The sequence below is a fragment of the Pseudomonas sp. NPDC089530 genome, from assembly GCF_050280705.1.
Classification (GTDB): Bacteria; Pseudomonadota; Gammaproteobacteria; order Pseudomonadales; family Pseudomonadaceae; genus Aquipseudomonas.
This window is the reverse complement of the sequence record NZ_JBNNVU010000043.1, coordinates 1-48,091: the sequence shown is the minus strand read 5'-3', so window position 1 is coordinate 48,091 and position 48,091 is coordinate 1. Positions and strand designations below refer to the sequence as shown.

The following is a 48,091-nucleotide window of genomic DNA, read 5'->3' as shown; positions in this document are numbered from 1 at the left end:
GTCGTGGCCAACTGTGGCGCGTGGCCGAGGCGCATGCCGAGAACTACTACGACAAGCAAGCTGAACGACGCGGAAGACCAGGCCGAGCGTTTCATGGCCCAGGTGGCCGACAAGGACGCCGGTGACGACGAAGCCATGCACTACGACGCCGACTTCGTTCGCGCCCTGGAATACGGCATGCCGCCAACGGCCGGCGAGGGTATCGGCATCGACCGCCTGGTGATGCTGCTGACCAACTCCCCGTCGATCCGCGACGTGATCCTGTTCCCGCACATGCGGCCGCAAGCGTAAATATGTTGAATAAAAAGCCGCCGCTAACAGGCGGCTTTTTATTGTCTGTGTGGCACTGACGTACTGCTTTTTTCATTTTTATGTGAGAGGAATACCTGTCGTGAACCGTGCAATTGCTCAAGAAGGTGCAGCTGGCATCGCCACTGCGGTCGCTGAAAGCGTTCAGTACCAGGGCCGCAAGGCCAGCCGACAGGGCAGTGAGCAGCGTCGCCAGGATATTCTCGACGCCGCCATGCGCATTGTGGTGCGCGACGGCGTGCGGGCCGTGCGCCATCGCGCGGTAGCCGCAGAAGCCGGTGTGCCGCTATCGGCCACCACCTACTACTTCAAGGATATCGATGACCTGCTCACCGATACCTTCGCCCAATACGTGGAGCGCAGCGCCGCCTTCATGGCCAAGCTCTGGGCCAACAACGAAGGGTTGCTGCGGGAGATGGTCGCCTATGGCGATGGCAGCCCGGATTCTCGGGCGCAACTGGCCGACGACATCGCCCGGCTGACCGCCGACTACGTGCAGCGCCAGCTGCAGAACCGCCGCGAACACCTGATGGCCGAGCAGGCGTTTCGCCAGGAAGCGCTGCTCAACCCGCGCCTGGCGCTGCTGGTGCGTTCCCACCAGCAGATCCTGTTGCAGGGCACTTGCCAGTTTTTCCAGGTCCTGGGTTCCCGCGAGCCGCAACAGGATGCCAAAGTGTTGACGGCTATAATCGGACGGATGGAATATCAGGGCCTGCTCAACGGCGCAGAGCCTCAGGCCGAGGAAGACATGCTGGGGATTCTCACCCGGTACATGCACCTGGTACTGGCCTCGGTGTGACGCCGCCGATGCGCGGCTACCGAGGCTGGGGCTCGACTGCTGATAGGGAGTGTTGAATGAAAGCCTGGCGTGTGCTGATCGCCTTGTCGTTCCTGCTGCTCAGCGGCTGCCTGGTGTCCTTCAAGGAACCCTTGCCGGCCGAGCAGGCCGCGCCCGCGGCGTTGCTGGGCAAGTGGACCAGCAAGAATGCCTGGGGCGAGCCGCTCACCCTGCAGCTGACCCGCATCGGCAACAACCGCTACCAGGCCGTCACCTCCGCCACCGGCAAAGCGCAACGGCACGACACTTACGCATTCACCGTTGCCCGCCATGGCAGCCGCTGGTACCTCTCGGCGGCGGTGCCCCAGGCGCTGGGCGGGCACTTCACCATCGCCGGTTTCGAGTTGACCGACAAACACGAGCTGGTGCTCTATCAGCTCGATCTCGAGCAGATCAACCAGGCCCGCGGGCAGAATACCCTGCAGGGCGCACCGTTCGAGACCGGCGACGGCGACGGCGTGCTGATCGACAGCCCGCTGCCACAGGTTTTTGCCTACCTGGACGACCCTGCCAACTCCGACGTGTTCGTCGAGGCGGCGCGTTTCCAGCGTGCGGGCAAGTAAACTCAACACAGACGTTTTGACAGGAGTTCCGGGTGGACGATTACCAGCAGACGATACGCACCTTGTCCGATCGCATTGTGCTGGCGCAAACGCCGATCCGCGTACTGGATGCGGTGAAGTGGGACGATAACGTCCGCAAAGGTTTCCTCAAGGCCAAGGGCAAGGAAATGCCGGCGGTGGACCGCGCCTATTACGAAGGCCGGCCGCTGTCCTTCGACTCCAGCGCGGTGAAGCTGGAATTCCAGAACATCGAGCGTGACATCACCCGGCAACTGGGGCAGTTCAACCCGGTCGGGCAGATCATGCGGCGCATGTGCAAGGAATACCGCATGGTGGTGCGGATGCTCGAGGCCCGGGGCACCGAGGATTTCGGGCTGATTTCCCAGGAGCTCTATGGCGCGGCTTCCGATGCCTTCCATGCCGGCGATCCGACCCTTTCCGACCTGGGCCTGATGCTCTCGGACTACCTGAACAATATCGACGGCCGCGGCGATCTCAAGGACGAACCCAAGACCCTGAGCGCCAAGGAGGCTGTCAGCCTGCTGCAAGGCCGGCTGAACAAGGTGTTCGGCGAGGCCGAGGAAACCATCCGGGTCTTCGAATCCGACGGTATCGTCGCCGATGCGGCGGCCGGTGCCGACTACATCAAGATCCGCGCCGACGCGCTGTTCAACGACCGCGATGTGCGGGCCCTGGAGGTCCACGAGGGCCTGGTGCATGTGGGCACCACCCTCAACGGCCTGAACCAGCCGATCTGCACTTTCCTGGCCAAGGGCCCGCCCTCGTCGACCGTGACCCAGGAAGGCCTGGCGATCCTGATGGAAATCATCACCTTCGCCTCTTATCCGAGTCGCCTGCGCAAGCTGACCAACCGCACCCGCGCCATTCACATGGTGGAGGAGGGCGCGGACTTCCTGCAGATATTCGAGTTCTTCCGCGAGCAGGGCTTCGAAATGGCCGAAAGCTATGGCAACGCCAGCCGGGTGTTCCGCGGCTCGGTGCCGACCGGCCTGCCATTCACCAAAGACTTGTCCTACCTCAAGGGCTTCATCATGGTTTACAACTACATTCAGTTGGCCGTGCGCAAGGGCAAGCTCGAGCAGATACCCCTGCTGTTCTGCGGCAAGACCACCCTGGAGGACATGCGTACCCTGCGCCAGCTGGTGGACGAAGGCCTGGTGGTGCCGCCCAAGTACCTGCCGGATCAGTTCCGTGACATGAATGCGTTGTCGGCCTGGATGTGTTTCTCCAACTTCCTCAACCACCTGAGCCTGGACCGGATCGAGGCGGACTACTCGAACATCCTGTAACCCACATCCTACAGGCGAATCCTGTTCACCCCCTATCGTGAGGCTTCCAACGGATGAGAATCCTCGGCATGGTCTGCCTGCTGCTGACCCTGAGCGGTTGCAGCTCGCTGCTGTTCTATCCCGAGCGGGGCCTGCCGTTCACCCCGGACAAGGCCCGGCTCGACTACCGCGATGTCACCCTGACTGCCGCCGATGGCACCCGCCTGCACGGCTGGTGGCTGCCGGCCAAGGCTGGGGTGCCGGTCAAGGGCACGGTGCTGCATCTGCATGGCAATGGCGGCAACCTGTCCGGTCATCTCGGCGGCAGCTGGTGGTTGCCGGAGCAGGGCTATCAGGTGCTGATGGTCGATTACCGGGGCTACGGGGTGTCGCAAGGCAAGCCGAGCCTGCCGGCGATCTACCAGGACATCGACGCGGCCTTCCAGTGGCTGGACCGGGCGCCCGAGGTCCGGGGCAAGCCGCTGATCGTCCTCGGCCAGAGCCTGGGCGGCGCCCTGGCCATCCACTACCTGGTGGAACAGCACCCGGAGCGTCAGCGCCAGCTCAAGGCCATAGTCTTCGACGGGGTGCCGGCCAGTTACCGCGAGGTGGGGCGTTTCGCCCTGAGTACTTCCTGGCTGACCTGGCCGTTCCAGGTGCCGCTGTCCTGGCTGGTGCCGGACGGTGACAGCGCGATCAGGGCCATGGCGCGCCTGGATGGCGTGCCCAAGCTGATCTACCACAGCATCGACGATACCCTCGTGCCGCTTTCCAACGGCATCCGCCTGTATCAAGCTGCGCCCCCGCCCAGGGTGCTGCAACTGACTCGCGGTGGGCATGTGCAGACCTTCGGCGACCCGGTCTGGCGCCAGGTCATGCTGCGCTACCTTGACGACCCAGCGCATTTCAACGGCTTGCGCCGCCTGGGCGAAATCCCCAATTACCCTGCACCTTCGAATCCAGATGTAGAACCTCCAGAGAGTCCGCAATGACTGAAGAACGTAACGCTATCCCCCTGATCATCACCGGTATCTGCAGCATCATCGGCACCGTGGCGTGCCTGTGGTACTACGGCTACCTGCACTTCGCCAAGCCGGAAGATGCGTTGCTGCTCAGCGATTTCACCATGCTCAAGACCGTGCCCGGCGAGGACTACAAGGTGTCCCTGGAGCCGGCGGCGCAAGTGGCGCAGTGCGTCGATGGCGTGCTGGTGCTGTTCGACACCGAGCAGAAAGGGCTGACGGGCGTGCTGGTCAACAACAAGAAGCGCGCCGTGCGCTGCATGGGCCAGGAAACCCCGCAACTGGAGCAGTGACCCTGGGCTCCATGCGCCGGATAAAAAAGCCCCGCCGATCATGGCGGGGTTTTTTATTGCGAGAGCCAGTGGTGGAGTGCGCCGGTGGATCAGTGTTGCTGTTCTTCCGCCTGTGCCGACATATCGTGCAGATAACGCCGCGACAGGGCGAGAAAACGCGGGGTAGGGCCGATGTCTTCGTAGAGGGGATCGCCTTCTTCGTCGGTGGCGACCACATGCTGGCCCTGGACATAAGGGAAGCTGGTCTCGAGTTCCTCCAGGGCGGCGCCGATCAGTTCGCCGAGCAGTTCCTCGGTGCTGCGTTTGGGGTACATCTCGGCGATCGCGGCCAGGCGTGCGGCGGCTTCGACGTCCAGATGAATCGCGTAGCCGGTCTTGGTCAGATGACCCTTGGCGTTTTCTTCCCAGTGTTGCGCAAGCTCACGGATTTTCATGGCGACCTCGATGAACACCTGCTTGTGGCAGGGCCTGGTGAGTGACCGGCCTGTGCCGGCGCTAAGCCGTTGTGCGGCGTACTCTTGAGACTAGCTTCATCGCCGGGGCTGTGAAGGCGCTTCGTCGTGCGCCCGCCGGCATGGGCCATGACCGGATGCTCTGGCACGGTGATTGTTGCCAAGCCGGCGCTTGCTAACAGCCCTGTGCTGGCGGCACTCTTGGGGCTTGCCGGGAACCCGAGTCCGCTGGAGAACAGGTAGATGACCGATATTGATGCGCGCTTGCGCGAAGATGTTCACCTGCTGGGTGAACTGTTGGGCAACACCATTCGTGAACAGTATGGCGAGGGTTTCCTCGACAAGATCGAACAGATCCGCAAGGGCGCCAAGGCCGACCGGCGCGGCTCGCTGGATGCCGAGCTCAGCGCCAGCCTCAACCAGCTCAGCGAAGACGAATTGCTGCCGGTGGCGCGGGCGTTCAACCAGTTCCTCAACCTGGCCAATATCGCCGAGCAGTACCAGTTGATTCACCGCCGCGAGGAATCACGGCCGGCGCCGTTCGAGTCGCGGGTGCTGCCGGAACTGCTGGCGCGCCTGCGGGCCGAAGGCCATGGCGCCGAGGCCCTGGCCCGGCAGCTGGGGCGGCTGGAGATCGAGCTGGTGCTGACCGCCCACCCCACGGAAGTCGCCCGCCGCACGCTGATCCAGAAATACGATGCCATCGCCGCGCAACTGGCCGCCCAGGACCATCGCGACCTGACCACCGTCGAACGCGCACAGATTCACACCCGCCTGCAGCGCCTGATCGCCGAGGCCTGGCACACCGAGGAAATCCGCCGGACCCGGCCGACGCCGGTGGACGAAGCCAAGTGGGGCTTCGCGGTGATCGAACATTCGCTGTGGCAGGCTATCCCCAATTACCTGCGCAAGGCCGACCAGGCGTTGCAGGCGGCCACCGGCATGCGCCTGCCCCTGGAGGCGGCGCCGATCCGCTTCGCCTCGTGGATGGGCGGCGACCGGGACGGTAACCCCAATGTCACCGCGGCCGTGACCCGCGAAGTGCTGTTGCTGGCGCGCTGGATGGCGGCCGACCTGTACCTGCGCGATGTCGACCAACTGGCGGCCGACCTGTCCATGCAGCAGGCCAACGCCACGCTGCGGGAGTTGGCCGGCGACAGCGCCGAGCCCTATCGCGCGGTGCTCAAACAGCTGCGCGAACGCCTGCGCGCCACCCGCAACTGGGCCCAGGCCTCGCTGGCTGGTGCCGCGCCGGCGCCGGCGCAGGTGTTAAAGAACAACCGCGAACTGCTGGACCCGCTGGAACTCTGCTATCAGTCCCTGCACGAATGCGGCATGGGGGTGATCGCCGACGGGCCGCTGCTCGACTGCCTGCGTCGCGCGGTGACCTTCGGCCTGTTCCTGGTGCGCCTGGACGTACGCCAGGACTCTACGCGGCATACCGCGGCCATGACCGAAATCACCGACTACCTGGGTCTGGGCCGCTACGGCGACTGGAGCGAAGAGGAGCGCATCGCGTTCCTGATGCGCGAACTGGGCAGCCGGCGTCCGCTGTTGCCCGGTTACTTCAAGCCGTCGGCCGACACCGCCGAAGTGCTGGCCACCTGCCGGGAAATCGCCGCGGCCCCGGCGGCCTCCCTGGGCTCCTATGTGATCTCCATGGCCGGCGCGGCCTCCGACGTGCTCGCCGTGCAACTGCTGCTCAAGGAGTCGGGCGTGCTGCGGCCGATGCGCGTGGTGCCGCTGTTCGAAACCCTGGCCGACCTGGACAACGCCGGCCCGGTGATCGAACAGCTGCTGCTTCTGCCGGGTTATCGCTCACGCCTGCAGGGCCCGCAGGAAGTGATGATCGGTTACTCTGACTCGGCCAAGGATGCCGGCACCACCGCGGCCGCCTGGGCGCAGTACCGGGCCCAGGAAAAGCTGGTGGATATCTGTCGCCAGCAGCAGGTCGAGCTGCTGTTGTTCCACGGCCGCGGCGGCACCGTGGGGCGCGGCGGCGGCCCGGCCCACGCGGCGATCCTGTCGCAGCCGCCGGGGTCGGTGGCGGGGCGCTTCCGCACCACCGAGCAAGGGGAAATGATCCGTTTCAAATTCGGCCTGCCGGACATCGCCGAGCAGAACCTCAACCTCTATCTGGCGGCCGTGCTGGAAGCGACCCTGCTGCCGCCGCCCATGCCCCAGCCGGCCTGGCGCGGCCTGATGGACGAGTTGGCCGCCGATGGGGTGAAGGCCTATCGCGCGGTGGTGCGGGAGAACCCGCAATTCGTCGAGTATTTCCGCCAGTCCACTCCGGAGCAGGAGCTGGGCCGCTTGCCGCTGGGCAGCCGGCCGGCCAAGCGCCGCGCCGGCGGCATCGAAAGCCTGCGGGCGATTCCGTGGATCTTCGGCTGGACCCAGACGCGCCTGATGTTGCCCGCCTGGCTGGGCTGGGAAACCGCCCTGAGCAAGGCCCTGGAGCGCGGGGAAGGGGCGTTGCTGGGGCAGATGCGCGAGCAGTGGCCGTTCTTCCGCACGCGCATCGACATGCTGGAGATGGTGCTGGCCAAGGCCGACGCGGATATCGCCCGTTCCTACGACGAGCGTCTGGTCGAACCGGCCCTGCTGCCATTGGGTGCGCATTTGCGCGACTTATTGTCGCAGGCGTGTTCGGTGGTGCTGGGGCTGACCGGCCAGTCGCAGTTGCTGGCACATAGCCCTGACACCCTGGAGTTCATCCGCCTGCGCAACACCTACCTGGACCCGCTGCATCTGCTGCAGGCCGAACTGCTGGCCCGTTCGCGGCGCCAGGACGGCGCGCAGGACAGCCCGGTGGAACAGGCGCTGCTGGTGTCTGTGGCGGGGATCGCCGCCGGTTTGCGCAACACCGGCTGAGGTATTCGCCGGTGTTTTCAGTGGCTTGGCGGGGAATTGCGGCGGCCGGTCCGAGAGGGCTGGCCGCCGCTGCGAGGCGACACTTTGTTATGGGGTTGCGACGGGCAATACCCCCTCGCCAGGGCATAAAGGCGGCAGGTTGCTCCGACTTTCGGCTGCTTGTGTGCGCTGTATCGGCTGTGTATCTTGATCAGCCTTTGGCCGTTTCGGCCACTATCCCATTTCCGAGATTGGCCCCACGAGGCGAATCCGAGCGTTTCTAAATAAAAAATTGAGGAGCACATCGATGCGCGTAATTCTGCTGGGAGCTCCCGGGGCCGGTAAAGGTACTCAGGCAAAGTTCATCACCGAAAAATTCGGCATTCCGCAAATCTCCACTGGCGACATGCTGCGCGCAGCGGTCAAGGCCGGTACCGAGCTGGGCCTGAAGGCCAAGAGCGTGATGGACGCCGGTGGCCTGGTTTCCGATGACCTGATCATCAACCTGGTCAAGGAACGCATCAGCCAGGCCGATTGCGCCAAGGGTTTCCTGTTCGACGGCTTCCCGCGCACCATTCCTCAGGCCGAAGCGCTGGTCAAAGCCGGCGTCGAGCTGGACAACGTGGTTGAAATCGCCGTCGACGACGAAGAGATCGTCCAGCGTATCGCCGGTCGCCGTGTGCACGAGGCCTCCGGCCGCGTTTACCACACCGTCTACAACCCGCCGAAAATCGCCGGCAAGGACGACATCACCGGTGAAGACCTGGTCCAGCGCAAGGACGACACCGAAGAAACCGTGCGTCATCGCCTGTCGGTCTACCACTCCCAGACCAAGCCGCTGGTGGAGTTCTACCAGGGCCTGGCCGCCAGCGAAGGCAAGCCGAAGTACAGCCACATCGCGGGCGTGGGTTCGGTCGAGTCGATCACCGGCAAGGTGCTCGAAGCCCTGAGCTGATCAATCGGATCGGCGTCATCTTCAACGGCCCGCTTGCGGGCCGTTGCTGTTTATAATGCGTCACTTTTTCAACTCCTTCTGCCTTATGGAAACCTCGATGAGCACCTTGCTGGCCCTGGACACCGCGACTGAAGCTTGCTCCGTCGCCTTGCTGCATGACGGTAAAGTGACGAGCCACTATGAGGTGATCCCGCGCCTGCATGCGCAGAAGCTGCTGCCGATGATCCAGAAGCTGCTGGCCGATGCTGGCACCAGCCTGCAGGCCGTCGATGCCATCGCCTTCGGGCGCGGGCCGGGAGCCTTCACCGGGGTGCGGATCGCCATCGGCGTGGTGCAGGGCCTGGCCTTCGCCCTGGAGCGCCCGGTGCTGCCGGTGTCGAACCTGGCGGTGCTGGCGCAGCGGGCATTGCGCGAACACGGCGCGAGCCAGGTGGCGGCCGCCATCGATGCGCGGATGGATGAGGTCTACTGGGGCTGCTACCGCGAAGTGGCGGGGGAAATGCGCCTGGTGGGCGCCGAAGCGGTGCTGCCGCCGCAAGCCGCCGCGTTGCCGGTGGACGCCAGCGGCGACTGGTTCGGCGCGGGCACCGGCTGGGGGTACGCCGAGCGTATCGACGTCCAGCCCAGTGGCCAGGACGCGGGCATGCTGCCCCACGCCGAGGACCTGCTGACCCTGGCGCGGTTCGCCTGGGAACGTGGCGAAGCGATCCCGGCAGATGAGGCACAGCCGGTGTACCTGCGGGACAAGGTAGCGACGCCGAAGGCGCGCTGAGCACCGTTTGGATCCATTCGGCAACCTGCCAATCGTCAGGTTTCGCCGCAGTTTTCGGCGGCGTTTAAACCTTTTGTATTTTCTGTGTTCTAGTTATCACTCGGGCATTTGCTTAGTCGGTCATGTGCCGCTAAATTGCCATCATCGATACCGGACACGTATTCATGCGCATAGACGGCATTTCCTCCCAGTCCTACCCCATCAAGCGCAAGCCGCGTAAAGGCAATGTGCTGCTGGACGACTCCCTCGAGGATATCGATGCCGTCGAAGTCCAACCCGAGGCCCCTGCGCAGGCCCGCTCCCAGGCTTCTGCCGGGCGCACCAGCAATCTGCCCGCCCGCCAGCAAGACATGATCTTCCACCGCGCCATGAAAAAAAGCGTGGCCAATGCCCTGGCCAGCTACCTGACCACCGCCGGTTTCGTCGATTGGGAAATGGAAGTGGTGGGGCTCGACCTGCACATCTGATGTTGCCTTATTACCTCGGTTGCCCGTCCTGGAGCGAAAACGCCTGGCGTGAGTACCTGTACCCGGAAAGCGCGCGCCCGACGGATTTTCTCGGCCTGTATTGCCAGGTCTTCAATGCCGTGGAAGGCAATACCACGTTCTACGCCCGCCCCGCGGTAGCCACGGTGCAGCGCTGGGCGCAGACCATGCCCGAGCATTTTCGCTTCACCGCCAAGTTTCCCGGCGACATCAGCCATGGTGGCGACCTGCGCGAACAGCTGGGCGCCGCCGAGAGTTTCCTGCAGCTGCTCAGCCCGCTGGGCGAACGGGTTTCGCCGTTGTGGCTGCAATTGCCCGCGACCTTCACCCCGCAGCGCCTGGCGGAGCTGGCGGGCTTTATCGACGGCCTGGAGCGCCCGTTGGCGGTGGAAGTCCGGCATCGCGAGTTCTTCGCCAAGGGCGACGCCGAGCGCATGCTCAATCGCCTGTTGTTGGACCGTGGCGTGGAGCGTATCTGCCTCGATCCGCGGGCCTTGTTCAGTTGTACGTCCAGCGAGCCTTCGGTGCTCCATGCGCAAGCGAAGAAACCCCAAGTGCCGCCGCGCCCGGCCGCGTTCACCCAGTTTCCCCAGGTGCGCTTTATCGGCCATCCGGAGCTTACGGCCAACGATCCGTTCCTGGTGCCCTGGATCGACAAGGTCGCCGCCTGGATCGAAGAAGGGCGCACCCCCTACGTCTTCCTGCACACCGCCGATAACCGCCTGGCCGCCGAGCTGGCGCGGCGTTTTCATGGGCGGCTGATGCAGCGCCTGCCTGGCTTGCCGGCCTTGCCTGAGCTATACAGAGAGCCCGCCGCGGAACAACTCGGCTTGCTCTGAGGCGGGATCATTCCCCCTGCCCAGGAGTTCGCCAATGGATGCGCAAACCTTCCGTGCCCACACCTTCAAGGCCCTGCATGAACGTGACCGGGCCTTCGTGATTCCCAATCCGTGGGATGCCGGTTCCGCCAAAATGCTGGCCAGCCTCGGCTTCGAGGCCCTGGCGACCACCAGCGCCGGTTTGGCCTTTTCCCTGGCGCGTCCCGATGCCGAAGGCGCGTTGTCGCTGGAGGACACCCTGGGCAACGTCTGCGCCATAGTCGGGGCCAGCAGCCTGCCGGTGGCGGTGGACCTGGAAAACGGTTTTTCCGACAGCCCCGAAGGCTGTGCCAGGACCCTGCGCAAGGCAGCCGCCTGCGGTGCGGTGGGCGGCTCGATCGAAGACGCCACGGGCCGGGCCGACGACCCCATCTATGACTTCAACCTGGCGGTGGAGCGTATCGAGGCCTCGGTGGCGGCGGTGCGGCAGCTGCCGTTTCCCTTTGTCCTCACCGCGCGGGCGGAAAACCTGCTGCACGGCCGGCAGGATCTGGCGGACACCATTCGCCGCCTGCAGGCCTACGCCGAGGCCGGCGCCGATGTGCTATACGCGCCCGGGCTGCGTTCGGTCGAGGAGATAGTCGCGGTGGTCCGCGCGGTGGCGCCCAAGCCGGTCAACGTGCTGATGTCAGGCGGCCTGAAGTTGACGCTGGCGCAACTGAGCGAGCTGGGGGTGAAGCGGATCAGTGTCGGTTCGGCCCTGGCCCGAGCCGCCTACGGGGCCTTCTACCAGGCGGCGCAGGAAATCCGTGACCACGGCAGCTTCGACTTTGCCGACCGGGCCATACCATTCGGGCAGATCAACCAGTTGTTCAAGGGCTGAGCGAAGCGGGAAAGCATTCGTTAATGCGGGTCAGGCGGCGAGCCGCAGGTTCTGCAGGATCAGCGGACGGGCCCAGCCGGTATCGAAGTCGAACTGCTTCTGTTGCTCGGCGAGTTCTTCCGCAGGGAAGGGCGGGAAAGGTTTGTCCAGCAGATCGGTCTCGAACTCGGCGATCGGCAGGTGCAACGGCCGCGGTTGTGGCGCCGGGCCTGGCTCGGGTACGGGCTGGCCGGCGTTGAGGACGATAGGACGAACCCAGCCGCTTTCGAAGTCTTGCTGGCGTTGCTGGGCGACGACTTCTTCAGGCGGGAAGGGCGGGAACGGCTTGTCCAGCAGCTCTGTTTCGAACTCGGCGATTGGCAGGAACAGCGGCTCCGGCGGGCGGATCACAGTCTCCTGGACGTCGCAATGACGCTGGGTAACGATTTGCGTCAGCAGGTCGCTGCCACCCTGGGGTTCGGTCGGGCCGTCCACGGCCACGGCGGCGGTTTGCGCCGAGAGGTTCGTGCCATCGCCGATCTGGTCGGCCAGCGCCTGGGCAAAAAAATCCTGCCACAGATGGCTGACGCCGCTCAGTGCCTGGGAATTTTTTAGGCCGTAATCGCCGTGGGGCGATATGACGCCAATGGATAGGCTTCGAATGTCTGACATTTCTCTCGGGTCGACGCTCAGCTCTGGCAAAATGCAGGATAGTTTTGTTATCGGCAGTTTTTGCCGATCATTAATTTTTCGAGCGTGTTTTCAGATGAGTGAGCAACCAGCGGCCTGCCGCATCCAGGTCCAAGCCCTGGGCGATGCATTCCAGACCCAGGCGGCGCATTGGGCCGAACGGCTCGGGCTGCCGCTGCAGATCGACGAAGCGGAGTTCGCCCTGCAGGTGGGCGAGCAGGGGCTGCAGTTGCAGCAATTGGGCGCCGATGCGCCCGGGCCGGTGCGGGTCGACTTCGTTGAAGGCGGCGCGGCGCACCGGCGCCTGTATGGCGGTGGCAACGGGCAGATGATCGCCAAGGCGGTCGGTATCGCCCAGGGCGTGCGTCCGCGGGTGCTGGATGCCACGGCGGGGCTGGGCAAGGACGCGTTCGTCCTGGCCAGCCTGGGCTGCGAGATGAGCCTGATCGAACGCCAGCCGTTGATCGGCGCCTTGCTCGAAGACGGCCTGGCGCGGGCGGGCGAGGATTTCGAGGTGGCGCCGATCGTGGCGCGCATGCGCCTGCTCAAGGGCAACTCGATCGAGGTGATGCGTCATTGGGAAGGCGAACCGCCCCAGGTGATCTACCTGGACCCGATGTTCCCGCATCGGGAGAAGACCGCGCTGGTGAAGAAGGAGATGCGCCTGTTCCGGCCGCTGGTGGGTGATGACCCGGATGCCCCGGCACTGCTGGAGGCCGCCCTGGCCCTGGCCAGCCATCGGGTGGTGGTCAAGCGTCCGCGCAAGGCGCCGTGCATCGAAGGCCCCAAGCCGAGCCATGCGCTGGACGGCAAGTCCAGCCGTTACGACATCTATCCGAAGAAGGCGCTCAAGGCCTGATGACGGGAAGGCCCTCTGGGCCTTCCATCGTTCCAGCCCATGACCTCAGGCCAGCCCTGGCCGATAGGCGCGCATGAACAACCCCACCACTTCCTGCACATGCGCCTCGGCGGCCTCGCCGCTCAGCGGCTCACCGCAGCCATAGAGCAGGCGAAAGTTCGCCGCGCCCTTGAGCAGGCAGAAGAAATGCTCGGCGGCATTGTGCGGCTTATCGATGCTCAGTGCGCCGCTCTGGTCGATCCTGCTCAACAGCCGTTCCATGCCTTGCAGCATGCGCTGCGGCCCGGCCTCGAAGAAAATCTGCGAGAGCTTCGGGTCCTGGCTGCCCAGGGCCATGATCAGGCGATGTAGGTTTAGCGACTCTTCGCTGTTGACCAGCAGGTGAAAGCCCCGGGCGATGTTCAACAGCACACTTTCGATCGGCATGCCGTCGGGCAGTTCGAAGAACAACGGCGGCAGCTGTTCCTCGCATTTGGCCATCACGGCAGCGGAGAACAGTGTCTCCTTGTCGTTGAAATGGCTGTACACCGTGAGCTTGGAAACCCCGGCTTCGGTGGCCACCGCGTCCATGCTGGTGTTGGCGTAGCCGTTGCTCAGGAACAGGGTTTTCGCGGCTTCGAGGATGGCCTGGCGCTTGGCCAGATCCTTGGGGCGGCCGGGGCCGTTCGAGGTAGAGAGATTGTCGGACATTCTTCGCTTTTAATACTGGACTGGTGAGTTTGCTATTAATAACATACCCGTCAGTATAAATATTCGAAGCACCCTTAGCGAAAGGTCCCTCACCATGTTCCGCTATGCCTTGCCCCTCGCTTTGCCTATCAGCCTGGCCGTTCTGCTGTCCACCTGCGGGCAGGAAGAAACGGCGCAAACCACCGTTCGCCCGGCCATGGTGGTGCAGCCAGAGCCTGCGGCGCAGGCCATGGACAGCTACCCCGGCGAAGTCCGCGCGCGCTACGAACCGGACCTGGCGTTCCGGATCGGGGGCAAGGTCAGCCGACGACTGGTCGAGGAAGGGCAGCGAGTGAAGGCCGATCAGCCGTTGGCCGAACTCGACCCGCAGGACGTACGGCTGCAACTGGAGGCCACCCGGGCCCAGGTGGCGGCGGCCGAGGCCAACCTGAACCTGGTGCGTTCCGAGCGCGACCGCTACAAGACCCTGATGGAGCGGCAACTGGTCAGCCGTTCCCAGTACGACAACGCCGAGAACCTGTATCGCTCGGGCCTGGCCCGGGTCAAGCAGATCCAGGCCGAGTTCGACGTGGCCAGCAACCAGGCCGGCTATGCCGTGCTGCGGGCGCCCCAGGATGGCGTCGTGGCCCGGCGCACGGTCGAGGTCGGCCAGGTGGTCGCCGCCGGCCAGACTGTCTTTACCCTGGCCACCGATGGTGAACGCGAAGTCTTGATCAGCCTGCCGGAGCAGGGTTTTGGCCGCTTCCATATCGACCAGCCGGTGTCGGTGGAGCTGTGGAGCCAGCCTGACCAGCGTTTCGCCGGGCACATCCGCGAGCTGTCGCCGGCCGCCGATCCGCGTTCCCGCACCTTCGCCGCCCGCATCGCCTTTACCGCCGGCAAGGTGCCGGCCGAGCTGGGGCAGAGCGCCCGGGTCTTTATCCAGGCCGCGGCCAATGTGCCGCTGTCGGTACCGCTGTCGGCGGTGACCGCGGAAAACGGTGCCGCCTATGTCTGGCGGGTGGATGCCAACAACACCCTGAAAAAGACCCCGGTTCGCCTCGGTGCCTTCGGCGAGAAGAGCGTCCCGGTGCTCGAAGGCCTCGGCGTCAGCGACTGGGTGGTGGCGGCGGGCGTGCATGTGCTCCACGAGGGGCAGCAGGTGCGTCCGGTGGATCGCTCCAACCGCGTGGTCAATCTGGCGGCCAAGGAGTAGTCCGCGATGGGTTTCAATCTTTCCGCATGGGCGTTGCGCAACCGCCAGATCGTGCTGTTCCTGATGCTGTTGCTGGCTGTGGTCGGGGCCTTGTCCTACACCAAGCTGGGGCAGAGCGAAGACCCACCCTTCACCTTCAAGGCCATGGTGATCCGCACCAACTGGCCGGGGGCCACGGCCCAGGAAGTGTCCCGGCAGGTGACCGAGCGCATCGAAAAGAAACTGATGGAAACCGGCGAATACGAACGGATCGTGTCGTTTTCCCGGCCGGGGGAATCCCAGGTGACCTTCATGGCGCGGGACTCGATGCACTCGGCGCAGATCCCCGAGCTCTGGTACCAGGTGCGCAAGAAGATCAGCGATATCCGCCATACCTTGCCCCAGGGCATCCAGGGCCCGTTCTTCAATGACGAGTTCGGCACCACCTTCGGCAATATCTACGCGCTGACCGGCGAGGGTTTCGATTACGCGGTGCTCAAGGACTACGCCGACCGCGTCCAGATCCAGTTGCAGCGGGTCAAGGACGTGGGCAAGGTCGACCTGCTGGGGCTGCAGGACGAGAAGGTCTGGATCGAGCTGTCGAACGTCAAGCTGGCGACTCTCGGTCTGCCGCTGGCGGCGGTGCAGAAGGCCCTGGAGGAACAGAACGCGGTGTCCACCGCCGGCTTCTTCGAGACCAGCAGCGAGCGCTTGCAATTGCGGGTGTCCGGCAACTTCCAGAGCGTCGAGCAGATCAGCAATTTCCCGATCCGCGTAGGCGACCGGACCTTCCGCATCGGCGATGTGGCGGACGTGCGTCGCGGCTTCAACGACCCACCGGCGCCGCGCATGCGCTTCATGGGCCAGGACGCGATCGGCCTGGCGGTGGCGATGAAGGACGGCGGCGACATCCTGGTGCTGGGCAAGGCCCTGGAGCTGGAGTTCGCCCGATTGCAGAAAACCCTGCCCGCCGGCATGGAGCTGCGCAAGGTTTCCGATCAGCCGGCCGCGGTGAAGACCGGCGTCGGCGAGTTCGTCCGGGTGCTGGTGGAGGCCCTGGCGATCGTGCTGCTGGTGAGCTTCTTTTCCCTGGGCGTGCGCACCGGCATGGTGGTGGCCCTGGCGATTCCCCTGGTGCTGGCGATGACTTTCGCCACCATGTATTACCTGGGCATCGGCCTGCACAAGATCTCCCTGGGCGCGCTGGTGCTGGCCCTGGGGCTGCTGGTGGACGACGCGATCATCGCGGTGGAGATGATGGCGATCAAGATGGAGCAGGGCTACGACCGGCTCAAGGCCGCCAGCTACGCCTGGACCAGCACCGCGTTCCCGATGCTCACCGGGACCCTGATCACCGCCGCGGGCTTTTTGCCGATCGCCACGGCGCAATCCGGCACCGGCGAATACACCCGTTCGATCTTCCAGGTGGTGACCATCGCCCTGCTGGCGTCATGGATCGCCGCGGTGGTGTTCGTGCCCTATCTGGGGGAGAAGCTGCTGCCGGACCTGGCCAAGCGGCATGCGGCCAAGCATGGCAGCGGCGACGGCCAGCCCGACCCTTACGGCACACCGTTTTACCAGCGGGTGCGGCGGATGGTGGAGTGGTGCGTGCGCCGGCGCAAGACGGTGATCGCCCTGACCGTGCTGCTGTTCATCGCCTCGGTGCTGCTGTTCCGGTTCGTGCCGCAGCAGTTCTTCCCGGCGTCCGGGCGCCTGGAACTGATGGTCGACCTGAAGCTGGCGGAGGGCGCGTCCCTGAGCAACACCGCCGAGCAGGTCAAGCGCCTGGAAGCGATGCTCAAGGACCATGCGGGCATCGACAACTACGTGGCCTACGTTGGCACCGGATCCCCGCGATTCTACCTGCCCCTGGACCAGCAACTGCCGGCGGCGAGCTTTGCCCAGTTCGTGGTGCTGGCCAAGACCATCGAGGAGCGCGAAAGCCTGCGCAGCTGGCTGATCGCGACCCTCGACGAGCAGTTCCCGGCCCTGCGTTCCCGGGTCACCCGCCTGGAGAACGGCCCGCCCGTGGGTTATCCGGTGCAGTTCCGCGTCACCGGCGAGCACATCGAAGAGGTGCGGGCCCTGGCGCGCAAGGTGGCGGCCAAGGTGCGGGAGAACCCCCATGTGACCAACGTGCACCTGGACTGGGAGGAGCCGAGCAAGGTGGTCTACCTCAATATCGATCAGGACCGGGCGCGGGCCCTGGGGGTGAGCACGGCCAACCTGGCGAAGTTCCTGCAAAGCTCGCTGACCGGCTCCAGCGTCAGCCAGTACCGCGAAGACAACGAGTTGATCGAGATCCTGCTGCGCGGGACCCTGCATGAGCGCACCGAGCTGTCGTTGCTGTCGAGCCTGGCGGTGCCCACCGACAACGGCACGAGCGTGGCGCTGTCCCAGGTCGCGACCCTGGAATACGGCTTCGAGGAAGGCATCATCTGGCACCGCAACCGCTTGCCGAACGTCACCGTGCGCGCCGACATCTACGGCAAGGAACAGCCGGCGACCCTGGTGCAGCAGATCCTGCCGACCCTGGAGCCGATTCGCGCCGAATTGCCGGACGGTTATCTGCTGGACGTCGGCGGCACCGTGGAAGACTCGGCCCGCGGGCAGAACTCTGTGAAGGCCGGCGTACCGCTGTTCATCGTGGTGGTGCTGACCCTGCTGATGCTGCAACTGCGCAGCTTCTCGCGCACGGCCATGGTGTTCCTCACCGCGCCGTTGGGGCTGATCGGGGTGACGCTGTTCTTGATGGTGTTCCGCCAGCCGTTCGGGTTCGTGGCGATGCTCGGCACCATCGCGCTGTCGGGGATGATCATGCGTAACTCGGTGATCCTGGTGGATCAGATCGAGCAGGACATCGCCGCCGGGCTCAAGCCGTGGCAGGCGATCATCGAGGCGACGGTGAGGCGTTTCCGGCCGATCGTGCTGACCGCGCTGGCCGCGGTGCTGGCGATGATCCCGCTGTCGCGCAGCGTGTTCTTCGGCCCGATGGCGGTGGCGATCATGGGCGGGCTGATCGTGGCGACGGCGCTGACCTTGCTGTTCTTGCCGGCGCTGTATGCGGCGTGGTTCCGCGTGAAGAAAACCTGACTCTCCCACCGTAGGAGCGAGGCTTGCCCGCGATAGCGTTCAGTCAGGTAGAACGCTATCGCGGGCAATCGAGCGTCGACCGGCTGCTCCTACAAGGGAATGGGTTACAGGCTACCGAACACCTTCTTCGCCAGGCTGGTGGCCGCTGCCGCCGGGTTCTGGCGAATGGTTTCTTCCTGCTTGGCGATCATCTCGAACAGGCCGTTGAGCGCCTGTTCGGTCACGTAGCCTTCGATATTGGCATTCTTCGCATCCAGCACGCCCAGGCTCGCGGCCTGGCCGGCAAACGCGTTGTACTGCTTGGCCAGGCCGACCTTGTCGGTGGCTTGCTGGACGATGGGCAGGAATTTCACGCGGATCTGTTCGCGGCTGGTCTTGCTCAGGTACTGGGTGGCGGAATCCTTGCCACCTTTGAGGATGCCCTTGGCGTCCTCCACGCTCATCTTCTTCACGGCATCCACCAGCAAGGCTTGAGCCTGGGGCACGGCGGCCTCGGCGGCCTTGTTCATGCTGGCTTCGAGCTCCTCGACCTGGGCGCCCATACCGAACTGCTTCATTTTCTTCGCCACTTTGCCGAGGCTGCCCGGCAGCTCGATGCGTACGTCCGGGTTGTTGCTGAAACCGCCGGCGGTGCCCAGTTGCTTGACCGCCACCTGGGCGCCCTGGGTCAGGGCGTCCTTGAGGCCGGTGGCGGCGTCTTGCTGGGACAGGTCGCCGAGGGACAGCGCCAGGGCGCTGGCGGAGATCAGCAGGCCGGCGCACAGGCTGGTGAAACGCAGGGAAGAACGGAGCATGGCGGCTTCCTTGTTGAAGAAAAGGGGATTAACGAACGGCGTCGACACGGACTTTCAGCGGCTGCGGGTCGCTGCCGTCGAGGTTCACGCCGTTATGTTCGGTGGTGACGAACAGCAGTTTGCCGGCCACTTCGATCCGCGCGCTGACCGCGTAACGGTGCCCGGGCTTGACCTGGGCCGGGTCGTAGCTGAGGTGGAAGGGCAGCGGCACCTGGCCTTTGACCGGGCCCTTCTGTTCGGCCAGCAGCACCGCCGGGGCATCGGCCAGCGACACGTCCTGCAGGTTGACACTCAGGGTGGCGGCCGGCGGCAGGGCGATGCGTTGCAGGTAGAAGACTTCACCATCGAGGCTGGCTTTGCTGGCAGGTTGCATGCTGGAACAGGCCCCGAGCAGGGTGGTGAGGGCGAGCAGGGTGAGTTTTTTCATGGCGGATCTCCGTATCGGGGGCGCCAGAAACCACCTGGCGCCGATAAGAATCTAGTCGCTTTACAGTGGGGCGGCGACTTGCTCGGCGGCGTCTTCGCTGCGGTGCAGGGCTACCTGGCGGATCGACAGGCGGATCTCCGCCGGCAGCACGCGCTTGGCCGCGCCTTCGGCCAGTTCGCCGAGCAGTTCGTGGTAGCTCAGCTTGCCGGCTTCGTCGCGCCGCAGCACGTCTTGCTCCAGCAGAGTCTGGATGAAGTGACGGAACAGGCTCTTGTCGAAGAACTCCGGGGCGTTCAGGCCATGCAGGATCGACAGGCGCTGGGCCATGACCGTGCACAGGTCTTCCAGCTCCTCGGCGCTGATGCTGCGCTGGCCGCTGTTGAGCAGCAAGGATATGGCCATGTAGAAGCGTTGTAGGGTCTGGGCGATGCTCCGGGACAGCAGGGTCAGCAGCACGAAGTGCCGCGAACTCGGGGCCGGGCGCAGGTACAGGTCTTTCTCGAAGCGCAGCAGGCCTTGTTCGACGAAGGCTTCCAGCCATTGGTCGATCACCCCGTCCAGTTCCTCCAGCGACCAGCGGATGAACAGCTCCGACTGTAGGTAGGGGTACAGCGCCCGGGTGTAGCGCAGGATCTGTTCGCGGCTCATGCGCGACGAACTCTGGAAGAAGCTTGCCAGCAACGCCGGCAGGGCGAAGATGTGCAGCACGTTGTTGCGGTAGTAGGTCATCAGGACGGCGTTCTGCTCGTCCAGGTAGAGGATCTTGCCCAGGGCATCGCTCTGCTCGGCCAGCAGGTCCATGTCCTTCACATGTTCGATCAGGGCCCGGCCATCGCCTTCCGGCAGCGTGGTGTGGGGCGAGTAGGGCACCTTGCGCAGCAGTGCCAGGTACAGGTCCAGCACCCGGGCCATGGCGCGGTCGTCCAGGGCCAGGCGGCTGGTGGACAGCAGCGCCAGGGCCACCAGGTTGACCGGGTTGATCGCCGCTGCCTCGTTCAGGTGCCGGGCGACCTTTTCCCCCAGGCGGTTGGTGGTTTCGTTGAGCCAGGCCGGCCGGAACTGCGGGCCCAGTTCCTGGGCGCGCCAGCCCGGCTGCTCATGGTCGAGGAATTCGCCGAGCTTGATCGGCTCGCCGAAGTTCACCGCCACCTGGCCGAAGCGCTGCTTGAGGGCGCCGATGACCTTGAAGATGTCGAAGATCGACTCTTTCTTCTTGCTCGCGCCGCGCAGTTCGCCCAGGTAGGTGCGGCCCTCCAGCACGCGCTCGTAGCCGATGTACACCGGCACGAAGACGATGGGCATGCGCGAGGAGCGCAGGAAGCTGCGCAGGGTGATGGCCAGCATCCCGGTCTTGGGTTGCAGCATGCGCCCGGTGCGCGAGCGTCCGCCCTCGACGAAGTACTCCACCGGGAACCCCTTGGTGAACAGGGTGTGCAGGTATTCGTTGAACACCGAGGTGTAGAGCGGGTTGCCCTTGAAGGTACGGCGCATGAAGAAGGCGCCGCCCCTGCGCAGCAGGCCGCCGATCACCGGCATGTTCAGGTTGATCCCGGCGGCGATGTGCGGCGGGGTCAGGCCGTTGCGGAACAGCAGGTAGGACAGCAGCAGGTAGTCGATGTGGCTGCGGTGGCAGGGCACGTAGATCACTTCGTGGCCCGGTGCGATCTTCTGCACACCTTCGATGTGGTTGACCCGGATCCCGTCGTAGATCTTGTTCCAGAACCAGCTCAGCACCACCTCCAGGAAGCGGATCGCGGTGTAGGTGTAGTCCGAGGCGATCTCGTTGCCATAACGCAGGGCCTGGGCCTTGGCTTTCTCCGGGGAGATCTTTTCCCGCTCGGCTTCGTCGAGGATCGCCTGACGAACCAGCGGCTGGTTCAGCAGGCCCTTGACCAAGTTGCGGCGGTGGGAAATGTCCGGGCCGATCACCGCGGCTTTCAGGTTGCGGAAATGCACCCGCAGGATGCGCTGGGCCATGCGCACGGTGCGTTCGTGGCTCTTGTCGTGCTCGATCAGTTCGCGCAAGTGGATCGGCGCGGAGAACTGCACCCGGGTCTTGCGGCCCAGGATCATGATGCTCAGCAGCCGGCGCAGACGGCCGGTGACCGCCCAGCTGTCGGCGAACAGCAGCTTCCACGGGCTCGACTCGCTGTCCGGCGACTGGCCCCAGAACACGCTGACCGGAATGATCTGCGCGTCTTCGGCGGCATTCTGGCTCAGGGCGCTGACCAGGCGGGTCAGGGTCGGTGGTGCGCCGCGTTTGTCCTGGCGGCCGAGCCAGTCCGGATCGGGGGTCAGGTAGAAGAACGCGGCCGGCTCCAGCAGGTTGCCCGCCGAGACCGGAAGCACCGGGCGCGGCAGGCCGGCCTTGGTGCACTCCGTATCGACCACGGCAAGGTCGCTGAGCGAAGGGGTTTGCAGGACGTAGAACACCGGGCGACTGCGGTCGAGGTTGAGGGTGAAGGACGACTGGTTGATCGTCTCCGAGCGGACCCAGAGGTACAACAGTCGGCGCAAGGTGCCAAACACAAGACGGCGGAACGGGGAGCGGGTCATACGGCTTCTGCTTTAGTGAGAAAAAACCGAGCAGTTGCTCGGGGCGGCTAGTGTGCCGGATTCGTCGAAAATCGGCAAAAAGCGGCGAAACAATATTGAGTTGAGAGTTTTTGCGCCTGTCATATACTCGGCCGACTGACGCCCGGGCATGGCGAACCCCTCAATAGAGGACGCAGTCCAGGCGAAAGTTCTCACGGCTTCGTTTCAGTAAGCCGACTGATAATAAAAAGACGGAGGATGGATTGATGGCAACTCGCGAAACCGGCAACGTGAAGTGGTTCAACGACGCCAAAGGCTACGGCTTCATTCAGCGTGAAGGCGGTGCCGATGTATTTGTCCACTACCGTGCTATTCGTGGTGAAGGCCACCGCTCGCTGACCGAAGGGCAGCAGGTCGAATACGCCGTGGTAGAAGGGCAGAAAGGTCTGCAGGCGGAGGATGTAGTCGGCTTGTAAGGGCGGTGCCTTGTAGGAGCGAGGCTTGCCCGCGATAGCGTTGTATCAGGCAAAACGCTATCGCGAGCAAGTCGGATCGCCGCCCGCTCGCTCCTACAGGTTCGATCAAATCAGGCGGTACGCCAGGTAATCTCTTCTTCCCCGTCGGCGCTGATGCGAATCCAGCGGTCGGCCGACTCTTCACCTTCTTCCTCGACCCAGCTGCCCGGTGCGCAGCGCACCTCGACGTTCAGTGCGGCGAAGGCGGCGCGGGCGCAGGCGATGTCGTCGTCCCAGGGCGTCTGGTCGCTTTCCAGGTACAGGCTGTTCCACTTGCCCACGGCCTTGGGCAACCAGGTCACCGGCACGCCACCGGCCTGGCATTTGTAGGTCTGGCCCTTCTGCACCCAGGCGCTGCACGGGCCCAGGGCCGCGCCGAGCCAGGCGGCGATGGCCTTGTGGTCGACGTCGGCGTCTTTCAGGTAAATCTCGATATCCGGCTGGCGCATGGATGTCCTCACTGCGGGTCTGAAAAATCCATTCGCGGATTTCTTTGACCTCGGATCGCTGTCCGAGGCCGTGGGTGGATGGGTTATTGCAGAACGAAGTAATCGTAGCGCATCGACACGCTGACCTCGAAAGGCTCGGCCTGCTCGATCACGCTGGCCCGGCGTTCGGCACTGGCGCGCCAGCCATGGGGGGTCATGGCCAGCAGGTTGGCGCGATCCTGGGGATTGGCCAGCGTCAGCTTGAAGTCCAGGGTTTCGCTGTGTTGCAGGGCCATGCCCTCGGGTACCAGCGCCAGATGCTTGTCATCGGTGTATTCGCGGACCTCGTCGTACAGGCGCTCGCGCAATTCCATCAGGTGACCGCTGGTCGGTCCGACCTTCATCAGGCCACCGCCAGGGCTGAGCAGGCGCTTGGCTTCCTGCCAGTCCAGCGGGCTGAACACGCTGGCGAGGAACTGGCAGCTGGCGTCGGCCAGGGGGATCCGCGCCATGCTGGCGACCAGCCAGGTCAGCTGCGGGGCCCGGCGGCAGGCGCGTTTGACCGCTTCCCGGGAGATGTCCAGGGCGTAGCCGTCCGCCTGGGGCAGGGCCTCGGCGATTTGCGCGGTGTAGTAACCCTCGCCGCAACCGATATCGACCCAGCGCTGCGGGGCGCGTTCGGCGGCCAGTTCGGCCAGGCGCCGGGCGACCGGGGCGTAGTGGCCGGCGTTGAGAAAGTCGCGCCGGGCCTCGACCATGGCCTGGTTGTCGCCCGGGTCGCGGCTGTTCTTGTGCTGCACCGGCAGCAGGTTCAGGTAACCCTGGCGGGCGCGGTCGAAGCGGTGCCCGGCCGGGCACGCAACACCGTTGTCGACGGCGCTCAGGGGCGCCGCGCAGATAGGGCAGGCAAGCATCAGGCGAGCAACTTGATCAGGGTCTGGTAGTAGATGTCGGTCAGCACATCGAGGTCGCTGGCCAGTACCCGCTCGTTGACCTGGTGGATGGTGGCGTTGACCGGGCCGAGCTCGACCACCTGGGTGCCAAGGGTGGCGATGAAGCGACCGTCGGAGGTGCCGCCGCTGGTGGAGGCCTGGGTCTCGCGGCCGGTGATGTCCTTGATGCTGGCCGACACCGCGTCGAGCAGGGCGCCCGGCTCGGTGAGGAACGGCAGGCCGGACAGCGCCCACTCCACGTGCCAGTCCAGGCCGTGCTTGTCGAGGATGGCGGCGACCCGCTGCTGCAGGCCTTCGACCGTGGATTCGGTGGAGAAGCGGAAGTTGAACACCGCCACCAGTTCGCCGGGGATCACGTTGGTCGCGCCGGTGCCGGAATTCAGGTTGGAAATCTGGAAGCTGGTGGGGGGAAAGAAGGCGTTGCCGTCGTCCCAGTGTTCGGCGGCCAGTTCGGCCAGGGCCGGGGCGGCCAGGTGGATCGGGTTCCTGGCCAGGTGCGGGTAGGCCACATGGCCCTGCACACCGCGCACCGTGAGCTTGGCGCCGAGGGAGCCGCGCCGGCCGTTCTTGACCACGTCACCCACCAGGCTGGTGCTCGACGGTTCGCCGACGATGCACCAGTCCAGACGCTCCTTGCGCGCCGCCAGGCGTTCGACCACGGCCTTGGTGCCGTGGTGCGCCGGGCCTTCTTCGTCGCTGGTGATCAGGAATGCCACCGAGCCCTTGTGGTCCGGGTAATCCTTCACGAAGCGTTCCGAAGCCACCAGCATCGCCGCCAGGCTGCCTTTCATGTCCGCCGCGCCGCGCCCGCAGAGCATGCCGTGTTCGTCGATCAGGGCGTCGAACGGGTCGTTCTGCCAGGCCTGGACCGGGCCGGTCGGCACCACGTCGGTATGGCCGGCGAAGCACAGCACCGGGCCTTCATGCGTGCCGTGGGTGGCCCAGAAGTTGTCCACATCCTCGATGCGCATCGGCTCCAGCTTGAAGCCGGCCTCGCCCAGGCGCTGCATCATCAGCTTCTGGCAGTCGGCGTCGACCGGCGTCACCGACGGGCGGCGGATCAGGTCACAGGCGAGTTGCAGGGTCGGCGAAAGGTCGGCGTGGGCCGTCATGGGAAACTCCGGTGCAAGGCGTTATGTGTAGGAGCGAGGCTTGCCCGCGATGGCCGCGACGCGGTTTGCCTGAGGCACCGCAGGGTTTTCATCGCGGGCAAGCCTCGCTCCTACTGTAATGGGGGCAAGGCGCGCAAAACGGCGGATATCTTAAAGCAAAACGGCGGCCAGAGGCCGCCGTTTAGTGCTTTGCCGCGATTTATGCCGCCGCCGGTTCGGCTTCGGCAGCCGGTCTTGGCAGGGACGACAGGAACGCCATCACCAGTGCCGCCACATAGGGCAGCGACTGCACCAGCAGCATGGTCACCCAGAAGCGCATGTCGTTGCTCGGCAGGCCGCCCTGCACCAAGTAGATACCCAGCGCCGCGCCCCACAACAGCAGCATGATGAACAGCTCTTCCCGGGCTTCCGAGATCGCCACCCAGAAGCCATGGCTGTCGGCATTCTTCGGCGTGCGGAAGAACGGAATGCTGCTGGTGAAGAAGCCGTACAGCACCGCCTTGGCAATGGTGTGGGACAACGCCAGGCCGGCCAGGGCCGCGCAGAACGCATCCTTGAGATTGACCCCGACCGCCCGGCGGTAGAGGAAGATGATCTTGCCGACCTTGAACACGAACAGCGCCAGGGGCGGGATCGCGAAGATCAGCAACGGCGGATCGACGCGTTGGGGCACGATGATCATCGCCGCCGACCACAGCAGGGCGCCGAGGGTGAAGAAGATGTTCATGCCGTCCGCCACCCACGGCAGCCAGCCCGCGAGGAAGTGGTAGCGCTGGCCGCGGGTCAGCTCGGTGTCCTTGCCGCGCAGCAGGCTGGCGGTATGGCGCTTGATGATCTGGATCGCCCCGTAGGCCCAGCGGAACCGCTGTTTCTTGAAGTCGATGAAGGTATCCGGCATCAGGCCCTTGCCGTAGCTAGTGTGGTAGTACGCCGCCGACAGGCCTTTCTCGAACACCCGCAGCCCCAGCTCGGCGTCTTCGCAGATGCACCAGTCGGCCCAGCCCAGTTCTTCCAGGACCGAACGGCGGGTCATGGTCATGGTGCCGTGCTGGATGATCGCGTCACGGTCGTTGCGGGTGACCATGCCGATATGGAAGAAGCCTTTGTATTCCGCGTAGCACAGCTTCTTGAAGGTGCTTTCGTTCTGGTCGCGGTAATCCTGGGGCGATTGCACCACGGCGATTTTCGGGTCGGCGAAGTGCGGCACCATGTGCTTGAGCCAGTTGCGATCGACGCAGTAGTCCGAGTCGATCACCGCGATCACTTCGGCGTCCTTGGCGGTGTGCGGGATCAGGTAGTTCAGCGCGCCGCCCTTGAAACCGGCCAGGGGCGCGACGTGGAAGAACTTGAAGCGCGGGCCGAGGGTGGCGCAATAGGCCTGCACCGGTTCCCAGACCGCCGGGTCCTTGGTGTTGTTGTCGATGATCAGGACTTCGTAGTCCGGATAGTCGAGCTTCCAGCTGCAGGGCGGTGTAGGGCTTCATGCCGTCCACTGGCTTGTTGGTGACGTCCTGGAAGAACAGCGGGACGATCTGGGTCAGACCGCCGATGCTCACGGCAAACACCATCAGCAGCATCAGCAGGCCGACGTTTTTCTCAATGACTTCGTGTTTCATGGCGGACTCCTCAGGCCATCTGCGCAGCGGCGGTGATTTCGGCTGGCTGTGCCGAGCGCACGGTGCGCCAGGTGTTGTAGGCCATCAGCAGCATGCCGAAGAGGAAGATCGCGCCGCCGGCCAGCCGCACGATGAAGCCTGGGTGGCTGGCCACCAGGGTTTCGACGAAGGAGTAGGTCAGCGTCCCGTCTTCGTTGACGGCGCGCCACATCAGGCCCTGGGCGATGCCGTTGACCCACATCGAGGCGATGTAGAGCACGGTACCGATGGTGGCCAGCCAGAAGTGCGCGTTGATCAGGCTGAGGCTGTGCATCTGCTGACGACCGAAGACTTTCGGAATCATGTGGTACAGGGCGCCGATGGAGATCATCGCGACCCAGCCCAGGGCGCCGGCGTGTACGTGGCCGATGGTCCAGTCGGTGTAGTGGGACAGGGCGTTGACGGTCTTGATCGCCATCATCGGACCTTCGAAGGTCGACATGCCGTAGAACGCCAGGGACACGACCAGGAACCGCAGGATCGGGTCGCTGCGCAGCTTATGCCAGGCGCCCGAGAGGGTCATCATGCCGTTGATCATGCCGCCCCAGCTCGGCGCCAGGAGGATCAGCGACATGATCATGCCCAGGGACTGGGCCCAGTCCGGCAGTGCGGTGTAGTGCAGGTGGTGCGGACCGGCCCAGATGTACAGGGTGATCAGTGCCCAGAAGTGCACGATGGACAGGCGATAGGAGTACACCGGACGCTCGGCCTGCTTGGGCACGAAGTAGTACATCATCCCCAGGAAGCCGGCGGTCAGGAAGAAGCCCACCGCATTGTGGCCGTACCACCATTGCACCATGGCATCGGTCGCGCCGGCATACACCGAGTAGGACTTGGTCAGGCTGACCGGCAGTTCCAGGTTGTTGACGATGTGCAGGATGGCCACGGTGAGGATGAAACCGCCGAAGAACCAGTTACCCACGTAGATGTGCTTGGTGGTGCGCTTCATCACCGTGCCGAAGAACACGATGGCGTAGGCGACCCAGACGATGGTGATCAGGACGTCGATCGGCCATTCCAGCTCGGCGTATTCCTTGGAGCTGGTGTAGCCCAGCGGCAGGCTGATGGCCGCCAGCAGGATCACCAGCTGCCAGCCCCAGAAGCAGAACGCGGCGATTTTCGGCGCGAACAGCTGGGTCTGGCAGGTGCGTTGCACCGAGTAGAAGGAGCTGGCAAACAGCGCGCAGCCACCGAAGGCGAAGATCACCGCATTGGTGTGCAGCGGGCGCAGGCGGCCGAAGCTGGTCCAGGGCAGATTGAAATTAAGTTCGGGCCAGACCAACTGGGCGGCGAGAAAAACCCCGAGCCCCATGCCGACGATGCCCCACACCACCGTCATAATGGCGAATTGGCGGACCACCTTGTAGTTGTAGGCGGTACTGATAGAAGTGTTCATGGTTCCCCATCCACGGTTCAGCAGAAGTGAAAGCGACTGCGCACGGCAAGGCGCGCTCACTTCTTCTGGAGTTATAGGCAGACTAAAAGCGAGGTAAGCATGGGCAAACGGCAAGGGGCTGTTATTGACGGGGATCAATGGGCGCAGTGCGCGCGGGAGCGCGGCTGGCTCTGGGATGCCGCGCCGCAGCCGGTGGCCGGCGAACCGCTGAGCCTGATCCTGGCCCATGGCGCCGGCGCGCCGATGGACAGCGCTTTCATGAGCGACATGGCCGCACGCCTTGCGGGGCAGGGGGTCAACGTTCTGCGCTTCGAGTTTCCCTACATGGCCCAGCGTCGTCTCGATGGTGGCAAACGGCCGCCTAACCCGGCGCCGAAGCTGCTGGAGTGCTGGCGCGAGGTCTATGCCCAGGTGCGACCTCATGTCGCTGGGCAACTGGCCATCGGTGGCAAGTCCATGGGCGGGCGCATGGCCAGCTTGCTGGCCGACGAGCTGGGTGCCGATGCGCTGGTGTGCCTGGGGTATCCCTTCTATGCCGCCGGCAAGCCGGAGAAACCCCGGGTCGCCCATCTGGCCGAACTGCGGACCCCGACCCTGATCGTCCAGGGCGAGCGCGATGCCTTGGGCAACCGCGCGGCGGTCGAGGCTTATTCGCTGTCAGCGGCCATCGAGCTGTCCTGGCTGGCGGCGGCCGACCATGACCTGAAGCCGCTCAAGGCCTCCGGCTTGACCCATGAGCAGCATCTGGAAGCGACCGCGCACAAGGTCGCCGGTTTTTTGCGCCAGTTGCGCGGCTGAACGCCTCTCTGTGTAGGAGCAGCCGGTCGACGTTCGATTGCTCGCGATAAGGCGTGTCAGTCACCACTGTCGTCGCCCTGAAGAGCAATCGCGAGCAAGCTTCGCTCCTACAAGGGCGTGGTTGGCTGGGAAACCGGCAATAAAAAACCCGGAAGGCGCGCCTTCCGGGTTTTTGGGTCTTGCCTGGGCTTAGCGGTTGAAGCGTTCGACCAGCGAGTACTGGGTGTTGGCGGTGCGGGTCAGCTCTTCGCTGAGTTCCGCGGAGTTCTGCGCCTGCTCCGAAGTCTGGTCGGCCAGTTGGGCAATGGTGCTGATGTTGCGGCTGATCTCCTCGGCCACGGCGCTTTGCTCTTCGGTGGCGGCGGCGATCTGGGTGGTCATGTCGGTGATGTTGGCCACCGCTTCGCTGATCCCCACCAACGCCTGGTCGGCTTCCAGGACCCGGGCCACGCCTTCCTCGGCCTGACGGTGCCCGGCGTCCATGGTCTGCACTGCCGAGCTGGCGGTCTGCTGGAGCTTGGCGATCAGGTTGTGGATCTGTCCGGTGGATTCGCTGGTGCGTTGCGCCAGTTGGCGCACCTCGTCGGCCACCACGGCGAAGCCGCGGCCCATCTCACCGGCGCGCGCTGCCTCGATGGCGGCGTTCAATGCCAGCAGGTTGGTCTGGTCGGCGATGCCCTTGATCACATCGACCACGCCACCGATCTCATCGCTGTCCTTGGCCAGTTGGGTCACGGTCAGGCCGGTTTCACCCACTGCCGCCGACAGGCGCTGGATCGCTTCGCGGGTTTCCCCGGCTATGTCGCGACCGCGGCCGGTGAGGCGGTTGGCTTCCTGGGTGGCGTCGGCCGTGCGCTGCACGTGGCTGGCCACTTCCTGGGTGGTGGCGGCCATCTGGTTGACCGCGGTGGCCACCTGTTCGGTTTCCACGCGCTGGCGTTCCAGGCCGCTGGAGCTGTTGTGCGCCAAGGCGTCGGATTGCCGGGCCTGCTCGTTGAGGTGCTCGGCGGTGTCCTGCAGGCGGGTCAGGCAGGTTTTCAGGCGGGCTTCCTGGCTGAGGATCGACATCTCCAGGCGCGCCTGGGCGCCGCGGCTGTCGGTGTACATCTGGGCGATCAGCGGGTCGGAGGTGGTCTGTTCGGCCAGGCGCAGCAGGCGCTTGAGGCCACGCTGTTGCCAGCTCAGGCCCAGCAGGCCGAGCGGCACGGACAGGCCGGCGGCCAGGGCGAAGCCCCAGGAAGAGTTGAGCCAGACGCCAATCAGGAAGCTCAGTTGGCTGATCAGGATGAACGGCAGCCAGTCCTGGAGGATCGGCAACCATTTGTCCCGCTTCGGAATGGCCGACTTGCCCTGGTTGATGCGTTGGTAGAGCGCTTCGGCGCGGCGGACCTGCTCGGCGGTGGGTTTGACCCGCACCGACTCGTAGCCGACCACTTGCTGGCCTTCGAAGACCGGTGTCACGTAGGCGTTGACCCAGTAGTGGTCACCGGTCTTGCAGCGATTCTTGACAATGCCCATCCATGGCAAGCCTTGTTTCAGGGTGCCCCACATATGGGCGAACACCGCGGCCGGGACGTCAGGGTGACGGACCAGGTTGTGCGGTGCGCGGAGCAGTTCTTCCCGCGAAAACCCGCTGATTTCAACGAAGGCATCGTTGCAGTAGGTGATCACGCCTTTGGCATCGGTAGTGGAGATCAACCGTTGCTGGGCTGGAAAGGTACGTTCGCGCTGGGTTACAGGCTGGTTGTTACGCATTTTTTTTCAATCCGCAAGGCTTTGAGAAGTCATCGGCTGGCTTCGCCGATTATTGAAATTTTTTTCCGGGATTTGAGAAGTGTCTCATTGACTGGGGCTTGATCCTGCCGGATGTGCCCTGTAGGGACGAAGAGCCAGGAGCAAGCCGAGGCCCTGTGCAAGGGGCTCGGCTCAGCGTAGTCAACCCGCCAGCATCGGGTAGGTGAACAGCCCGAAGTGCAACAGGTTCAAGCCGAAATGCGTGGCGATGGCCGCTCCCAGGCCGCCAAAGCGGTAGGCCAGGCCGTAACCGACACCGGCGATGCTCGCTAGCAGCCACCATTGCCAACCGGCACCCACATGCACCAGGCCGAACAGCAGGGCCGCGCCCATCAGGGCCAGGTTTTCGCCGTAGGGCAGATTCTTGAAGCGACGGCTCAGGCCGCCCTGGATGTAGCCACGGAACAGCGCTTCTTCCACCAGGGTGACCAGCAGCAGGTTGTTCAGGACCCACAGCCAGGCCTGGTCCGGCCATTTCGGCGCCCAGCTGATGATCCCCAGCAGCACCGCGCCGCCCAGGGCCGCCACGGCGGTCAGGGTCAAGGCCAGGGCGGTGGCGTAGAGGGACAGGCGCAGCGAGCGCCGCCCGACGATCCAGGGGCAGACCAGCAGCAACCAGAAGCCGATCAGCGGCTTGTCCTGGTTCAGGTACATGGAAAATGGCACGGCATCGGCGGTGAGGCGTTCCGGGGCGATGGCGCGACCGTTGTAGAAACCGGGCAACCAATGCATGGCCAGCGCCAGGGCCAGGACCACAAACAGGCCGTGTCCCAGGTAGCGGGCATAGCGGCTTTTCTGTTGGCGCACGGCAAAGCCGGCGACCAGCAGCAGGGCGACGGAAACCGCCGCCAGCAGGCCCAACTGGCCGTAGCTCAGGGCCAGGGCATAGCCGATGGAGAGAAGTGCCAGGTACATCCATGGCAGAGCAGTCATGGGAAATCCTTGTTGCAGAAGAATGGAATCAGCCGCTCGCACAACCTGCGTCAGCGGTTACTGGATAGAACGAGCGGGGGGCCAGTATAACGAGGCGGGGACGATGAATAAGTGAAACAAAAACACCGCCCGAAGGCGGTGTTGGCTGTACAGCGTGGTGTTAGGCGGCGATCAGCTGCCGCAGGACGTAGTGCAGGATCCCCCCGGACTTGAAGTATTCCACTTCGTTCAGGGTGTCGATGCGGCACAGCACCTCGACCTTTTCCTGGCGCCCATCCTCACGGGTAATCACCAGGGTCAGGTTCATCCGCGGCGTCAGTTCGACGCCGGTCAGGCCCTGGATCTCCAGGGTTTCCTTGCCGGAGAGGTTCAGGCTCTTGCGGTTCTGGTCGAGCTTGAACTGCAGCGGCAGGACCCCCATGCCCACCAGGTTGGAGCGATGGATGCGCTCGAAGCTCTCGGCGATCACCGCCTTGACCCCCAGCAGGTTGGTGCCCTTGGCCGCCCAGTCGCGGCTGGAACCGGTGCCGTATTCCTGGCCCGCGATCACCACCAGCGGCGTGCCTGCCTGTTGGTAGCGCATGGCCGCGTCGTAGATCGACAGCTTCTCGCCGGTGGGAATGTAGAGGGTGTTGCCGCCTTCTTCGCCGCCGAGCATTTCGTTGCGGATGCGGATGTTGGCGAAGGTGCCGCGCATCATCACTTCGTGGTTGCCGCGGCGCGAGCCGTAGGAGTTGAAGTCCCGCGGTTCCACGCCTTGCTCGCGCAGGTAGCGGCCGGCCGGGCTGTCGGCCTTGATATTGCCGGCCGGGGAGATGTGGTCGGTGGTCACCGAGTCGCCGAGCAATGCCAGGACCCGCGCGCCCTTGACGTCCTCGATCACCGGCAGCGGGCCACCGATGTCGTCGAAGAACGGTGGATGCTGGATATAGGTGGAGTCCTGCTGCCAGACATAGGTCGCGGCTTGCGGCACTTCGATGGCTTGCCACTGGGCGTCGCCGGCGAACACCTCAGCGTATTCCTTGTGGAACATCCGGGTGTTGACCTGGGCCACGGCGTCGGCGATTTCCTTGCTGCTCGGCCAGATGTCGCGCAGGTAGACCGGCTTGCCGTCCGCGCCTTCGCCCAACGGATCGCGGCTGATATCGATGCGCACGCTGCCGGCCAGGGCATAGGCGACCACCAGCGGCGGCGAGGCCAGCCAGTTGGTTTTCACCAGCGGATGCACGCGGCCTTCGAAGTTGCGGTTGCCGGACAGCACCGAGGCGACGGTCAGGTCGGCTTTCTGGATGGCCTTCTCGATCGGCTCCGGCAACGGGCCGGAGTTGCCGATGCACGTGGTGCAGCCATAACCCACCAGGTCGAAGCCCAGGGCATCGAGGTACTGGTTCAGGCCGGCGGCCTTGTAATAGTCGGTGACCACCTTGGAGCCGGGCGCCAGCGAACTCTTCACCCAAGGCTTGCGCTTCAGGCCTTTTTCCACGGCCTTTTTCGCCACCAGGCCAGCGGCCATCATCACGCTGGGGTTGGAGGTGTTGGTGCAGGAGGTGATGGCGGCGATCACCACCGCGCCGTTTTTCAGGCGATAGGTCTGGCCGTCGTGGTGGTAATCGGCTTCCCCCACCAGGTCGGCATTACCCACGGCGACGCCACCGCCACCTTCGCCTTCCAGGCGGTTTTCTTCCTTGCTGTTGGGCTTGAACTGCAGGTCGAGGAAGTCGCTGAAGGCCTGGCCGACGCCGGGCAGCGAGACCCGGTCCTGGGGCCGCTTCGGCCCGGCGAGGCTGGCTTCGACCGTGGCCATGTCCAGGGCCAGGCTGTCGGTGAACACCGGCTCCTGGCCCGGCAGGCGCCACAGGCCCTGGGCCTTGCTGTAGGCCTCCACCAGTTTCACCGCGGCGTCCGGGCGGCCGGACAGGCGCAGGTATTCCAGGGTGACCTCGTCCACCGGGAAGAACCCGCAGGTGGCGCCGTATTCGGGGGCCATGTTGGCGATGGTGGCGCGGTCGGCCAGCGGCAGGTCGGCCAGGCCATCGCCGTAGAACTCGACGAATTTGCCGACCACGCCTTTCTTGCGCAGCATCTGGGTGACGGTCAGCACCAGGTCGGTGGCGGTGATGCCTTCCTTGAGCTTGCCGGTGAGTTTGAAGCCGATGACTTCCGGGATCAGCATCGACACCGGCTGGCCGAGCATCGCCGCCTCGGCCTCGATCCCGCCCACGCCCCAGCCGAGCACGCCGAGGCCGTTGATCATAGTGGTGTGGGAGTCGGTGCCGACCAGGGTGTCGGGGAAGGCGTAGGTGCGGCCGTCTGCGTCCTTGGTCCAGACCGTGCGGCCCAGGTATTCCAGGTTGACCTGGTGGCAGATCCCGGTTCCCGGCGGTACCACGCTGAAGTTGTCGAAGGCGCTCTGGCCCCAGCGCAGAAAGGCATAACGTTCGCCGTTGCGCTGCATTTCGATGTCGACGTTCTGTTCGAAGGCGGTGCTGCTGGCGAACTTGTCGACCATCACCGAGTGGTCGATCACCAGGTCCACCGGCGACAACGGGTTGATGCGTTGCGGGTCGCCGCCGGCCTTGGCCATGGCCGCGCGCATGGCCGCCAGGTCGACCACCGCCGGCACGCCGGTGAAGTCCTGCATCAGCACCCGGGCCGGGCGGTACTGGATTTCCCGGTCGGAGCGGCGCTCCTTGAGCCAGGCGGCGAGGGCCTTGAGGTCGGCGCCGGTGACGGTCTTGTCGTCTTCCCAGCGCAACAGGTTTTCCAGCAGGACTTTCAACGACATCGGCAGCTTGTCGAGATCGCCAAGGCTTCTGGCGGCTTCGGGCAGGCTGAAGTAGTGGTAGGTCTTGTCGTCGATTTCCAGGGTTTTAAGGGTTTTCAGGCTATCGAGGGACGGCATTGAAGGACTCCTTGTGATCCGCACGGCTACGGACCTGACGGGACGGACAGAGCTCTTAACCTAGCGCTGTTTTTCTTAGCTGGCTAATAACTGGACTCTATGGACAAGTCCAAGGTTCCGAACTCGGCTATCATGCGCCGGTTTTCGTGACAGGCTTTGCTACCGCGGGTTTGCGCATGATTGATTGCCAATGGCCCAGGAGATTCGATGAACACCCTCTTTATGCACTGCCGACCGGGCTTCGAAGGCGAAGTCTGTTCCGAGATCGCCGACCAGGCCGCGCGCCTGAACGTGGCCGGGTATGCCAAGGCCAAGCCGGGCACCGCCTGCGCCGAGTTCGTCTGCAGCGAAGCGGACGGCGCCGAGCGCCTGATGCGCGAACTGCGTTTCGCCGAGCTGATCTTCCCGCGGCAATGGGCGCGGGGGGCTTTCGTCGATCTGCCGGAAACCGATCGCATCAGCGTGATCCTGGCCCAGCTGGCGAGCTTTCCCACCTGCGGCAGCCTGTGGCTGGAGGTGGTGGATACCAATGACGGCAAGGAGCTGTCGAACTTCTGCAAGAAATTCGAGGGGCCGCTGCGCAAGGCGCTGACGGCCGCCGGCAAGCTGGTGGACGATGCCGCCAAGCCGCGTTTGCTGCTGACCTTCAAAAGCGGTCGCGAGGTCTTTGTCGGCCTGGCGGACGCTGGCAATTCGGCGATGTGGCCGATGGGGATCCCGCGCCTGAAGTTCCCCCGGGAAGCGCCGAGCCGCTCGACCCTGAAGCTGGAGGAGGCCTGGCATCACTTCATCCCCCGCGATCAGTGGGACGAGCGCCTGCATGGCGACATGACTGGCGTCGACCTGGGGGCCGCCCCGGGTGGCTGGACCTGGCAGCTGGTCAACCGCGGCATGCTGGTCACCGCCATCGACAACGGACCGATGGCCGAAAGCCTGATGGACACCGGCCTGGTGCAGCACCTGATGGCCGACGGCTTCACCTACAAGCCCAAGCAGCCGGTGGACTGGATGGTCTGCGACATCGTCGAGAAGCCGGCGCGCAATGCCGCCTTGCTGGAAACCTGGATCGGCGAGGGCCATTGCCGCGAAGCGGTGGTCAACCTGAAGCTGCCGATGAAGCAGCGTTACGCGGAAGTGAAGCGCCTGCTCGAACGGATCGAGGAGGGCTTCAAGGCACGGGGCATCCGGGTGGCCATCGGCTGCAAGCAGCTGTACCACGACCGTGAAGAAGTGACCTGCCATCTGCGCCGGCTGGATGAAAAGAAAGCCAAGGCCCGTTGATCGCGGTTGCGGCGCAATGCCACAGATAGCGTCGGTGCCGGCATTGCGCGACAATGCCGGCCAGTTTCAGGAGTGAGTTATGAGCCAAATCATCGATACGCCGGTCGACGGCACGCTGGACGCCACCGGGCTCAATTGCCCGGAGCCGGTCATGATGCTGCACCAGCATATTCGTGACCTGCAGCCCGGCGGCCTGCTCAAGGTGATCGCCACCGATCCCTCGACCCGCCGCGACATCCCCAAGTTCTGCGTGTTCCTCGACCATGAACTGGTCGCCCAGGAGGAAGAGGCAGGCACCTACCTGTACTGGATTCGCAAGAAGTCCGGTTAACCCGCCGCCTGGCCGATACGGATCCGCTTGCGTGCGCTGCGTGCCAGGCGGATCGACAGCATCAGCGCCGCGCAGCTCAAACCGGCGATCAGGCCTTCCCACAGCCCGCTCGGGCCGCTGGCGGGGCCGAACCAGTCGGTCAGCCCCAGCACATACCCCACCGGCAAACCTATACCCCAGTAGGCGAACAGCGTCAGGACCATGGTTGCCCGGGTGTCCTGGTAGCCGCGCAGGGCGCCGGCGCAGATCACCTGGATCGCGTCGGAGAACTGGTAGAGCGCGGCGTACACGATCAGCATCGCCGCCACCTGGATCACCGCGGTGTCCGGGGTGTAGATCGAGGCGATGGATTCGCGCAGCAGCAGGATCAGACTGGCGGAGAACAGCGCGAAAGTCAGCGCCGCGCCCAGCCCGACACCGGCGGCGAAGCGCGCCTGCTGCGGGTTGCCGGCGCCCAGAGCCTGGCCGACTCGCACCGTGACCGCCATGCCCAGGGAATACGGAATCATGAACAGCAGGGAGCTGATATTCAGGGCGATCTGGTGCCCGGCCACCACTGTGGCACCGAGACTGCCGATCAGCAGGGCGATCACCGCGAAGATGCTCGACTCGGCGAACACCGCGATGCCGATCGGTAGGCCGACGCCCAGCAGGCGCTTGATCACCGCCCATTGCGGCCAGTCGAAACGCTGGAACAGCTGGCTGCTCTGGTAGACCGGGGCCCAGCGGGTCCAGCCGGCCAGGCCGAGCATCATCGCCCACATGACGATGGCGGTGGCCCAGCCGCAACCGACGCCACCCATGGCCGGTACGCCGAGGTGGCCATAGATGAACACGTAGTTGATCGGAATGTTCAGCGCCAGGCCGCACAGGCCCATGACCATGCTCGGCCGCGTGCGGCCCAGGGCGTCGCTGAAGCAGCGCAGGACGTAATACAGCGCCACGGCCGGCATGCCGCTGGCGATGCCGTGCAGGTATTCCATGCAGGGGCCGATCAACTGCGGGTCGACCTTCATCAGGTGCAGGACCGGTTCGGCGTTGACCAGGATCAGGCTGGCGCTCAGGCCGACCACCAGTGCCAGCCACAGCGCCTGGCGCACCAGCGGGCCGATTTCGCCAAAGGTGCCGGCGCCGACCCGTTGCGCCACTTTCGGGGTAGTGGCCAGCAGGGTGCCGCTCATCAGCAGGTACACCGGAATCCAGATCGAGTTGCCCAGCGCCACCGCCGCCAGGTCCCGCGGGCTCACCCGTCCGGCCATCACCGCATCGACGAAGCCCATGGCCGTGGTCGCCAGTTGCGCGATCATGATCGGCAGGGCCAGTGCCAGCAGGCCGCGCAGTTCAAGGCGCACCCGGGCCGGGCGGTTCAGGGTGAGGGCGGGGGTATCGGTTACGGAATTCACGGGCAAAGCGTCCACAGGGTTGATGCGCAGGGCGGCGTATTCTACGCATTGACACAAGGGTCAGGAAAAAACCTCTGTTGTCGATTTGTAAGCGCCTGCGGCGGCTGGCAAGAGGGATTGCTCGCTGGCTCAAAACGGCCTTCTGCGCCTAAACTGCGGCACCGCGAAAGGAGCCTGCCATGCTGATTGTTGCCGACGAGAATATTCCCCTGCTCGATGCCTTTTTTGCCGGTTTCGGCGAGATTCGCCGTTTCCCGGGGCGCGCCATCGACCGTGCCGCCATCGAGGGCGCCGATGTGTTGCTGGTGCGTTCGGTGACCCAGGTCAGCCGCGCCCTGCTTGAAGGTAGCCAGGTGCGTTTTGTCGGCACCTGCACCATCGGCACCGATCACCTGGACCTCGAGTATTTCCACGAAGCGGGCATCCGCTGGTCCAGTGCGCCGGGCTGCAATGCGCGGGGGGTGGTGGACTATGTGCTGGGCAGCCTGCTGACCCTGGCGGAAATCGAAGGCGTCGACCTGACGCAGCGCACTTACGGCGTGGTCGGCGCGGGCGAGGTCGGCGGGCGGCTGATCGAGGTGTTGCGCGGCCTGGGCTGGAAGGTCCTGGTCTGCGACCCGCCCCGGCAGGCGGCCGAGGGGGGCGACTATGTCAGCCTGGAGCAGATCCTGGCCCAGTGCGACGTCATCAGCCTGCACACCCCACTGACCAAGACCGGCGAGCGGCCGACCTGGCACCTGCTGGACAAGCAGCGGTTGCAGCAACTGCGTCCCGGCGCCTGGCTGATCAACGCCAGCCGTGGCGCGGTGGTGGATAACAGTGCCCTGCGCGAGGTGCTGCTGGAGCGCGAAGACCTGCAGGCGGTGCTGGATGTCTGGGAAGGCGAGCCCCAGGTCGATGTGGCCCTGGCCGACCTGTGCGTGCTGGCCACGCCGCATATCGCCGGTTACAGCCTTGACGGCCGGCAGCGCGGCACGGCGCAGATCTATCAGGCGTTCTGCGATTTCCTCGGGCAGCCGCCTTCGATCCGTTTGCATGACCTGCTGCCGCGGCCATGGCTGGCGCAAGTGAGCCTCGATGCCGGCAGCGATCCGGCGTGGTCCCTGGCGATGATCTGCCGGGCGGTCTACGACCCGCGTCGCGACGATGCGGATTTCCGTCGCAGCCTGGTAGGCAGCGCGGCCGAGCAGCGCGTGGCCTTCGATGCCTTGCGCAAGGGCTATCCGCCGCGACGGGAAATCGATGGGCTGGCCGTGCACCTGCACGGTGACGCGGCAGGCTTGCAGCAGATCGTTACGGCCTTGGGGGCGGTACTGGTTCGCTGATCGGCCTGAATGCGATTCGGGTGGTTTGGCGGGGTGGGGAGCGGGCATAAAAAACCCGGCCTCGGGGCCGGGTCAAGAGGACGTGAGGCTATGTGTCAATCTTGCCGTGCAGGCTTGACCAGTCGCTTTTCCAGTTCGCGGCAGGCGTTCTGGATCATGTCTTCGGTGATCGGTACTTCACGGCCCTGTGCGTCGATGATGGCGCATCCCAGAGACTGGTCAGGGTGGGTACGAATCACTTCAATCTTGTCATTGCTGCGTTCTTGCAAGGACATGGCCTGTCTCCTCATCAGGTAATGCACTTACTTTAAGATCGCCAAGTGACCAAGCTGTGACAACTTCCTACGAGACTTCATCGCGGCGCTTCTCATGAGTCTGCAGTCCAACAGAAATACCCGAGGAGTGCCACTCGGACCTTAGACCAATAGCATCTAGGCGCTAGTGTCAGTGGACATAATTAACCTGACTCATTGTGATTTACCTAAGCTCTAGGGCAATCAACTTCCGACCAATTCGGCCCCGTCACCCAGGTACGTTCCCGGATGAACTTCATGCTCTCTTCGCGTCAACGCCGGGCGATCCGCCTGGCCAGTCGTTTCATCGCGCCTTATCGCTGGCAGGCCCTGGGGGCGCTGGTGGCGCTGGTGGTGACGGCAGGCATCACCCTGTCCATGGGGCAGGGCATCCGTCTGTTGGTGGACCGGGGATTCATGACCGGGTCGCCGGACCTGCTCAACCAGTCCATCGGCCTGTTTCTGCTGCTGGTGCTGGGGCTGGCGGTGGGGACGTTCGTGCGTTTCTACCTGGTGTCGTGGATTGGCGAGCGCTGCGTGGCGGACATCCGCCGAGACGTGTTCAATCACCTGATCTACCTGCATCCGGGCTTCTATGAGAACAATCGCAGTTCGGAGATCCAGTCGCGGCTGACCGCCGACACCACCTTGCTGCAATCGGTGATCGGCTCGTCCCTCTCGCTGTTCTTGCGCAACGCGCTGATGGTGATCGGCGGCATCGTGCTGCTGTTCGTCACCAACCCCAAGCTCACCAGCATCGTAGTGATTGCCCTGCCTCTGGTGCTGGTGCCGATCCTGGTGTTCGGCCGCCGGGTGCGCAGCCTGTCGCGCCTGAGCCAGGACCGTATCGCCGATGTCGGCAGCTACGTGGCGGAGACCCTGGGCCAGATCAAGACGGTCCAGGCCTATAACCACCAGGCGCAGGACGAGCGGCGTTTTGCGCTGACGGTGGAGGAGGCGTTCAACACCGCGCGGCGACGGATCGTCCAGCGCGCCTGGCTGATCACCCTGGTGATCGTGCTGGTGCTGGGGGCGGTCGGGGTGATGCTTTGGGTCGGCGGCATGGATGTGATCGCCGGGCGGATTTCCAGTGGCGAGCTGGCGGCCTTTGTCTTCTACAGCCTGATCGTCGGCAGCGCCTTCGGCACCCTGAGCGAGGTGATCGGCGAGCTGCAACGGGCCGCCGGCGCGGCGGAGCGGATTGCCGAGCTGCTGCGTTCGGAAAACCTCATCCGGCCGCCGAGCGCTGGCCTGTTGGCCTTACCCGAACGGGTACGGGGCGAGCTGGTGCTGGAGAACCTGCGCTTTTCTTATCCCTCGCGTCCGGACAGCTACGCCGTCGATGGTCTGAGCCTGAGCATCCGAGAAGGGGAAACCCTGGCCTTGGTCGGGCCGTCGGGGGCGGGCAAATCGACCCTCTACGATCTGCTGTTGCGTTTCTACGACCCGGAGCAGGGCCGCATCCTGCTCGACGGCGTGCCCTTGACCCGGCTCGACCCGCAGGATGTGCGGCGTTGTTTTGCCCTGGTCTCGCAAAGCCCGGCGCTGTTCTTCGGCAGCATCGAAGAGAACATTCGGTACGGCAAACCCTCGGCCACCACCGAGCAGGTCAGGGAGGCGGCCAGGATCGCCTATGCCCACGAGTTCATCGAGAAACTGCCCCAGGGGTACCAGACCCATCTCGGCGATGCCGGGCTGGGGCTTTCCGGCGGCCAGCGCCAGCGCCTGGCGATTGCCCGGGCGCTGCTGGTGGATGCGCCGATCCTGTTGCTGGACGAAGCCACCAGCGCCCTGGATGCCCAGAGCGAACACCTGATCCAGCAAGCCTTGCCCAGCCTGATGCAGAATCGCACCACCCTGGTGATCGCCCATCGCCTGGCCACGGTGAAGAACGCCGACCGGATCGCGGTAATGGATCAGGGCCGGCTGGTGGCCGTGGGCACTCATCAGGAACTGATTGCCAGCAATCCCCTGTATGCGCGCCTGGCAGCTTTGCAGTTCGACCAGCCGGCGTCCTCGTAAGGGGCTCTGCGCAGAAACGAAAATGCCCGCATCGCTGCGGGCATTTTCATTTTCGGTGTCAGTACTTACTGATCGTCGAAATAGCGCTCGTGCCAATCCACCAACGGTTGGGGCGAATTGAGCTTCTGGCCGTAGATCACCGAATAGGACAGCACGTTCTGCACGTACTGGCGGGTTTCGTCGAACGGGATGCTCTCCACCCAGACGTCGAAGCTCAGGTGGTCGGCGCCGCGCAGCCATTGGCGCACGCGGCCGGGGCCGGCGTTGTAGGCGGCGGACGCGAGCACCCGGTTGCCATTGAACTGGCTGTGCACCTGGCTCAGGTAGGCGGCGCCGAGCTGGATGTTCTTGTCCGGGTTGAACACCTGCTGCGGCGAGGCCAGCGGAATGCTGAACTTGCGCGCGGTTTCCTTGGCGGTGCCGGGCATCAGTTGCATCAGGCCGGCCGCGCCGACGCCGGAGCGGGCATCGTCCATGAACGCGCTTTCCTGGCGGGTGATGGCGAACACCCAGCTCGAATGCAGGCCGCGGACCTTGGCCTCGCGCACCAGGGTGTCGCGGTGGGCCATCGGGAAGCGGATGTCCAGGTCGTCCCAGTATTTTGCCTGGCTGATGGTGCGGATCGCCGGGAAGTACCACTTCAGGTCGTAGGCCAGCTTGGCCTGGGCGACCATTTCGTCGCGGCTGAAGTGACGGCTGACGTGGTACCACTCGCGGCGGCCATCGACGATCTCGCCCCGGGCATGGAACTCCAGGGCCCGGCGCACACCAGGCGTGTTGCGCACCTTGTTGATCAGTTGCTGGCTGAGCATCAGTGGCTTGTTGTTCAGCTGGTACGGCAGTTGGGTGCGGTCGGCCGCGAGGAAGCCGTAGAAGTCGCGCTCGTTGGCCAGGCCTTTATAGAGGGTCTGGGCCTGGGGGTTCTGCGGTTCGGCCAGCTCGAGGCTGCGGGCCTGCCAGTAGCGCCAGCGGTTGGTGGTCGCCAGGTCCTGGGGCAGCTTGCGGGTCAACTGGTAGGCGTCTTCCCAGCGGGCCAGGCGCAACAGCAGGCGCAGGCGCCACTCGGAAACGGTGTTGTCGCGCAGCTCGGGATCGTACTTGGTCATCACCTCCAGGCCGCGGCTGTCGAAGCGCCGGGCCAGGGTCAGGCCAATTTCCCGGGCAATGGCCACTTTTTCGTCACGGGAGAAGTGCATGCTGCTGGCATAACCGTCGAGCAGGGCCATGGCCCGGTCCGGATCCTGGCGGGCCAGGCGGCGCAGACCCAGGCCGACCACGTCGGACATGGCCTCGCTGGCCGGGGTGAAGCGCGAGGGCTGGCTGAGCAGCTCGGGCTTCTGGGTGACGTCTATCATCAGCCGGCCCTGGGGGGCGAGGGTGGTCATGCTTTTGACCAGGCTGTTGGCCAGCGGGTAGTTGCGGGCTTCGGCGGCCAGTTTGGTGCGCTGCCAGCGCTTCTGTTCGGTCAACTGGCCTTCGGCGGCCCACTGGGCGAACAGCGCGTCGCAGGTGGCGGGCAGGGACTTGCCGCTCAGCCACAGCTTGTCGGTGGCGGCGTAACCTTCGGCCTTGAGGTTGTGGCCCAGCTGATATTGCGCGTTCAGGCAGTCCAGCTCAGTGAAGTTGAGTTTGGGGTCGTAATACTTGACGAAGGTGGCCCAGTCGCCGCGTTCGGCGAGCCAGCGCAACCAGCGCAGTTTCATCCAGTTGGCCTGGGGCAGGTCGCCGTGTTCGTGGAGGAATTTTTCGATCTCGGCGTTGCTGGCGGTCTTGAGCCGGGCGGTCAGTTCGTCATAGGCCAGGTAGGGTTCGAGCGGATAGTCGGCGAGGACCTGGCTGTAGCGGAAATACGGACCGGAATCGCCCTTGGCCAGGGCGCGTTTGGCTTCATCGTAATATTGACGCTGGAGGGAGAGGTCCGCGGCCTGAGCTGTGTGCACGGCAGAGGCAGAAAAAAGCAGGCAGGAAAACAGACTGAAAAGGCGACTGCGCATGAGACATCCGTGCAGAAAAATCATGACAAGTGCCGACGATGCCAACACTGATTGTTCCCTAGCTTAGCCTTTTGCCAGCAACGGGTGAAAGCTTTGCCAGCCACTCGTCACAAGTTCGCGGCAAATGTTGTTCAGGTTGCTTCAGGAGCGAAAATGCCGGCCTTCTGGGGGCTCAACTCAGGTAGAATGCGCGCCCGGTTTTTGGAGAAGCTCATGACCCTGCTCAAATTCAGCGATGTGTCCCTTGCGTTCGGCGCTATGCCGTTGTTGGACAAGGTGTCCTGGCAGATCGCCCGTGGTGAGCGGGTGTGCATCATCGGTCGTAACGGTACTGGCAAATCCAGCATGCTGAAGCTGGTCAAGGGCGATCAGAAGCCCGACGACGGTTCCGTATGGCGCACGCCCGGCCTGAAAATCGGCGAATTGCCGCAGGAATTGCCGGTAGCTGACGAGCGGACGGTGTTCGACGTCGTCGCCCAGGGCCTCGATGGCGTGGGCGAGTTGCTGGCGCAGTATCACCACCTGAGCCAGAACATCGTCACCGACGCCGACCTGGAAAAGCTCATGCACGTCCAGCACGACCTCGAAGCCCGTGACGGCTGGCGCTTGCAGACCCTGGTGGACAGCACCCTGAGCCGCCTGCAGTTACCGGCCGACAAGACCCTCGCCGAATTGTCCGGCGGCTGGCGTCGTCGCGTGCTGCTGGCCCAGGCCCTGGTTTCCGAGCCGGACCTGCTGCTGCTCGACGAACCGACCAACCACCTGGATATCGGCGCCATCGCCTGGCTGGAAGAAGCCCTCAAGGACTTCCAGGGCGCGGTCCTCTTCATTACCCACGACCGTTCCTTCCTGCAGAACCTGGCGACCCGGATTCTCGAGCTGGACCGTGGTGGCCTGATCGACTGGAACGGCGACTACGCCAGTTTCCTGGTGCACAAGGAAGCAGTGCTGGCGGCCGAAGAGACGGCCAACGCGCTGTTCGACAAGCGCTTGGCCCAGGAAGAGGTCTGGATCCGTCAGGGCATCAAGGCCCGTCGTACCCGTAACGAAGGCCGGGTGCGCGCGCTCAAGGCCCTGCGCGTCGAGCGCAGTGAACGTCGCGAGCGTACCGGCAAGGCCAATATCCAGCTGGAAACCGCCGAGAAGTCCGGCAAGCAGGTGATGGTCCTCGAAGACGTGAGCTTCGCCCATCCGGACGGTCCGTTCCTGGTCAAGAACTTCTCCATGGTCCTGCAGCGCGGCGACCGTATCGGCCTGCTGGGCGCCAATGGCACCGGCAAGACCACCCTGCTCAAGCTGATGCTGGGTGGCCTGGTGCCGACCAGCGGCACGGTGGAAGAGGGCACCCGTATCGACGTGGCGTACTTCGACCAGCTGCGTCACCAGCTGGATCTGGAAAAGACCGTGATCGACAACGTCGCCGAAGGCCGCGACTTTATCGAGATCGACGGCCAGAGCCGCCACGTGCTCAGTTACCTCGGCGACTTCCTGTTCAGCCCGCAGCGGGCCCGCACGCCGGTCAAGGCGCTGTCCGGTGGCGAGCGTGCCCGCCTGTTGCTGGCCAAGCTGTTCAGCAAGCCGGCCAACCTGCTGGTGCTCGACGAACCGACCAACGACCTGGACGTGGAAACCCTCGAGCTGCTGGAAGAAGTGCTGCTGACCTTCCAAGGCACCGTGCTGATGGTCAGCCACGACCGGGCATTCCTCGACAACGTGGTGACCAGCACCCTGGTGTTCGAGGGCGAAGGCAAGGTTCGCGAATACGTGGGCGGTTATCAGGACTGGCTGCGTCAGGGCGGTTCGCCGCGCCTGCTGGGCGTGACCGAGAACAAGTCCGGCAAGGCCGAGCTGAACTCGGCGGTGGTGGCGCCTGTTGCGGCAGCGGCTCCCGCGCCGGTTCAGGAAGCACCGGCGGCGAAGAAGAAGCTCAGTTACAAGCTGCAGCGCGAGCTCGAGGCATTGCCGGGCCAGATCGAGGCCATGGAGCAGCGGATCGCCGCGGTGGAAGCGGAGATGGCCGACGCCGGTTTCTATCAGCGTCCCGCCACCGAAACCACGGCGGTCCTCGCCCAGCTGGAACAGCTCAACGCCGAGCTGGACGGGATGGTCGAGCGCTGGGCCGAGCTGGATGCCTGAGTGACCTGGCGGCAATAAAAAAGCCCGACATTCATGTCGGGCTTTTTTGCGGGATGGCGCCGGCGAAAAATTCTGCCGCCGATGGGCTCAGCGTTTGACCAGATGCACCGCCAGCACGTCGCAAGGGGCGCCGTGCAGCACGTCATTGGCGGTGGAGCCCAGCAGCAGGGCCAGGCCGTGCCGACCATGGCTACCGACCACGATCAGGTCGCATTCCTGTTCCTTGGCCAGGTGATGGATTTCCTGGCGTGGCTGGCCATAGGTCAGGTGGCTGTATTCCTTGGACAGCTCAGGGTATTTGGTGATGAGGCGATCGAGGCGTTCCTTGGCCTGGTCGAACTGCTGCTGTTGCAGTTGCGACAGGTCCATCGGGACGTCGCCACCGAAGGCCATGGCCATCGGTTCGACAATGTGCACCATGGACAGCTTGGCGCTGTTGCTGACCGAGAGCTCGCGCGCCCGGTGAATCACAGGGTCGCACTCTTCGGTTAGATCTACGGCGACCAGAATATGGTGGTAGGGCATGAGGTGCTCCTCCTGAGGATTGCAATAGTTTCAAGTATGGCTGGTTTCAAGCGGATTGGTCCCGACCTGGATCAATCGGCTCATCAAGAATCGGGAGTACAGATATGACGGTCTGGATAGTGGTGTCAATCCTCGCGCTGGTGTTGAGTCCGCTGGCCTGGCTGCGCCCGTCGCGCCGCCAGAGCGGGCAGATCGCCCTGCGCATGGAGGCGCGCCGCATGGGGTTGGCCATGCAATTGGCGCCCCAGGAGTGGCCGCACTGGATGGAACCGCAGCCGCCGAACCCCTGTGCGCAATATCATCGGCCGCGGCGCAGTAGGCAGCCGGCCTGCTGGGTCTACTGGCAAAGTGCACCCGGTGTGTGGGTCAACCAGTGGCGGGAAGAGTGTGCGGATACGGCCTTGCTCGAGCACTTGCGGACGCTGCCGGCCAACGTTTTCAAGGTCGAGGCCGACCGGCAGATGATCGTCCTGTACTGGGGCGAGCGGGGCGAGGTCAGTGTTTTGCAAGACATTGCCGCGGTGCTCAAGGCCCTGGCATGAGGCATGGCCTGCGCTGCAATGGCGCAGGTTGCGAGCACCAGGCAATAAAAAGCCCGACAGGGTCGGGCAGAGGGTGGCCAGGCAGGCCGGTAAATCCTTGCGATCCCTTGTCCTGAGCGGGCAGGGATAGGCTGTCACTGATCTTACGCCTGGTTTTCCGACAGCGCGCTCCTGTTTTGCCCTGGGGTCGTGCCAGCGTAGCTGGGGCTCGTCCACGGCTGCCACGCATTAGGGCGACTTTTCTAAAGATTGACCTTATGAATGTTCCGGAATGCGGCAGGCATATCGGCGGGCTCGCCTGTCTGGAATGACTGCGAAGTCGCGTTTCAAACAGCCTTTTGGGCGATTGACAATTGTCGGATTTTCCGTGAATGTGGCGTACCCAAATCAAACGGGCGTATGAATTGAGCGTTTGTATTAGCCGAGCGCTTTTCCAGAATCCCGACTATCGCGTTGGCGGGTGTGCCTGGCGGATTGGCGTAGCATCGATGGAAACATCGCTGTCGAGCCTGAAGTTAGCGTCCGACGTGTACTGTTCAGCTTCCATATCGTGGAGATCAGTTGATGATTTACGAAGGTAAAGCCATCACGGTTAAGGCTCTTGAAAGTGGCATCGTCGAATTGAATTTCGACCTCAAGGGTGAGTCCGTCAACAAGTTCAACCGTCTTACCCTGAACGAACTGCGTTCGGCCGTGGACGTCATCAAGGCAGACGCGTCGATCAAGGGCGTGATCGTCAGCAGTGGCAAGGACGTGTTCATCGTCGGTGCCGACATCACCGAATTTGTCGACAACTTCAAGCTGCCGGATGCAGAGCTTGTCGCAGGCAACCTCGAAGCCAACAAGATTTTCAGCGATTTCGAAGACCTCAACGTGCCGACCGTTGCCGCGATCAATGGCATCGCGCTGGGTGGCGGTCTGGAAATGTGCCTGGCGGCGGACTACCGCGTCATGTCCTCCAGCGCCAAGATCGGCCTGCCGGAAGTCAAGCTGGGCATCTACCCGGGCTTCGGCGGTACCGTTCGCCTGCCGCGCATCATCGGTGCCGACAATGCCATCGAGTGGATTGCCGCCGGCAAGGAAAACCGTGCCGAAGACGCCCTGAAAGTGGGTGCTGTCGATGCGGTCGTCGCTCCGGAAAAACTGCTTGAAGCAGCCCTGGCCACCGTCAAGCGCGCCATCTCCGGCGAGTTCGACTACAAGGCCAAGCGTCAGCCGAAGCTGGAAAAGCTCAAGCTCAACGCCATCGAACAGATGATGTCCTTCGAAACCGCCAAGGGTTTTGTCGCAGGCCAGGCTGGCCCGAACTACCCGGCGCCGGTCGAAGCCATCAAGACCATCCAGAAAGCCGCCAACTTCGGTCGGGACAAGGCACTGGAAGTCGAAGCCGCAGGCTTCGTCAAACTGGCCAAGACCTCTGCCGCGCAGAGCCTGATCGGCCTGTTCCTGAACGACCAGGAACTGAAGAAAAAGGCCAAGGCCTACGACGAAATCGCCCAGGATGTGAAGCAGGCCGCCGTACTCGGTGCCGGCATCATGGGTGGCGGTATCGCCTACCAGTCGGCGTCCAAAGGCACGCCGATCCTGATGAAGGACATCAACGAACACGGTATCGAGCAGGGCCTGGCAGAAGCCGCCAAGCTGCTGGTCAGCCGTGTCGATAAAGGCCGCATGACCGCGGCGAAGATGGCTGAAGTGCTCAACGGCATTCGCCCGACCCTGTCTTACGGTGACTTCGGCCATGTCGACCTGGTGGTCGAAGCGGTCGTCGAGAACCCGAAGGTCAAGCAAGCGGTACTGGCCGAAGTCGAAGACCAGGTCAAAGAGGACACCATCCTCGCCTCGAACACCTCGACCATTTCCATCAGCCTGCTGGCCAAGGCGCCACCACTACCTGCATGATTCTTGAGCCCCGGGGCTGAGACGGTCGCGTACCGGACACGCTGACCAATCCTGGCGAGTACGGGCTGAGTTTTTTGG

The 48,091-nt window shown here is 64.3% G+C and carries 40 protein-coding genes and 3 pseudogenes; 24 read left to right on the top strand and 19 right to left on the bottom strand.

All coding sequences use genetic code 11. The features are described from left to right. The 6 genes from ACQKQA_RS17500 to ACQKQA_RS17475 all read left to right on the top strand — a co-directional run. The coding region (locus ACQKQA_RS17500; protein WP_427560025.1) for an amino acid--tRNA ligase-related protein at positions 1 to 291 on the top strand (291 nt) is incomplete at its 5' end. 100 nt (positions 292 to 391) lie between these two features. After that, positions 392 to 1,108, top strand: coding sequence for a TetR/AcrR family transcriptional regulator (locus ACQKQA_RS17495; protein WP_427560022.1), 717 nt, complete (start codon positions 392 to 394; stop codon positions 1,106 to 1,108). Positions 1,109 to 1,164: 56 nt separating this feature from the next. Further along, positions 1,165 to 1,710 carry a hypothetical protein gene (locus tag ACQKQA_RS17490; RefSeq protein WP_427560019.1) on the top strand — a complete coding sequence of 182 codons (546 nt, stop codon included), beginning with the start codon at positions 1,165 to 1,167 and terminating at the stop codon, positions 1,708 to 1,710. Between the two features lie 32 nt (positions 1,711 to 1,742). Next, the gene (locus ACQKQA_RS17485; RefSeq protein WP_427560017.1) at positions 1,743 to 3,020 is read left to right on the top strand and encodes a flavohemoglobin expression-modulating QEGLA motif protein; all 1,278 of its coding nucleotides are present in this window, start codon (positions 1,743 to 1,745) and stop codon (positions 3,018 to 3,020) included. A gap of 53 nt (positions 3,021 to 3,073) precedes the next feature. Continuing rightward, complete coding sequence (locus tag ACQKQA_RS17480; protein ID WP_427560015.1) at positions 3,074 to 3,991, top strand: alpha/beta hydrolase; 918 nt, start codon at positions 3,074 to 3,076, stop codon at positions 3,989 to 3,991. Next, positions 3,988 to 4,314, top strand: a complete 327-nt coding sequence (locus ACQKQA_RS17475) for a hypothetical protein (protein WP_427560012.1) — start codon at positions 3,988 to 3,990, stop codon at positions 4,312 to 4,314. The genes ACQKQA_RS17480 and ACQKQA_RS17475 overlap by 4 nt, the downstream gene beginning before the upstream one ends. An 89-nt stretch (positions 4,315 to 4,403) precedes the next feature. Here ACQKQA_RS17475 and ACQKQA_RS17470 read toward each other — a convergent pair whose 3' ends face one another. Next, a complete protein-coding gene (locus ACQKQA_RS17470; protein ID WP_427560009.1) occupies positions 4,404 to 4,748 on the bottom strand; it encodes a pilin assembly protein in 345 nt (114 codons plus the stop codon). Positions 4,749 to 5,009: 261 nt separating this feature from the next. On the opposite strand from ACQKQA_RS17470, the gene ppc reads away from it, so the two are divergent. The 6 genes from ppc to ACQKQA_RS17440 all read left to right on the top strand — a co-directional run bounded on the left by ppc (position 5,010) and on the right by ACQKQA_RS17440 (position 11,532). Further along, entirely contained in the window at positions 5,010 to 7,640 is a 2,631-nt protein-coding gene (gene ppc / locus ACQKQA_RS17465; RefSeq protein WP_427560007.1) for a phosphoenolpyruvate carboxylase, read from the top strand. A gap of 286 nt (positions 7,641 to 7,926) precedes the next feature. Next, positions 7,927 to 8,574 (top strand): adenylate kinase, encoded by a 648-nt coding sequence (gene adk / locus ACQKQA_RS17460; protein WP_427560004.1) that lies wholly within the window; start codon positions 7,927 to 7,929, stop codon positions 8,572 to 8,574. A gap of 97 nt (positions 8,575 to 8,671) precedes the next feature. After that, the gene (tsaB, locus tag ACQKQA_RS17455; RefSeq protein WP_427560002.1) at positions 8,672 to 9,346 is read left to right on the top strand and encodes a tRNA (adenosine(37)-N6)-threonylcarbamoyltransferase complex dimerization subunit type 1 TsaB; all 675 of its coding nucleotides are present in this window, start codon (positions 8,672 to 8,674) and stop codon (positions 9,344 to 9,346) included. 164 nt (positions 9,347 to 9,510) lie between these two features. Next, on the top strand, positions 9,511 to 9,813 hold the full coding sequence (locus ACQKQA_RS17450; protein WP_427560000.1) for a hypothetical protein: 303 nt from the start codon (positions 9,511 to 9,513) through the stop codon (positions 9,811 to 9,813). Continuing rightward, positions 9,810 to 10,670, top strand: a complete 861-nt coding sequence (locus ACQKQA_RS17445) for a DUF72 domain-containing protein (protein ID WP_427560028.1) — start codon at positions 9,810 to 9,812, stop codon at positions 10,668 to 10,670. The genes ACQKQA_RS17450 and ACQKQA_RS17445 overlap by 4 nt, the downstream gene beginning before the upstream one ends. Positions 10,671 to 10,704: 34 nt before the next feature. Further along, the gene (locus ACQKQA_RS17440; protein WP_427559997.1) at positions 10,705 to 11,532 is read left to right on the top strand and encodes an isocitrate lyase/PEP mutase family protein; all 828 of its coding nucleotides are present in this window, start codon (positions 10,705 to 10,707) and stop codon (positions 11,530 to 11,532) included. 30 nt (positions 11,533 to 11,562) lie between these two features. Here the strand turns inward: ACQKQA_RS17440 and ACQKQA_RS17435 are convergent, their stop codons facing one another. Continuing rightward, the gene (locus ACQKQA_RS17435) at positions 11,563 to 12,183 is read right to left on the bottom strand and encodes an energy transducer TonB (protein ID WP_427559995.1); all 621 of its coding nucleotides are present in this window, start codon (positions 12,181 to 12,183) and stop codon (positions 11,563 to 11,565) included. Between the two features lie 94 nt (positions 12,184 to 12,277). On the opposite strand from ACQKQA_RS17435, the gene ACQKQA_RS17430 reads away from it, so the two are divergent. Next, positions 12,278 to 13,060 carry a class I SAM-dependent methyltransferase gene (locus tag ACQKQA_RS17430; RefSeq protein WP_427559992.1) on the top strand — a complete coding sequence of 261 codons (783 nt, stop codon included), beginning with the start codon at positions 12,278 to 12,280 and terminating at the stop codon, positions 13,058 to 13,060. 45 nt (positions 13,061 to 13,105) lie between these two features. Here ACQKQA_RS17430 and ACQKQA_RS17425 read toward each other — a convergent pair whose 3' ends face one another. Beyond that, positions 13,106 to 13,750 carry a TetR/AcrR family transcriptional regulator gene (locus ACQKQA_RS17425; protein WP_427559989.1) on the bottom strand — a complete coding sequence of 215 codons (645 nt, stop codon included), beginning with the start codon at positions 13,748 to 13,750 and terminating at the stop codon, positions 13,106 to 13,108. A 94-nt stretch (positions 13,751 to 13,844) separates the two neighbouring features. Between ACQKQA_RS17425 and ACQKQA_RS17420 the strand changes: the two genes are divergently transcribed. Beyond that, positions 13,845 to 14,945 carry an efflux RND transporter periplasmic adaptor subunit gene (locus ACQKQA_RS17420; RefSeq protein ID WP_427559986.1) on the top strand — a complete coding sequence of 367 codons (1,101 nt, stop codon included), beginning with the start codon at positions 13,845 to 13,847 and terminating at the stop codon, positions 14,943 to 14,945. A 6-nt stretch (positions 14,946 to 14,951) separates the two neighbouring features. Beyond that, entirely contained in the window at positions 14,952 to 18,017 is a 3,066-nt protein-coding gene (locus ACQKQA_RS17415) for an efflux RND transporter permease subunit (protein ID WP_427559983.1), read from the top strand. A 104-nt stretch (positions 18,018 to 18,121) separates the two neighbouring features. Here the strand turns inward: ACQKQA_RS17415 and ACQKQA_RS17410 are convergent, their stop codons facing one another. The 3 genes from ACQKQA_RS17410 to plsB are packed head-to-tail and all read right to left on the bottom strand — an operon-like array spanning position 18,122 to position 21,794. Then, positions 18,122 to 18,811, bottom strand: a complete 690-nt coding sequence (locus ACQKQA_RS17410; RefSeq protein WP_427559981.1) for a DUF4197 domain-containing protein — start codon at positions 18,809 to 18,811, stop codon at positions 18,122 to 18,124. Between the two features lie 28 nt (positions 18,812 to 18,839). Further along, entirely contained in the window at positions 18,840 to 19,238 is a 399-nt protein-coding gene (locus ACQKQA_RS17405) for a YbaY family lipoprotein (protein WP_427559979.1), read from the bottom strand. 60 nt (positions 19,239 to 19,298) lie between these two features. Further along, positions 19,299 to 21,794 carry a glycerol-3-phosphate 1-O-acyltransferase PlsB gene (plsB, locus tag ACQKQA_RS17400; RefSeq protein WP_427559976.1) on the bottom strand — a complete coding sequence of 832 codons (2,496 nt, stop codon included), beginning with the start codon at positions 21,792 to 21,794 and terminating at the stop codon, positions 19,299 to 19,301. Between the two features lie 245 nt (positions 21,795 to 22,039). On the opposite strand from plsB, the gene ACQKQA_RS17395 reads away from it, so the two are divergent. Next, positions 22,040 to 22,249 carry a cold-shock protein gene (locus tag ACQKQA_RS17395; RefSeq protein WP_093214817.1) on the top strand — a complete coding sequence of 70 codons (210 nt, stop codon included), beginning with the start codon at positions 22,040 to 22,042 and terminating at the stop codon, positions 22,247 to 22,249. Between the two features lie 110 nt (positions 22,250 to 22,359). Here the strand turns inward: ACQKQA_RS17395 and ACQKQA_RS17390 are convergent, their stop codons facing one another. The 6 genes and pseudogenes from ACQKQA_RS17390 to ccoN form a co-directional block, all read right to left on the bottom strand. Then, entirely contained in the window at positions 22,360 to 22,737 is a 378-nt protein-coding gene (locus ACQKQA_RS17390) for a hypothetical protein (protein WP_427559973.1), read from the bottom strand. A gap of 83 nt (positions 22,738 to 22,820) precedes the next feature. Beyond that, positions 22,821 to 23,630 (bottom strand): putative RNA methyltransferase, encoded by an 810-nt coding sequence (locus ACQKQA_RS17385; RefSeq protein WP_427559970.1) that lies wholly within the window; start codon positions 23,628 to 23,630, stop codon positions 22,821 to 22,823. Continuing rightward, positions 23,630 to 24,781, bottom strand: a complete 1,152-nt coding sequence (gene dapE, locus ACQKQA_RS17380) for a succinyl-diaminopimelate desuccinylase (RefSeq protein WP_427559967.1) — start codon at positions 24,779 to 24,781, stop codon at positions 23,630 to 23,632. Before dapE ends, ACQKQA_RS17385 begins: the two co-directional genes overlap by 1 nt. Before the next feature lie 199 nt (positions 24,782 to 24,980). Beyond that, a pseudogene (locus ACQKQA_RS17375) lies at positions 24,981 to 26,237 on the bottom strand (glycosyltransferase family 2 protein); the annotation flags it as partial. After that, positions 26,230 to 26,397: pseudogene (locus ACQKQA_RS17370) on the bottom strand (cbb3-type cytochrome c oxidase subunit II); the annotation flags it as partial. The pseudogenes ACQKQA_RS17375 and ACQKQA_RS17370, both read right to left, overlap by 8 nt. A 10-nt stretch (positions 26,398 to 26,407) precedes the next feature. Further along, a complete protein-coding gene (gene ccoN / locus ACQKQA_RS17365) occupies positions 26,408 to 27,832 on the bottom strand; it encodes a cytochrome-c oxidase, cbb3-type subunit I (protein ID WP_427559964.1) in 1,425 nt (474 codons plus the stop codon). 99 nt (positions 27,833 to 27,931) lie between these two features. Here ccoN and ACQKQA_RS17360 point away from each other — a divergent pair, with 99 nt between their 5' ends. After that, positions 27,932 to 28,630 carry an alpha/beta family hydrolase gene (locus ACQKQA_RS17360; RefSeq protein ID WP_427559962.1) on the top strand — a complete coding sequence of 233 codons (699 nt, stop codon included), beginning with the start codon at positions 27,932 to 27,934 and terminating at the stop codon, positions 28,628 to 28,630. A gap of 189 nt (positions 28,631 to 28,819) precedes the next feature. On the opposite strand, the gene ACQKQA_RS17355 is transcribed toward ACQKQA_RS17360, so the two are convergent. The 3 genes from ACQKQA_RS17355 to acnA all read right to left on the bottom strand — a co-directional run bounded on the left by ACQKQA_RS17355 (position 28,820) and on the right by acnA (position 34,259). Next, positions 28,820 to 30,385 (bottom strand): methyl-accepting chemotaxis protein, encoded by a 1,566-nt coding sequence (locus ACQKQA_RS17355; protein ID WP_427559960.1) that lies wholly within the window; start codon positions 30,383 to 30,385, stop codon positions 28,820 to 28,822. 180 nt (positions 30,386 to 30,565) lie between these two features. Beyond that, positions 30,566 to 31,357, bottom strand: a complete 792-nt coding sequence (locus ACQKQA_RS17350) for a CPBP family intramembrane glutamic endopeptidase (RefSeq protein WP_427559957.1) — start codon at positions 31,355 to 31,357, stop codon at positions 30,566 to 30,568. A 160-nt stretch (positions 31,358 to 31,517) separates the two neighbouring features. Then, the gene (gene acnA, locus ACQKQA_RS17345; protein WP_427559954.1) at positions 31,518 to 34,259 is read right to left on the bottom strand and encodes an aconitate hydratase AcnA; all 2,742 of its coding nucleotides are present in this window, start codon (positions 34,257 to 34,259) and stop codon (positions 31,518 to 31,520) included. Between the two features lie 207 nt (positions 34,260 to 34,466). On the opposite strand from acnA, the gene rlmM reads away from it, so the two are divergent. Beyond that, positions 34,467 to 35,540: a 23S rRNA (cytidine(2498)-2'-O)-methyltransferase RlmM gene (gene rlmM, locus ACQKQA_RS17340; RefSeq protein WP_427559951.1), complete on the top strand. Its 1,074-nt coding sequence runs from the start codon at positions 34,467 to 34,469 to the stop codon at positions 35,538 to 35,540. Between the two features lie 79 nt (positions 35,541 to 35,619). After that, positions 35,620 to 35,871: a sulfurtransferase TusA gene (gene tusA / locus ACQKQA_RS17335; protein ID WP_075118828.1), complete on the top strand. Its 252-nt coding sequence runs from the start codon at positions 35,620 to 35,622 to the stop codon at positions 35,869 to 35,871. On the opposite strand, the gene ACQKQA_RS17330 is transcribed toward tusA, so the two are convergent. Next, on the bottom strand, positions 35,868 to 37,274 hold the full coding sequence (locus ACQKQA_RS17330) for an MATE family efflux transporter (protein ID WP_427559948.1): 1,407 nt from the start codon (positions 37,272 to 37,274) through the stop codon (positions 35,868 to 35,870). The genes tusA and ACQKQA_RS17330 overlap by 4 nt on opposite strands. 179 nt (positions 37,275 to 37,453) lie before the next feature. Between ACQKQA_RS17330 and pdxB the strand changes: the two genes are divergently transcribed. Further along, positions 37,454 to 38,599, top strand: a complete 1,146-nt coding sequence (gene pdxB / locus ACQKQA_RS17325; protein ID WP_427559946.1) for a 4-phosphoerythronate dehydrogenase PdxB — start codon at positions 37,454 to 37,456, stop codon at positions 38,597 to 38,599. 95 nt (positions 38,600 to 38,694) lie between these two features. Here the strand turns inward: pdxB and ACQKQA_RS17320 are convergent, their stop codons facing one another. Then, positions 38,695 to 38,874 carry a PA1571 family protein gene (locus ACQKQA_RS17320; protein ID WP_427559944.1) on the bottom strand — a complete coding sequence of 60 codons (180 nt, stop codon included), beginning with the start codon at positions 38,872 to 38,874 and terminating at the stop codon, positions 38,695 to 38,697. A gap of 267 nt (positions 38,875 to 39,141) precedes the next feature. Between ACQKQA_RS17320 and ACQKQA_RS17315 the strand changes: the two genes are divergently transcribed. Beyond that, positions 39,142 to 40,914: an ABC transporter transmembrane domain-containing protein gene (locus ACQKQA_RS17315; protein WP_427559941.1), complete on the top strand. Its 1,773-nt coding sequence runs from the start codon at positions 39,142 to 39,144 to the stop codon at positions 40,912 to 40,914. Between the two features lie 65 nt (positions 40,915 to 40,979). Here the strand turns inward: ACQKQA_RS17315 and ACQKQA_RS17310 are convergent, their stop codons facing one another. Beyond that, on the bottom strand, positions 40,980 to 42,908 hold the full coding sequence (locus ACQKQA_RS17310) for a transglycosylase SLT domain-containing protein (protein WP_427559938.1): 1,929 nt from the start codon (positions 42,906 to 42,908) through the stop codon (positions 40,980 to 40,982). Between the two features lie 213 nt (positions 42,909 to 43,121). Between ACQKQA_RS17310 and ACQKQA_RS17305 the strand changes: the two genes are divergently transcribed. Beyond that, positions 43,122 to 45,044 (top strand): ATP-binding cassette domain-containing protein, encoded by a 1,923-nt coding sequence (locus tag ACQKQA_RS17305; RefSeq protein WP_427559936.1) that lies wholly within the window; start codon positions 43,122 to 43,124, stop codon positions 45,042 to 45,044. An 87-nt stretch (positions 45,045 to 45,131) separates the two neighbouring features. Here ACQKQA_RS17305 and ACQKQA_RS17300 read toward each other — a convergent pair whose 3' ends face one another. After that, positions 45,132 to 45,569 (bottom strand): universal stress protein, encoded by a 438-nt coding sequence (locus ACQKQA_RS17300; protein ID WP_427559933.1) that lies wholly within the window; start codon positions 45,567 to 45,569, stop codon positions 45,132 to 45,134. A gap of 104 nt (positions 45,570 to 45,673) precedes the next feature. Between ACQKQA_RS17300 and ACQKQA_RS17295 the strand changes: the two genes are divergently transcribed. Continuing rightward, positions 45,674 to 46,111 (top strand): hypothetical protein, encoded by a 438-nt coding sequence (locus ACQKQA_RS17295; RefSeq protein WP_427559931.1) that lies wholly within the window; start codon positions 45,674 to 45,676, stop codon positions 46,109 to 46,111. Positions 46,112 to 46,675: 564 nt separating this feature from the next. Further along, positions 46,676 to 48,007: pseudogene (locus ACQKQA_RS17290) on the top strand (enoyl-CoA hydratase-related protein); the annotation flags it as partial. Between the last annotated feature and the right edge of the window lie 84 nt (positions 48,008 to 48,091).

What these genes read in the sequence shown, in the direction of transcription:
- ACQKQA_RS17490 (WP_427560019.1), top strand. Translation starts at nt 1,165, where the DNA reads ATGAAAGCCTGGCGTGTGCTGATCGCCTTGTCGTTCCTGCTGCTCAGC.
- ACQKQA_RS17480 (WP_427560015.1), top strand. Translation starts at nt 3,074, where the DNA reads ATGAGAATCCTCGGCATGGTCTGCCTGCTGCTGACCCTGAGCGGTTGC.
- ACQKQA_RS17475 (WP_427560012.1), top strand. Translation starts at nt 3,988, where the DNA reads ATGACTGAAGAACGTAACGCTATCCCCCTGATCATCACCGGTATCTGC.
- ACQKQA_RS17470 (WP_427560009.1), bottom strand. Translation starts at nt 4,748, where the DNA reads ATGAAAATCCGTGAGCTTGCGCAACACTGGGAAGAAAACGCCAAGGGT.
- ppc (WP_427560007.1), top strand. Translation starts at nt 5,010, where the DNA reads ATGACCGATATTGATGCGCGCTTGCGCGAAGATGTTCACCTGCTGGGT.
- adk (WP_427560004.1), top strand. Translation starts at nt 7,927, where the DNA reads ATGCGCGTAATTCTGCTGGGAGCTCCCGGGGCCGGTAAAGGTACTCAG.
- tsaB (WP_427560002.1), top strand. Translation starts at nt 8,672, where the DNA reads ATGAGCACCTTGCTGGCCCTGGACACCGCGACTGAAGCTTGCTCCGTC.
- ACQKQA_RS17450 (WP_427560000.1), top strand. Translation starts at nt 9,511, where the DNA reads ATGCGCATAGACGGCATTTCCTCCCAGTCCTACCCCATCAAGCGCAAG.
- ACQKQA_RS17440 (WP_427559997.1), top strand. Translation starts at nt 10,705, where the DNA reads ATGGATGCGCAAACCTTCCGTGCCCACACCTTCAAGGCCCTGCATGAA.
- ACQKQA_RS17435 (WP_427559995.1), bottom strand. Translation starts at nt 12,183, where the DNA reads ATGTCAGACATTCGAAGCCTATCCATTGGCGTCATATCGCCCCACGGC.
- ACQKQA_RS17430 (WP_427559992.1), top strand. Translation starts at nt 12,278, where the DNA reads ATGAGTGAGCAACCAGCGGCCTGCCGCATCCAGGTCCAAGCCCTGGGC.
- ACQKQA_RS17425 (WP_427559989.1), bottom strand. Translation starts at nt 13,750, where the DNA reads ATGTCCGACAATCTCTCTACCTCGAACGGCCCCGGCCGCCCCAAGGAT.
- ACQKQA_RS17420 (WP_427559986.1), top strand. Translation starts at nt 13,845, where the DNA reads ATGTTCCGCTATGCCTTGCCCCTCGCTTTGCCTATCAGCCTGGCCGTT.
- ACQKQA_RS17415 (WP_427559983.1), top strand. Translation starts at nt 14,952, where the DNA reads ATGGGTTTCAATCTTTCCGCATGGGCGTTGCGCAACCGCCAGATCGTG.
- ACQKQA_RS17410 (WP_427559981.1), bottom strand. Translation starts at nt 18,811, where the DNA reads ATGCTCCGTTCTTCCCTGCGTTTCACCAGCCTGTGCGCCGGCCTGCTG.
- ACQKQA_RS17405 (WP_427559979.1), bottom strand. Translation starts at nt 19,238, where the DNA reads ATGAAAAAACTCACCCTGCTCGCCCTCACCACCCTGCTCGGGGCCTGT.
- plsB (WP_427559976.1), bottom strand. Translation starts at nt 21,794, where the DNA reads ATGACCCGCTCCCCGTTCCGCCGTCTTGTGTTTGGCACCTTGCGCCGA.
- ACQKQA_RS17395 (WP_093214817.1), top strand. Translation starts at nt 22,040, where the DNA reads ATGGCAACTCGCGAAACCGGCAACGTGAAGTGGTTCAACGACGCCAAA.
- ACQKQA_RS17390 (WP_427559973.1), bottom strand. Translation starts at nt 22,737, where the DNA reads ATGCGCCAGCCGGATATCGAGATTTACCTGAAAGACGCCGACGTCGAC.
- ACQKQA_RS17385 (WP_427559970.1), bottom strand. Translation starts at nt 23,630, where the DNA reads ATGCTTGCCTGCCCTATCTGCGCGGCGCCCCTGAGCGCCGTCGACAAC.
- dapE (WP_427559967.1), bottom strand. Translation starts at nt 24,781, where the DNA reads ATGACGGCCCACGCCGACCTTTCGCCGACCCTGCAACTCGCCTGTGAC.
- ccoN (WP_427559964.1), bottom strand. Translation starts at nt 27,832, where the DNA reads ATGAACACTTCTATCAGTACCGCCTACAACTACAAGGTGGTCCGCCAA.
- ACQKQA_RS17360 (WP_427559962.1), top strand. Translation starts at nt 27,932, where the DNA reads ATGGGCAAACGGCAAGGGGCTGTTATTGACGGGGATCAATGGGCGCAG.
- ACQKQA_RS17355 (WP_427559960.1), bottom strand. Translation starts at nt 30,385, where the DNA reads ATGCGTAACAACCAGCCTGTAACCCAGCGCGAACGTACCTTTCCAGCC.
- ACQKQA_RS17350 (WP_427559957.1), bottom strand. Translation starts at nt 31,357, where the DNA reads ATGACTGCTCTGCCATGGATGTACCTGGCACTTCTCTCCATCGGCTAT.
- acnA (WP_427559954.1), bottom strand. Translation starts at nt 34,259, where the DNA reads ATGCCGTCCCTCGATAGCCTGAAAACCCTTAAAACCCTGGAAATCGAC.
- rlmM (WP_427559951.1), top strand. Translation starts at nt 34,467, where the DNA reads ATGAACACCCTCTTTATGCACTGCCGACCGGGCTTCGAAGGCGAAGTC.
- tusA (WP_075118828.1), top strand. Translation starts at nt 35,620, where the DNA reads ATGAGCCAAATCATCGATACGCCGGTCGACGGCACGCTGGACGCCACC.
- pdxB (WP_427559946.1), top strand. Translation starts at nt 37,454, where the DNA reads ATGCTGATTGTTGCCGACGAGAATATTCCCCTGCTCGATGCCTTTTTT.
- ACQKQA_RS17320 (WP_427559944.1), bottom strand. Translation starts at nt 38,874, where the DNA reads ATGTCCTTGCAAGAACGCAGCAATGACAAGATTGAAGTGATTCGTACC.
- ACQKQA_RS17315 (WP_427559941.1), top strand. Translation starts at nt 39,142, where the DNA reads ATGAACTTCATGCTCTCTTCGCGTCAACGCCGGGCGATCCGCCTGGCC.
- ACQKQA_RS17310 (WP_427559938.1), bottom strand. Translation starts at nt 42,908, where the DNA reads ATGCGCAGTCGCCTTTTCAGTCTGTTTTCCTGCCTGCTTTTTTCTGCC.
- ACQKQA_RS17305 (WP_427559936.1), top strand. Translation starts at nt 43,122, where the DNA reads ATGACCCTGCTCAAATTCAGCGATGTGTCCCTTGCGTTCGGCGCTATG.
- ACQKQA_RS17300 (WP_427559933.1), bottom strand. Translation starts at nt 45,569, where the DNA reads ATGCCCTACCACCATATTCTGGTCGCCGTAGATCTAACCGAAGAGTGC.
- ACQKQA_RS17295 (WP_427559931.1), top strand. Translation starts at nt 45,674, where the DNA reads ATGACGGTCTGGATAGTGGTGTCAATCCTCGCGCTGGTGTTGAGTCCG.